Origin of the sequence: Sphingomonas sp. CCH10-B3 (genome assembly GCF_001556185.1) — a bacterium.
Classification (GTDB): domain Bacteria; phylum Pseudomonadota; class Alphaproteobacteria; order Sphingomonadales; family Sphingomonadaceae; genus Sphingomonas; species Sphingomonas aquatica.
In genome coordinates, this window is the sequence record NZ_LSIJ01000101.1 from 1 (window position 1) to 54,800 (window position 54,800).

A 54,800-nucleotide genomic window follows, 5' to 3' on the forward strand; every position below is an offset into this window, starting at 1 on the left:
ATCAACGACACCGTTTGCGGCTGGCCGGGCGCCCACCCCCGACCCCTCCCGCAAGCGGGAGGGGAGTAAAGACCGATGGACACCACCAACTTGTTCCGGCTCGACGGCCGCATCGCACTCGTGACCGGCGGCTCGCGCGGGATCGGCAAGATGATCGCGGCGGGCTTCATCGCGCAGGGGGCGACCGTCTATATCAGCTCGCGCAAGGCCGACGCCTGCTTCGCCACGGCGCAAGAACTCGGGCCGAACTGCATCGCGCTGCCGCAGGACGTGTCGACCGTCGCCGGGTGCAAGGCGCTCGCGGCGCAGCTTGCCGAGCATACGACCAAGCTCGATATCCTCGTCAACAATGCCGGCGCGGCCTGGGGTGAGAGCTTCGAGACTTTCCCGGAAAAAGGTTGGGACAAGGTGATGGACCTGAACGTGAAGTCGCCCTTCTTTCTCACCCAAGCACTCCACGAAGCGCTCAAGGCCGCCGCCAGCGCGGGCCAGCCTGCCAAGGTGATCAACATCACCTCGATCGACGGCCTCCGGCTCAATCCGTGGGAGACCTATAGCTATCACGCCTCAAAGTCGGCGCTGATCTATCTCACCAAGCGGATGGCGGCGCGGCTGGTGCGCGACCATATCAACGTCACCTCGATCGCGCCGGGCGCCTTTGCCAGCGAAATGAACAAGGCCGCCCGCGACCACGGCGACGTCATCGCGCAAGGCATCCCGTCGAAGCGGATCGGCGTCGACGAGGATATGGCCGGCACCGCCATCTATCTCGCCAGCCGCGCGGGCGACTATGTCGTCGGCGAGACGATCGCGGTCGACGGCGGGCTGGTCTATGGCGCATTGGGGACGTCAATCGACGCCTAGTGGGAATTGACGCCATGCTTTGGGAATTTTTGCCGACTATAGCCGCTTAAAATTGGCCGAGAACGCTGATTTTCTGCGGTCCTAGGTGTATGGCATAGATAATGCACCTCGGCTCATGTGGCGGTCGTCGCCACATAAGCTGAGGAGTATCCCGATGAGTTTGTTCGCCATCCTTGCGCTGGTTGCTACGTCGACCGCGCCCACCGACGCCTCGACCACGATCGGCCGTGCCGATTGGAATACGGTTGCGGCAGCGGCGCGGCGCATGGAGCTGCCCGCCAGCACGCTTTACCACGCCCTGTCCACGCGCGAAGCACCGCGCCGTGATCAGCGTCAGGTCCGCTACTGCGTGCGGCGCGGCGAAATCGTGCCCGGCAAGACCGGCATGGTCTGCCGCACCGAAGCGCAATGGGCTGCGCTCGGTATCGACATCACGGCTTCGCGCGGTTGATCCGATCCGGCGTTAGCCGACGATGCCTCCGGCGGCGAGCACCGCCAGCGTCACCAATTCGCTGGCCGTGCTCGTCATCGGCGCAATCTGCACCGGCTTTTCCATCCCGACCAGCATCGGTCCGATGACCGCATCGCCGCCCAGCTCGCGCAGCAGCTTGGCCGAGATGTTGGCCGATTGCAGCCCCGGCATGATCAGCACATTGGCCGGGCCCGACAGCCGCGCGAACGGGTATTTTTCCAGCTGGCGTGGGTTGAGCGCAACGTCGGGCGCCATTTCACCTTCATATTCGAATTCGACCCGGCGCGTGTCGAGCACGCCGACCGCACCCCTGATATTCTCCAGCCACTGTCCTTCGGGGTTGCCGAAGTTCGAATAGCTGAGGAACGCGACGCGCGGCTCATGCCCCATCCGTCGCGCGACCAGCGCGGTCTGCGCGGCGATGTCGGCAAGCTCCTCGGCATTCGGGCGTTCGTTGATCGTGGTGTCGGCCATGAACACGGTGTGGCTTTGACCGACCATCAGATGAATGCCGAACGGCGTGCAGCCCGCGGCGGGGTCGATCACCTTGCGGACTTCGCGCATGGAATGGGCATAGGTGCGCGTGATACCGGTGATCATCGCGTCGGCCTCGCCGAGCTGAAGCAGCACCGCGCCGAAGATGTTGCGATCCTGGTTGATCATCCGCTCGCAATCGCGGCGCAGATAACCGCGCCGCTGCAACCGCTTGTAGAGGAAGTCGACCATCGCCGGCACCAGCGGCGAATTGCGGCTGTTGTGCAGTTCATAAGCGTCGGGATCGGTGACGCCGAGTGCGCGCAGCCGATCGGGCACATCGTCGCGGCCAACCAGCACCGGCGTGCCATAGCCGCCTTCCTTGAAGGCGATTGCAGCGCGCAGCACGACTTCCTCTTCGCCTTCCGCGAACAGCACGCGCTTGGGGTGGGCGCGCGCGCCTTCATAGGCGAGCGTCAGCACCGACGTCGTCGGGTTGAGCCGCGCCTTCAGCGACTGGCGATAGGCATCCATGTCCGCAATCGGCCGGGTCGCGACACCCGAATCCATCGCTGCCTGTGCCACCGCGGCGGGCACGATTTCCATCAGCCGGGGGTCGAACGGCGCCGGGATGATATAGTCGGGGCCGAAGCTGTGCTTGACGCCATAAGCGAGCGCGACTTCCTCGGGCACCTGCTGGCGCGCGAGTTCGGCGAGCGCCTTGGCGGCAGCGATCTTCATTTCCTCGGTGATCCCGGTCGCGCGCACGTCAAGCGCGCCGCGGAAGATGAACGGGAAGCCGAGCACATTGTTGACCTGATTCGGATAGTCCGACCGCCCTGTCGCGACGATCGCGTCGGGGCGCGCCGCCTTGGCTTCGGGCGGCGTGATTTCGGGATCGGGGTTGGCCATCGCGAAGATGATCGGCCGCGGCGCCATGCCACGCACCATGTCCTGCGTAACGGCACCTGCCGCCGAGAGGCCCATGAAGACGTCGGCGCCGACCAGCGCCTCGGTCAGCGTGCGGCGATCGGTCGTCACCGCATGCGCCGATTGCCACTGGTTGACACCCTCGCGCCCGCGCCAGATCACGCCCTTGCGGTCGCACATCAGCAGATTGTCGCTCGGCAGCCCCATCGCCTTGATCAGCTGGGCACAGGCAATCGCGGCCGCGCCCGCGCCGTTCATCACGACCTTGGTGTCCTTGATGTCGCGGCCCGTCAGGTAAAGCGCGTTGATCAGCCCCGCCGCCGCGATGATCGCAGTGCCATGCTGGTCGTCGTGGAACACCGGAATGTTCATCCGCTCGCGCAGTTCCTGCTCGATGACGAAGCATTCAGGCGACTTGATGTCTTCGAGGTTGATCCCGCCGAAAGTCGGCTCGAGCAGCTCGACGCATTCGATGAAGCGCTGCACGTCTTCGGTCTTCACTTCGATGTCGATCGAATCGACGTCGGCGAAGCGCTTGAACAGCACAGCCTTGCCTTCCATCACGGGCTTGGATGCCAGCGCGCCCAGATTGCCGAGCCCCAGGATCGCCGTGCCGTTCGAGATCACCGCGACCAGATTGCCCTTGGCAGTATAGTCATAGGCGGTGGCCGGATCGGCGGCGATCGCGCGCACCGGCGCTGCCACCCCGGGCGAATAGGCGAGCGCAAGGTCGCGCTGCGTCGCCATCGGCTTGGTGGCGACGACCTCGATCTTGCCGGGCCGTCCTTCGGCGTGGAACAGCAGTGCTTCGCGATCGAGTTGTTCGTTCGATTCTTCGGACATCATGCCCCTCTCCGGTTCGCACCAGCCTTACGGCGTCCCGATGCTTTCGTCACCCCGGCGCAGGCCCGAACGCACGGTTCAGGCGGCTTCCTCGACCGATACCGACAGCCGGTTCATCGCCGCATCGCCAAAGCTGGTCATGAAAGCGATGTCGGCGGCGTCCCGCCCAACGCCGATCCGCGCAATCGATCCATCGATTGCCATGCCGGTCGGATCGACCAGATGCCAGGCACCGTCGAGATAGACATCGGCGACCGCATGGAAATCCTGCGGCTTGACCCCCAGCGCATAGACGCTCGCCATCCGCGCCGGAACACCTGCGGCCCGCACCAGCGTGACCATCACATGCGCATAGTCGCGGCAGACGCCCTCGCGCCTGACGAAAGAGTCGATCGCGGTGGTGTTGGCATTGCTCGACCCGGGCACATAGCTGAAGCGCGATTCGATCCAGTCGCGGATCGCCGCCACCAGCGCCCCACCCTCCAGCCCCTTGAACGTCGCCTCGACGAACGAGACGAACTGGTCGGAGGGGCAATAGCGCGATCCCATCAGATATTGGACGCTGTGCCCCGGCAAGCGATGCAACGGCACTTGCGGCAGCGTCGTCCAGTCGATCGATGGACGGACGATATCGACTGTCGACCGGTAATCGACCACCAGCCGATCCTGCACGCGCAACCACAGCCGGTCGCCCACCCCATCCTGCGCCGCCACGCGCGCGAACTGGTCGAGCGCGGACAGATCGATCCACGCATGGTCGAGCCGTTGATCGGGCGTCGCGGCGGCTTCAAGCTGGAGCAGAATATCGGTGGGTTCGGCGAAACGATAATCGAGCTGGGTATGGATTTTGATTTTCATGGTGCTCCAGAACGACAGGCGGGCCGCTACGGTTTCGACATCATCGCGCGGGCGTGAGGCAATCTCATGACGGCGGGCGAATTGTTCGCTAATCGACCCCGATGACGACGGCAGCTCCCACCCCGATGATGGCGCAATATCTTGCGCTGAAAGCGGAAGCTGGCGACTGCCTGCTGTTTTACCGGATGGGCGATTTTTTCGAGCTGTTCTTCGATGACGCCCGGATTGCCAGTGCCTGCCTCGACATAGCACTCACCGCACGCGGCGAACATGAAGGTACGCCGATTCCGATGTGCGGCGTGCCGGTCCATTCGGCCGAAGGCTATCTCGCCCGGTTGATCAAGGCGGGGCACCGCGTCGCCATTGCCGAACAGACCGAAAGCCCCGAGGCCGCCCGCAAGGCGCGCGGATCGAAAGCGCTGGTCGGTCGCGCGATCGTGCGCTTCGTGACGGCGGGAACGCTGACCGAGGAAGCGCTGCTCGATGCCCGCAGCAGCAACTGGTGCTGCGCGATCGGCGAGGCGGCAGGCGACATCGCGATTGCCGCTGCCGATATTTCGACCGGCCGTTTCGACGTGATCGAGACCAGCGCGGCGATGCTTGCAGCCGACCTTGCGCGGATCGGACCGGCAGAGGCGATCGTTGCCGAGGGAAGCGATTTTGCCGCACTCGCCAGCACGCTGCGCCCGCGCGCGACGTTCGATTCATCGCGCGGCGAAGCGCGGATGAAATCACTGTTCGGCGTGGCGACACTCGACGGCTTCGGCAGCTTCAGCCGGGCGGGCCTTGCGGCGGCGGGCGGTCTGGTCGCCTATCTTGACCATAATGGCCGCGGCACGCTCCCTTTTCTGCGACCACCATCGGTCGCGCGCAGCAATCAGGCGATGGCGATCGACGCCGCGACGCGGGCCAGTCTCGAACTTACCGCAACCCAGGCCGGCAGCCGCAAGGGCAGCCTGCTCGACGCCGTCGACCGGACCGTCACGGGCGCGGGTGCGCGCCTGCTCGCCGCCGATATCGCTGCGCCGTTGATGGAGTCAGCCACGATTGACGCGCGGCTCGACCTGATCGGCCGGTTCCACGACGATGCGATGTTGCGCGAAATGCTGCGCAGCAAGCTTCGCAGCATTCCCGACCTTGGCCGCGCGCTCGGTCGGCTCGCGGCGGGCCGGGGCAGCCCGCGCGACTTGGGCCAGATTCGCGACGGGTTGGATGGCGCGTGGCGGCTGGGCGAGCAGCTCGGGAAGCTTGAAGCACCGCCTGCGCTGCTGACCGCGCTCGTGCCCAAGCTGCGCGGCCACGGCAGCCTGATCGAGTTGCTGACCCGCGCGCTGGTTCCCGCGCCGCCGATCGACGCCAGCGGCGGCGGCTATATCGCCGAAGGTTATGACGCCGCGCTTGACGATCTGCGCGACGCCGGTGCCGGCGGCCGCCGCGCAATCGCCGCGCTCGAGGCCCGCTATCGCCAGCAGACCGGCATTGCCGCGCTCAAGATCCGCCACAATGCCGTGCTCGGATACCATATCGAAGTGCCTGCCAAGCACGGCGACGCGCTGATGCGCCCCGACAGCGGCTTCACTCACCGGCAGACAATGGCGGGCGCGGTCCGCTTCAACGCGCCCGATCTACACGAAGCGGCGCTGAAGGTGACGCAGGCAGGCGCGCATGCGCTGGCGGCGGAAGCGGCACATCTGGAGGAGCTGACGGCCCGCGCGCTCGACCGCCGCGACGCGATTGCCGAAACCGCCGATGCGCTCGCACGCCTCGATGTTGCGGCCGGGCTCGCCGAGCGTGCAGCCGAAGGCGGCTGGACCCGCCCGTCGCTGGCCGCCGAGCCCTGTCTCGAAATCGAAGGCGGTCGCCATCCGGTCGTGGAAGCTGCCGTCGCGGCTGCGGGTGACCGCTTCGTCGCCAATGATTGCATCCTGTCCGAAACATCGCGGCTGTGGCTGGTGACCGGGCCGAACATGGGCGGGAAGTCGACCTTCCTGCGCCAGAATGCGCTGATCGCCGTGCTCGCACAGGCCGGCAGCTATGTGCCCGCCACGCGCGCCCGGATCGGCATGGTCGATCGGCTGTTCAGCCGGGTCGGCGCGTCGGACAATCTTGCACGCGGGCAATCGACCTTCATGGTCGAAATGGTCGAAACCGCTGCCATCCTTGCGCAAGCGACGCCGCAGAGCTTCGTCATCCTCGACGAAGTCGGGCGCGGCACCTCGACCTATGACGGCCTCGCAATCGCCTGGGCGGTGGTCGAGGCAATTCACGACGACAATCGCTGCCGTTGCCTGTTCGCGACACATTATCACGAGCTGACCCGGCTCGCCGAACGCTGCGACGCGCTGTCGCTCCACCATGTCCGTGCGCGCGAATGGAAGGGCGAGCTGGTGCTGCTCCACGAAGTGAGCGAAGGCCCCGCCGATCGCAGCTATGGTCTGGCCGTCGCGCGACTGGCAGGCCTGCCGCCGGTCACGATCGCGCGGGCCAAAGCCGTGCTGGCGAAGCTCGAAGCCGGGCGCGCGAAGACCGGCGGGCTGGCGGCGGGCCTCGACGATCTGCCACTGTTCGCCGCCATGGCCGAGCCCGAAGCCGCCCCCGACGGCCTGCGTGCGGCGCTCGCCGATCTCGATGTCGACGCCCTCAGCCCGCGCGAAGCATTGGAGGCACTCTACCGGCTGAAGGGGCTCATTTGACCGGCGTCGCGTCCGGCCCAGTCCACGTCCAGGCGACGATCTTCCAGCCCGCTGGCACGCGATCGAGCGCGAAGGTCATCTGCGCCGCCTCGCTCATCGCGACGCCCTTCTGCTTGAAGCTGTAAACCGACGGCACAATCACATAGGCATGGCGCCCCGATATCAGCGTGCGCGTCGGCGCGCCGATGCGGACTGCTGGTTCGGTGATGCCGTTTGCGGCAGCGTCCCTCGCATAATCGGCGACCCAGCCGTCGAACGCCTTGGGTCCGCCCCAGCGATAGGGCGGCACTTCGTCGATGATGACGACACCGCCCGCCGCCATCTGAGCCTTGGCGGTTGCATTATCGCCCTTGTTGAACGCATCGACGAAGGCCGTGATCGGCGCTTCGACCGCAGCGTCGCGCATCGCCGCCGACGCGACCGACGCCGTCAGAACGCAGGCGAATGTCGCCAGCGCAAACCTTTTCATTTTGCCTCTCCCCATGGCCAGCCCGGCACCGAATCCTAACGGTTATACGCCGCTGTGCAACGGGCAGGCGATCAGGTCGCGCGGAGCCGTGCGTCGAAAGCCGCACTCGCGGCGCTCAGCGATTCGGACTGGGCGCGGACATTGCCCGCGACATCGGCGATCGATTTCGCCAGATCGATTGCAACACCGGCCTGATCGGCAAGCGCCCCCAGATCGAGTTCGACGGCATGGCCGGTGTCGCTGGCGCGCTCGACGCTGGCGAAAATGCCGTCGGTCGCCTGCGATTGGCCCGCGATTGCGCGCGCGATGTCGCCCGCGCCGATGGCAATCTGATCTACCTTCGCGGCCATTGCTTCGATGGCAGTGACGACATCCTCGGTGTTCTGATCCATGTCGGCGATGTGCCGCCCGATCCCCGCCGCTGCCTCGCGCGTTTGGGCAGCAAGCGCCTTCACTTCGGCGGCGACGACGGCGAAGCCGCGCCCGGCTTCACCCGAATGCGCTGCTTCGATCAATGCATTGAGCGCGAGCGTGTTGGTGCGTGCAGCAATCCGTTCGATCTCGCTGGTGATGCCGCGGACAAGGCGGCTGCTCTCGGCGAGTGCCTCGGCTCGCTGGCGTGCGCGTTCGGACGTGGCCTCAGCCGTCGCGGTCGCCTGTACTTGGCCATCGACCTGCTCGCCGATCCGCGCGATCGAATCGCGCAGCCGTGCAGCCGCTGTCTGTACCGCCGACATCGACGCCCCAGCGCTGATTGCGCGCTCGCGCACGGCATTGACATGGACCGCGCTCGCGTCCCCTACGCGGGTGAGCTTCCGGGTCGAACCGGCGAGCTGGCCGACCGCATCACCCAAGCCGGTCACCACGGCCAGCACGCTGGTTTCGAAGCGTTGGGCATGTTCGAGCATCAGCTTGCGGTGCTCGGTTGCCGCCCGTGCATCTTCTTCGGCACGTTCGCGGGCGTGCTGCCGCTCAAGTGCGCGCTGCATTTCGTTTGCGCGGGCTGCTTCCTCGGCGCGACGGCGTTCGAGCGCAGCCAGTTCCATCGCGGCACGCATCCGGTCGCTGAACAGGCGCGCCTGCGCCGAATTGAGAATGGTCAGCAGGATCACGAATACCGTGATCGCCCCGCCATAGATCCACGGCACCGCCACCGATGGCAACAGGTTGAGCCACAGCCGCAGGCCGAGAATGCCCATGAAGCTGAGCGCCACGCCGGGCATCAGCGTGAACATCGTTCCGCCCACGCTGATGACCGCCACTGTCATGCAGGCGATGCCGATCCGGTCCTCAAGCAGCGGCGCCATGTCGAGCGCGGCGATCATTACGAACCATCCGAGCGCATTGACCACAGCATAGAGATAGACACCAAGGCCGAGCCGCGCGTCCGGCATCGCCAGCCGCAGTTTTCGATCGCGGCCGAAGAGCGGACGCAGCATCGCCACCGACAGCAGACAGGGAACCGCTGCCAGAATCATCAGCGGCTTGTCGAAGCGCAGCGCATAAACGGTGCACATCGCAATGGGCACAAGGATGTTGGCAGCGCCGAAGCCCATTACGGTGTCGATCGTTGCGCGCAACCGCTCGCTTCGGCTGTGATCGTCGATGCCGATCAAACGCAACAGTTCGATCTGCGACCATCGCCGGCCACCGACCGCAAATGTCCAGCCTTGATCGGTTCGGGTCAGCATGGGCATTCGTTCTACCCCTGCAATGGTAAATGAACCGGTAACGATCGTTCGTTGGCGTGACCTTTAGCCGGGACCGTCCTATATCGCCGCCATGAGCAATCGCTTCGCCGGAGTGCCGCATCGCCGCGCCATCATCGATCGCCGCGCGATCGCCGACCGGCTTGCCGCGATCGCAGGCGACGATCCGGTGCAGCGCCGTCTGGCGGCCACGGTGATGCTCAAGGTCGCGCTGACGCTGGGCCGCGCCGAAATTGCCGAACGGCTGGTCGCGGCGCCGTCGCGCGGGCTTGAAGCCGCCGCCGCGCAGGCCTTCCTGATCGACCAGATCCTGCGCCTGCTCTATGATTTCGTCACCAAACAGTTGCATCCGTGCGCCAGCCCGACCAACGCCGAAAGGCTCGTGCTCATGGCGGTCGGCGGCTACGGCCGTGGCGAAATGGCGCCGCATTCGGATGTCGACATCGCCTTCCTGACACCGTGGAAGCAGACCGGCTGGGCCGAACAGGTCATCGAATCAATGCTCTATGTCCTGTGGGACCTGGGCCTGAAAGTCGGCCACAGCGCGCGCTCGCTCGACGAAATGGTCCGCCAGGCCAAGGGCGACGTGACGATCCGGACTGCCTTGCTCGAGGCGCGCTACATCTGGGGCGACATGCCGCTTTACGACGAGGCCTCGCGCCGGTTCCGTGCCGAAGTGCAGGCCGGCAGCGCGCGCGCCTACATCGCCGACAAACTCGCCGAGCGCAACGAACGCCACAAGAAAATGGGTGACAGCCGCTACGTCGTCGAACCCAATGTCAAGGAAGGCAAAGGCGGCTTGCGCGACCTCCACACCTTGTTCTGGATCGGCAAGTACATCCACAATGTCGACAGCGCAGCCGGGCTGGTCGACGCCGGGCTGCTGACGGCGACCGAGTATCGCCAGTTCCACCGCGCCGAAAATTTCCTCTGGGCCGTGCGCTGCCACCTCCATTGCATCACCGGGCGCGCAGAGGACCGGCTGACCTTCGACGTGCAGCGCGAGATCGCCGAGCGGATGCGCTATGCCGACCGCCCCGGCGCATCGCGCGTCGAACGCTTCATGCGGCATTATTTCCTGCAGGCGAAAATCGTCGGCGACCTGACCGGCGTGTTCCTGTCGCAGCTCGACGAAGCCTTTGCGACGCGCGGCCGTCGCTTTGGGCTGCCATCGCTGATGCGGCGGCCGCGCAAGCTGAGCGGCTTCATCCTCGATCGCGGGCGGCTGTCGCTGCCATCGGACGACTTCTTTGCGCAGGATCCGGTGCGGCTGGTCGAGCTGTTCGCGCTTGCCGACAAGCACGGGCTCGAAATCCACCCGCTGACGATGCGCGCCGCCGCGCGCGACGCCAAGCTGGTCGACGATGTCCGCGACGATCCGCGCGCCAACGCCCTGTTCCTCGATGTGCTGACGTCGAATCGCGATCCCGAAACGGTGCTGCGCTGGATGAACGAGGCCGGCGTGTTCGGCCGCTTCGTGCCCGATTTCGGCCGCGTCGTCGCACAGATGCAGTTCGACATGTACCACCATTATACCGTCGACGAGCATTCGATCCGCGCGATCGGCCTGCTCGCGCGGATCGAACGCGGCGAGCTGGAGGAGGATCATCCGCTTGCCGCGAGCATCATGCGCAACATCGTCTCGCGCCGGGTGCTCTATGTCGCGGTGCTGCTGCACGACATCGCCAAGGGGCGCGGCGGCGACCATTCGGTGCTGGGCGCCGAAGTTGCGCAACGGCTCTGCCCCCGGCTCGGGCTGTCCAAGGCCGAAACCGAGACGGTCGCGTGGCTGGTCCGCTGGCACTTGCTGATGTCGGCCACCGCCTTCAAGCGCGATCTGGCCGACTATAAGACCGTTATCGACTTTGCGACCGCCGTGCAGAGCCCCGAGCGGCTGCGCCTGCTGCTCGCGCTGACCGTGGTCGATATCCGCGCCGTCGGCCCGGGTGTCTGGAACAGCTGGAAGCGCCAGCTGCTGACCGAACTCTATGAGCTGGCCGAGGAACTGCTCCGCCTGGGGCACAAGCAGAAAGGACGCGGCGAGCGCATCGCCGCCAAGCAGCAAGCACTCGCCGCCACGCTCCGCTGGGACGCCGCTGCCTATGACCGGCTCGTCGCGCGCCTGCCGGAAGCCTATTGGATCGCCGAACCCGATGACGTGCTTGAGGGCAATGCGCGGCTGATTGCCGCCGCTGGCGACGCGGAGCTGGCGATCGATGCCAAAGTCTATCCCGATCGCGGCGCAACACTGGTAACGCTTTACGCCGCCGACCATCCCGGGCTGTTCTATCGCACGGCCGGCGCCATTCATCTGGCGGGCGGCAACATTATCGACGCGCGGATTCACACCACGCGCGACGGCATGGCGCTCGATAACTTCCTGGTGCAGGATCCCTTCGGGCGCCCGTTCGACCGGCCCGAGCAACTTGCGCGGCTGAAAGCGATGATCGAGGATGCGCTCGCCAATCGCAATCGCCTTGCCGAGCGGTTGAAGGCGAAGCCACTGCCGCGCACGCGCGCCGAGGCATTCGACATCGCACCGGTGGTGCTGATCGACAATAATGCGTCGAACCGCTTCACGGTGATCGAAGTGAATGCCCGCGACGGCCCGGCATTGCTCAACCGGCTCGCGCAGGCGCTGTTCCAGTCGAAGGTCACGATCCATTCGGCGCATGTCGCGACCTATGGCGAGCGCGCGGTCGATACATTCTACCTCACCGATCTGCTCGGCGAGAAGATCAGCAGTGGCCAGCGATTGCGGGCAATCGAACGGCGATTGCTGGGGGCAGCGGCAAATGACGGCGAATGGTCTCAGGCGGCATAAGGGGAGACAAGCATGGGCGTGCTCGGCATTGGCGGACTTTTCTTTCGGTCGCAGGACCCCGACGGGCTGTCGGCATGGTACCGGGAGCACCTCGGCATCGGCGCTGGTTGTTCGGCTGAGGACACCGGACCGGTCGAAGAATGGTCGTGGAAGACCCAAGGCGGTCCGGTGGTGTTCGCACCGTTCAAGGCCGACACCGATTACTTCGCCGCCGACAAGCAGTTCATGCTCAACTTGCGCGTCGCCGACATCGACGGGATGATCGAATCGCTGCGCGCTGCTGGCATTGCGGTTGAAACCCGAGCGGAATGGGACGCACCTGAAACCGGCAAATTCGCCCGGCTCCACGATCCCGAGGGCAATGCGATCGAGCTGTGGGAACTTCCCGCCGCGTGAGCGCGGCGCGGGCCGTCAGGATGCGGCGGCAGTGATCGGCTCACCCCGGGAAAAGGGCAGCACCGCGACTGGCGCGCCGCTGACCCGCGTTTGTGGCGCGTCATAGGGGACCAGTGCTTCGGTGATCGCGGTCGCTGCGGCTTCCGCGCCGCGCTCGGTCGCAATCCGCGCCGCCACTTCGCGCGCACGGACGGCGAAGCGATCGTTGCGCAACAGCCGCTCGACCAGCGGCGTCGCGCGATCGGCAGTGAAGCGGCTGCTGTCGAGCATGTAACCAAGCCCGCGGCGTTCGATCCGATTGCCATGGTCGAACTGGTCACCCATGTGCGGCACGACGAGCTGCGGCTTGCCCGCGCGCATCGCCTGACCGGTGGTGCCGACGCCGCCGTGGTGAACGATTGCCGCCGCCTGCGGAAACAGCACCGAATGACGTGCATAGCTGCACCAGTGGATTTGCGCATCGCCACGGTCGGGCGTGTCGCGTCCGGTCAGCATCACAGCGCGGCAGCCTAGACGGCGCGCGACCTCAGCCGCTTCGTCGTAGAAGGTCCCTGCGCCATGCACCGCAAAGGTACCAAGCGTGAAGACCAGCGGCGCCGGCCCCACCGACAGAAAAGCCTCCAGCTCTGCGTCAAGGCCCTCGCCCGCCGCCGCGTTGCCGTCGAACAACGGGAAGCCGACGATCCGCGTCTTGGCCGGTGCATCGGGCGGCATCGCGCCAAGCTGCTCGGAATAGGTGCCGAGCGTCAGCAGCCCCTGGCTTTGCGGTTCGAGCAGCCGCCGCGCGGATTTGGCGGCAACGCCATTGGCGACCCGCACGCGATTGACCTGACGACGATAGAGCAGGTCAATCACCTGGCGCATCGTTGCATAAGCCGCGCGGTTCCAGAGTCGGCCCACGGCGCCGACGTGCGGCTGCTTCATCATCCAGAAATCAGGCGTCTTGGGTGGATCGCTCGCCGACAGCATCGCCATCGGCTGCAGCACGATCGAAATCAGCGGGATGTCGGCCTTCTCGCAGACAATGGGGGCTGCGAGCGCGAAGATCGACGCAACGATGGCGCAAGCCCCCTCGGCCACTTCCGCCAGCGCTTGGGTTGATGACGCGAGCGAGGGCAGCAGCACCTGATCGAGCATTTCGCGCTGATCGTCCATGATCTGGCGCACAGCATCATGCTCGTTGAGCCCCATGCGCTGGCGGATGTCATCAAAGGCCGGCAGCACCGGCTCGGCATCGAGCCCGGCTGCGCGGCACTCGGCAAGGTGATCCTGCCCGACCGCCATCACCGGATGAAAGCCGCGCGCTTTCAGTTCGATCGCAATCGCGATGAACGGGTGCAGGTCCCCCCGCGTCCCGATCGTGGTGAGGACGATTTTGCGCATAGCGCAACCGTGCGGCGCGCGCGCCCGCGCGTCAACGTCGGCTTTCGGCACCGATGCCGGATCCGGGACAACCCCAGTCAGCGTTGTTGCCGATCGTGCCGGGCAAGCCACTGCTTCATCTGCGCGATTTCGCGGTCCTGCGCGGCAATGACCTGTTCGGCCAGCGCGCGGACTTCGGGATCCTTACCATATTTAAGGGCAGTCTTGGCCATCGCGACCGCGCCCTCGTGATGCGGAATCATCAGCCGCATGAAGCTTTCATCGGCATCGGCCGAGGCAGCCCCCATGTTCTTGTGCATCGCCGCCATCGCCGCGTCATATTCCGCCGCGGGGCCTGTTGCAGCGGCCATATGGTGGGGCATGTCATGGGTCGGTGCGCCGGCTGCCGCCGGTCGGGCAACCGGATCGGACGCCTGCTGCCCGCATCCCGCCAGCATCAGCACCGCCAGCGCGGCGCGCCGCATTTCAGGCTTCATTTCGGGGCGAGCACCATCAACATCTGGCGCCCCTCCATCCGCGGATACGCCTCGACCTTGGCATGTTCGGCGATGTCGGCCTGCACGCGCTGGAGCAGGGCCATGCCAAGCTGGCCGTGGCTGAGTTCGCGCCCGCGAAAGCGCAGCGTGATCTTCACCTTGTCGCCTTCGTCGATGAATTCGGCGACCTTCTTCATCTTGGTATCATAATCATGGTCGTCGATGTTCGGACGCATCTTGATCTCCTTGATCTCCTGCGTCTTCTGGGACTTGCGCGCGGCATTGGCCTTTTTCTGGGCCTCATATTTGAACTTGCCGACATCGAGGAACTTGGCGACCGGCGGATCGGCGTTGGGCGACACTTCGACAAGGTCGAGCCCGACGGCCATTGCCTGTTCCATGGCTTCGCGCGTGTACATCACGCCCAGGTTTTCGCCGTCCTGATCGATCACGCGGACTTTGGGCGACTGGATGAATTCGTTGAACCGCGGACCGTTGATCGGCGGGGGCGCAAGCGGGCGCCGGGTCATGGGAGGACGTATGAGTATTGCTCCTGTGGTTATCTAATCACCCAATATACGCGCAATCGCGCGATTTGGGAAGTTCGGTCCGGCGCTTCGGTCGCAATCAGCCCCGTGCCAGATCGGGCGGTGTCGCATCCGCCGCAAGCATGGCGACCAGATCGTCGAGCGCCATCACCTGTTGCCGTTCGCTGCCCAATTGGCGCAGCGCGACGGTGCCCTCCTCGGCCTCGCGCTTGCCGACGACGATCAGATTGGGGACCTTCGCGAGCGAATGCTCGCGCACCTTGTAGTTGATCTTTTCGTTGCGCAGATCGGTCTCGACGCGAATCCCAGCAGCGGCGAGCTTTGCCGTCACCGCATGGGCATAGTCATCAGCATCCGACACGATCGTTGCGACCACTGCCTGCACGGGTGCAAGCCACAGCGGGAAGCGCCCGGCATAATGTTCGATCAGGATGCCGATAAAGCGTTCATAGGTGCCCAGGATCGCGCGGTGGAGCATCACCGGGCGATGGCGTTCGCCATCGGCGCCGACATAGGTGGCGTCGAGCCGTTCGGGCAGCACACGGTCGGACTGGATCGTCCCGCACTGCCACGTTCGCCCGATTGCGTCGGTCAGGTGGAATTCGAGCTTCGGGGCGTAGAACGCGCCCTCGCCCGGCAGTTCCTCCCAGCCATAATTCGCCGTTGCCCGCCCCGATGCGACCACGGCATTGCGCAGCTCGGCCTCGGCCTGATCCCACATTTCCTCGGTGCCGAAGCGCTTCTCCGGCCGCAGCGCTAGCTTGATCGCGTAATTGTCGAAGCCGAGATCTTTGTAGACGCTGTCGAGCAGGTCGCAGAAGCGTTGCACTTCCTCGACAATCTGGTCCTCGCGGCAAAAGATGTGGCCATCGTCCTGCGTGAACTGGCGCACGCGCATGATGCCGTGGAGCGCGCCGTGCGGCTCGTTGCGGTGACAGCAGCCCATTTCGGCCATCCGCAGCGGCAAGTCGCGGTAGCTCTTGATCCCCTGGCGGAAGATCAGGACGTGCGCCGGGCAGTTCATCGGCTTTAGCGCCATCCACTCGGCCTTGCCCGAAATCACCGGACCGTCGTCGTCGACATTGGGCACTTCATCGGGGATGACGAACATGTTCTCGCGGTATTTTCCCCAGTGGCCGGACTGTTCCCATTGCTTGGCGTCCATCACCTGCGGCGTCTTGACCTCGGCATAGCCCGCCGCGTCGATCCGCCGACGCATATAGGCCTCGAGCTCGCGGTAGATGCGATAGCCCTTGGGGTGCCAGAACACGCTGCCATGCGCTTCGCTCTGGAGGTGGAACAGGTCCATCTCCGCGCCGATCTTGCGGTGATCGCGCTTGGCGGCTTCCTCGAGCATCGTCAGATGCGCATCAAGCTGCTTCTTGTTGAGCCAGCCAGTGCCATAGATGCGGCTGAGCATCGCGTTTTTCTGGTCACCCCGCCAATAGGCGCCCGACACGCGCGTCAGCTTGAACGCCTGCGGATCGAGTTTCCCGGTCGAGGCGAGGTGCGGTCCGCGGCACATGTCGAGCCAGGCATTTTCGCCCTTGCCGGCGCGGTAGACCGTCAGTTCCTCGCCTTCGGGCAGTTCGGCCGCCCATTCGGCCTTGAAGGTTTCGCCCTGTGCCTGCCAGCGCGCGATCAGATCGGCACGGCTCCACACTTCGCGGATCAGCGGCGCGTCGCGCGCAATGATCGCGCGCATCTCGGCTTCGATCGCGGGCAGGTCCTCCTCGGTGAAGGGCCGATCCTTGGGCGCGAAGTCATAATAGAAGCCATCATCGGTCGCCGGGCCGAACGTGATCTGCGTGCCCGGAAACAGGTTCTGAACCGCCTCTGCGAGCACATGCGCATAATCGTGGCGCGCAAGTTCGAGCGCGTCGGCCTCGTCCTTCGCCGTCACCAGCGCCAGCGCTGCATCGCCTTCCAGCGGCCGCATGATATCCCGCAGCTCGCCGTCGACGCGCGCTGCGATCGCCGCCTTGGCAAGACCCGGGCCGATTGCGGCGGCGATGTCCGCCGGGGTGGTCCCCGGTGCTACCTCGCGGACGGAACCGTCGGGCAGCGTGATTCGGAACATCGCGGACATGGAAATCGACTTTCGTGCGAGCATTGCGGGAAGCGGGCTTATGCCTTCGCTGCCGCAATATAGGCAAGCGTGCTTACGTCGTCAGCCGACCGGGATTGCCGGTATCGTCGGCTGGTTCGCAGGCGGTGCGCTCGGTTCGGTCGGCGCAGTCTCGAGCGGCGCGGCGGGTGCACCGCCGCCAGCCGGTGGCACGGCACCGAGCGCCGCGACGGCACTCGCCGCGATCGCGACTGCCTGTTTGTTGTAGGGTCGGTCGCGGAGGGTCGAATCGACCTGTTCGGTCATGGCGATTTTCGCAAGCGCCAGCATCTCGCTACGCGCACCATCGGCCGTGCAGGTCGTGACGACGCGAGTCGTCGCGTCGGTGACCGCTTCGAGCCGTGCAGTGCAGGTGACCGCGCCGCGTGCCCCGCCCGTCCAGCCCAGTTCAAGCGGCTTGTCGATGGTTTTTGTCACCGGATGCGCACCGAGCGGACCGTCTCCGCCGTTCGGGATCGCCATGACCGCGAGCTTGTCGTGAATTTGCGTGGCCGGGGCTGAATAGACGTTGCGCGGCTGCATCAGATCGCCGGCAAGCGACCACGCAGCCGCCATCAGGCCGATCGCCACAGCCAGGATCAGAACGCGCATGACGGCATCCGCAACATCGCCCGAGGATACCGTCCAATCGGTAAAACAAGGGTTTCGCCGCCAATCGGTGGATTGTCTTTGCCGTATCGCTGGGGCACGATGATGGGACAGCGCAGGAGGTTATCCATGGTCACGCTTACCCGCCCCGACGGCACCGAACCCCAGGATCTGCATCTCACCCGGCGCGGTGCGGTGGCGAGCATGTTCTTCGCCGGCTATGCGCTGGCTGCCGTTGCCGCCGATGCCAAGCCGGTGACGACGCCCGAGGACGGGCTGGTGATCGAAGAAGCGCTGATCCCCAATGGCGCGGACAAGCCGCTGCCCGCCTATGTCGCGCGGCCCAAGGGCGCCGGGCGGCATCCGTGCGTGATCGTCGTCAACGAAATCTTCGGCGTGCATGCCTATATCAAGGACGTCTGCCGCCGCCTTGCCAAGCTCGGCTATGTCGCGGTCGCGCCGGAATTCTTCTACCGTTCGGGCGTCAATCTGCCCGCGCTCACCGACTTTGCCGAAATCCGCAAGGTCGTCGCACAAGCCAGCGTCGCGCAGGTCGACGGTGATGTGAAGGCGACTTCGGCGTGGCTGAAGGCGCAGAAATTCGCGAGCCCTGCCAAGATCGGTATCACCGGTTTCTGCTGGGGCGGCGCGGTCGTGTGGCGCGCGGCTATGGTCGATCCCGACATCAAGGCAGGCGTTGCGTGGTACGGGCAGTTGAAGCCGCTGATCGCGCGCGCCGCTGAGCTGAAGGCGCCGGTGCTCGGGCTATATGGCGCGCTCGACCAGGGCATTCCGCAGACCGATGTCGATGCCATGAAGGCGGCGCTGGTCGCCGCCGGCAAGAAGGGATCGGACATCCACGTTTACGCCGATGCGCAGCACGGCTTCCACGCCGATTATCGCCCCAGCTACAATGCCGCCGATGCAGCCGACGGCTGGGCGCGGCTGCTGGCGCATTTCAAGGCGAACGGGGTCGCCTGATCCCGTTCGGCGGCGTCGCCGTCGTTACCGCGCCTCAGCGATCAGCTTGGCGGCCGCGGCGCCCGTCCAGTCCTGCCCGCCCGAATAGCGCCAGACTTCATGGCCGGTCGAATCATAGAGGATGGTCGTCGGCAGATTGGCCTGATAGCCGGTGCTGAGCGCCGCCTGATCGTCGAGATAGGGCTTCAGCGCCTTGTAGCCGCCCTTGGCAAAGAAGGGCGTTACCTTGGCCGCGCCCTCCAGATCCTGGCTCACCGTCAGCACCTGCAGCTTGCCCGCTTCGCGCGCAGCGAGCGCGTCAAGCTGCGGCATTTCGGCGATGCACGGCGCGCACCACGTCGCCCACAGGTTGAGCAGCACCGGCTTGCCCTTGAAATCGGCGAGCGTCAGCGTCTTGCCATCCGGCCCCTTAAAGGCCGTCGTCGGCGCGGCCTCGCCCTTGTGGCTGCGGTCGATCAGGCCATCGGCGGCGGGGGCGGCCGGCGCCGCGACATTGGCGGCGGGCGCGGCGGCTTGCTCCGGCTTCGGCGATTGCCTATCGCAGCCAGCGACCAGCGCAGCGGTCAGGAGAAGCGTGATCAGCGAACGGGACAATCGGGGCTCCAATGCCATGTGGGGCGGGCGCTTCGCCGAAGGCCCGGCAGCGGTGATGCGCGAGATAAACGCGTCGATCCCGTTCGACAAGCGACTGTGGCGGCAGGACGTCGCGGCGTCGAAAGCGCATGTCGCGATGCTCGGCGCGGCAGGCATCGTCGCGCCCGATGATGCTGCTTCGATCAGTGCCGGACTCGACGCCGTCGCCGCCGATTATGCCGCGAGCGGTGTCGCCGACGACCTGAGCCTCGAAGATATCCACATGCAGACCGAAGCGCGGCTTGCCGACAAGATCGGCCCGGTCGCCGGGCGGCTGCATACCGCGCGCAGCCGCAACGATCAGGTCGCGACCGACTTCCGGCTGTGGGTGCGCGATGCGATCGACCAGGTCGATGCCGCGCTCGGCGCCTTTCAGGACGCGCTGATCGACCGCGCCGAGGAACATGCCGACAGCGTGATGCCCGGCTTCACGCACCTCCAGAGCGCGCAGCCGGTAACGCTCGGCCATCACTTGATGGCGTACTACGAAATGATCGCGCGCGATCGCAGCCGCTTCGCCGATGCGCGGGTGCGGATGAATCAATGCCCGCTCGGCAGCGCCGCCCTCGCCGGAACCGGCTTCCCGATCGACCGCGAGATGACTGCGGCGGCGCTGGGCTTCGACGCGCCGACGCGCAATTCGCTCGATGCCGTCAGCGACCGCGACTTCGCGCTCGATTATCTGATGGCAGCGACGCAAGTGGCGCTGCACTTGTCGCGGCTGGCCGAAGAATTCATCCTGTGGGCGTCGCAGCCGTTCGGCTTTGTGTCGCTGTCGGATCAATGGTCGACCGGCAGCTCGATCATGCCGCAGAAGCGCAACCCCGATGCCGCCGAGCTGGTGCGCGGCCATTCGGGGCGCATTGCCGGCTGCATGACCGCGCTCGTCATGACGATGAAGGGCCTGCCGCTGGCCTATTCAAAGGACATGCAGGACGACAAGCCGCCGGTGTTCGAAGCGCACGACCTGCTCGGGCTGTCGATCGCCGCGATGACGGGCATGGTCGCGTCGGCGACCTTCCGCACCGAGCGGATGCGCGCCGCTGCCGAGGCTGGCTTCGCGACCGCGACCGACCTCGCCGACTGGCTGGTACGCGCGGCCAACATCCCGTTCCGCGAGGCGCATCACATCACCGGGCGCGCAGTGAAACTTGCCGAGGAACGCGGGGTCGCGCTCGATCAATTGCCGCTCACCGACTTGCAAGCCATTGACTCGCGGATCGACGAACGCGTCTATGGCGTGCTCGGTGTCGATGCATCCGTCGCGGCCCGCGCTAGTTTTGGCGGCACCGCGCCGGACCGTGTCCGCGCCGCCGTCGCCGCCGCGCGCCGGGCCCGACAGGAGGAAAGCCGATGAAGCTATTGCCGCTTGCACCGCTGGTGCTGCTGGCCGGGTGCGGGTCTGCCGCAGCGCTCAAGCCCGCGCCCGGCAAGATGCTGCCGCCCAAACCTTTTGGCGCGACCGCGGTGCCGACCGCCAAACAGCTCGCAACGCCGTCGAGCCAGGCGCGGCCCGAACGCAGCGACGAATTGCTGCGCAGTTCGGAAGAACGGCGCAATGACGAATTCGCCCTGCCGCCACCGAACTGAGCCGCAAACACCATCATGGATCATTTTTCGCTGAAGGACGGCGCGCTCCACTGTGAAGACGTGCCGCTCGCCCGGATTGCGGCCGAAGTCGGCACGCCGGTCTATGTCTATTCGCAAGCAACGCTCGAGCGCCACGCCGAAGTGTTTCGCGCGGGGTTGAGCGGGGTTGAGCGCCCGCATCTGGCCTTTGCGGTCAAGGCCAATCCCAATCTCGCGGTGCTGCGCGTGCTCGCCAAGGCGGGCTATGGCGCCGATATCGTCTCGGGCGGCGAACTGGCGCGCGCGCTGGCGGCAGGCATGGCGCCCGCCGACATCGTCTTTTCGGGCGTGGGCAAGACCCGCGACGAACTTTCCGCCGCGCTTGCTGCCGGAATCGGTCAGGTCAATATCGAACTTGAGGAAGAGGGCCGCGTGCTCGGCGCCATCGCCGTCGCGCAAGGCCTGACCGCGCAGGCGGTGCTGCGCGTCAACCCGGACGTCGATGCGGGGACCCACGCCAAGATTTCGACCGGCAAGGCCGAGAACAAGTTCGGCGTCCCGATCGATCAGGCCCCGGCGATCTTCGCGCGGCTGGCGGGGACGCCGGGGCTCAATCTGCGCGGCGTGGCGATCCACATCGGCAGTCAGCTCGGCACGCTTGCCCCGCTCGAGGCCGCCTATGCCCGGGTCGGACAGCTGGTCGCCGAGCTGCGCGCGACAGGCCATGCGATCACTCATGTCGATCTGGGCGGCGGGCTGGGCGTGCCCTATCGCACTGGCGACGTCGTCCCCAGCCCCGCCGAGTATGGCGCGATGGTCGCGCGCGCGACGCAGGGGTGGGACGTGGCGCTGATGTTCGAGCCCGGCCGGGTCATCTGCGGCAATGCCGGCGTGCTGCTGACGCGGGTGATCTGGGTGAAGCCCGGCGCGGTCCATCCGCATGTCATCGTCGATGCGGCGATGAACGACCTCGCGCGCCCGGCGCTTTATGACGCGTGGCATGATTTCGTCGCCGTTCAACCGTCGGGCAAGCGGATGACCGCCAACATCGCCGGCCCGGTGTGCGAAAGCGGTGATACCTTCGCGACCGCGCGCGACATCGATGCGGTCGCAAGCGGCGATCTGGCGATCTTCCGTACTGCCGGCGCTTATGGCGCGACGATGGCGAGCACCTACAACAGCCGCGCGCTGGTGCCCGAAGTGATGGTCAGCGGCGATCGCTATGCGGTGGTTGCCGATCGCATTGCCCCCGCGACGATCCTGAGCGCCGAGCGCGTGCCCGAATGGCTGGCGTAGGCCTGCACAGCCTGCCACTGTTCGTGCGGCTGGCCGGGCGCGAGGTGATTTTGCTGGGCGATGGCGAGCAGGCCGAGCCCAAGCGACGGCTGCTCAACCGCGCGGGCGCCGTGGTGGTCGGCGAGGATGCACAAGCGGCACTGGCGATCGTCGCGATCGAGGATGATGCCGAGGCGGAAGCCGCCGTCGCGCGCCTGAAGGCACGCGGCATTCTCGTCAACGCCGTTGATCGCCCGGCGCTATGCGACTTCACGCTGCCTGCGATTGTCGAGCGCAATCCCGTGCTGGTCGCGATTGGCACCGGCGGCGCGTCAGCCGGGCTGGCGGCGGCGCTGCGGCAACGGCTCGAAGCAATGTTGCCAGCCAATCTGGGGGCGCTTGCTGAGGCACTCCACGCCGCGCGCGCTGCGTTGCGCAGCCGCTTTCCCGATGGCGCTGCGCGTCGCCACGCGATCGGCGCGGCGCTGGCCCCGGGCGCGGCACTCGATCCATTCGCGGTGCATGGCAATGATGCCGTTGCGCGCTGGCTGGCGGCTGCCGACGCGCCGGTCCAACGTGCCGAGCGGCTGGTGCTCCGTTCCGCCGACCCCGACGATCTGACGCTGCGGCAGGCGCGGCTGCTCGCGCTTGCCGACCGTGTCTATCATGCCGCCGATGCGCCGCTCGCGATCCTCGACCGCGCCCGCGCCGACGCCGAGCGCATTATCGGCCCCGCCCCCGCAGCGGCGCTGCCCGGCATCTCGATCGAAGTGGTGATGGCATGAGCGGCTTTGCCTATTGCGTGCAGCACGAGCAGGTAATGAAGCTCAATCCGCGCGAGGCCGTCGATCATCAGGCCGAGCTCGTTTGGATCCACCTAACCGAAAGCGACACCGAAGCGCAGGCCTGGCTGATCGGCGAAGCAGGGCTGCCCGACTATATCGTCGAGGCCCTGACCGCGAACGAAACGCGCCCGCGCTGCGACCAGTTTGGCGACGGCGCCTTCCTTAATCTGCGCGGCCGGTCCGACGCGGCCATGCCGATGTCCGATCCGCTGGCGTCGGTGCGGATCTGGGTAGTGGCCGGTCGCGTGATCTCGGTCACGCGGCGCCCGCTGACCGCGCTTGATTTGGTTGAGGCGGAACTTGCCAAGGGGCTGATCCATGATCCCGGCGATCTGATTGCCGAATTTGCGGCCGCGATCACTACCGAACTTGACCCCGAAGTCGCCGAGCTGGGCGACGACCTCGACGATTGCGAGGCCGACCTGGACGCTGACAAGGTTTTCGAATTACGCCGCAAAGTCACTCAGATCCGGGTTGCCGCAATCGGCTATCGCCGCTTCCTGTCGCCGCAGCGCGCCGCAATCGAAAAGCTCGCGTCGTTGCAGGTCAACTGGCTGCACGAAGATGACCGGATGCATCTGTCGGCCGCTGCCGACCGCGCCGCGCGCATGGCCGAAGAGCTCGAATCGATCCGCGAGCGCGCCGCGCTGACTCACGAAGCGCTCACCGACTTGCGCGCCGAGCAGATCGACAGCCGGTCACTTGTGATTGCGATCGTTGCGATGATCTTTCTGCCGCTGACCTTTCTGACGGGCCTGCTTGGCATGAATGTCGAGGGAATCCCTTATGCCAAGGAACCCTGGGCGTTCGACGGTGTGGTCGGCGTCTGCGTGCTGCTGGCAACCGCCATCGCGGGCTATTTCGTCAAGCGGCGCTGGTTCCGCTGAGCGCATCGACACGGTCGTTGAGGCTCTGCAGCGAGGCAATCAGCCGCAGCCGGTCGGCGCGCGTTTCGGCAAGCGCCGCGCGCGCCTCGCCCAGTTCCATCGCGCGCGCGGCAATCCGCGCGTCGAGCGTCGCGTTCGACCGCTTGAGTTCGGCGATCCGGCGCGCGCGCGCGATCACGCGTTCGATCCGCGCCGCCAGCACGTCGAACGTGAACGGCTTGGCGACATAATCGTCGGCGCCGGCCTTGAAGACATCGACCGCCGCGTGCGGATCGCCACTTGCGGTGATGACGATCACCGGCAGGTCGGCCGTCTCACGATTGCTGCGGATTTCGTGGAGCACACTCAGCCCCGACATGCCGGGCATCACAAGGTCGCACAGCACCAGATCAAAGCCACGCGCCGCCAGCAGGTCGAGCGCTTCGGCACCGCTTTCGCACAGCACCACCAGATAGCCGTGCTGCGCAAGCTGCTGGCCAAGCACATTCAGGCTGGTGCGGCTGTCGTCGATCGCCAGAATCGTGCGCGTCTGCCCGCGCCGAAAGGCAGCGTTCGGGTCTTCGCGCGAAAGCACTTGCATGGCGGGTCGCCTGACTCCTCGATTCAGTCAGGCGCACAATAGCGTCGATAGCGTCACAATCGGGTTAACGCCGCGCCAACCATCAATCGCGCGCTTGCAGCACCCGCCCTGCGCGGGCAGGCAAGGCAGATGCGGTGGGACGCGATCATCATCGGCGGCGGACACAACGGGCTGGTGTGCGCCTGGTATCTGGCGCGCGCGGGCAAGCGCGTGCTGGTGCTCGAACGTCGCGGCATCGTCGGCGGCGCGGCAGTGACCGAAGAATTCGCCCCCGGCTTCCGCAATTCGACCGCGAGCTACACGCTCGGGCTGCTCGACCCGGCGATCATGGCGGACATGGATCTGGCGGGGCACGGGCTGCGCGTTGTCAGCCGGCCGTACAGCAATTTCCTGCCGACCGAGGATGGTCGTCACCTGTTGATGGGCGGCGGGCAATCTGCAGCGGCCGTGGCGCGCTGGTCGGCGAAGGACGTCGACGCGCTGCCCGATTACGAGCGGCGGCTGAGCGATGTCGCGCGCGTGCTGCGGCTGCTCGCCGACCGGGTGCCACCGTCGGGCGACGCCGCCGGGATCGTGCGCGCGGTCGAACAGGGCTGGCGGCTGCTGGGCCTGTCGGCGCAGGCGAAGCGCGACGCGATCGACCTGTTCACGCGGTCGGCGCGCGAAGTCCTCGACGGCTTCTTCGAGAGCGATCCGGTGAAAGCGGTATTCGGCTTCGATTCGATCGTCGGCCATTATGCCAGCCCCGACACGCCGGGCAGCGCCTATGTGCTGCTACACCATGTCTTCGGTGAAGTGAATGGCGAGCCCGGAGCCTGGGGCCATGCGATCGGCGGCATGGGCGCGGTGACGCAAGCGATGGCGCGGGCGTGCGAGCGCGCGGGCGTGACGATCCGTACAAATGCGCCGGTGGCGCGGGTTCTGGCCGAGAGTGGTCGGGCCGAGGGTGTCGAGTTGGCCGACGGCGAGCGCATCGCGGCCGGGGTCGTGGCCGCCAATTGCCACCCGAAGACACTGCTGCTCGACCTTCTCGATCCCGGGCTACTCGACCCGGCACTGCGCACACGGATCACCCGCCATGCCAATGGATCGGGTACGTTCCGCATGAATGTCGCGCTGTCGGCACTGCCGCGCTTCACGGCGATGCCCGAGCCGGGCGATCATCTGAAGAGCGGCATCATTCTCGCGCCCAGCCTCGATTTCATGGACCGCGCGTACAGCGACGCCCGCGCGCACGGCTGGTCGCGGCGCCCGATCGTCGAAATGCTGATCCCGAGCCTCGTCGACGACAGCCTCGCGCCGCCGGGCGCGCATGTCGCGAGCCTGTTCGCGCAGCATTTCGACCCGCGCCTCGCCGATTGGGACCAGCATCGGGGTGCCGCGGCCGATGCGGTGCTCGACACGGTGGAGGTATTTGCGCCGGGCTTTCGCGCCTCGATCGTCGGGCAGATCGCGCTCAGCCCCGCCGATCTCGAAGCGCGCTTCGGACTGGTCGGCGGCGATATTTTCCACGGGCGCATGTCGCTCGACCAACTCTGGGCTGCGCGGCCCGTGTTCGGGCTTGGCGCGCACCGGATGCCGCTCAAGGGGCTGTGGCTGTGCGGGTCGGGCGCGCACCCCGGTGGCGGCGTCAGCGGTCGCCCGGGCCGCAATTGCGCGCGGGCAATGCTGGGGCGCGTTTAGGCTGCCTTGATCTGGCGCCAGACGGCGGCAATCTCGCCGAGATTGCGCGCGACATTCAGGAACGGGGCAGGATCATTGCCCAGGCTCGCCGCGACGATCTGCTTGCGCGCGCCGCGATAGAGATTGGCCAGCGTGTACGAAACATCGCCGCCCTTGTCGAAATCGAGCCCGCTTTCGAGCGCGAACAGGATCGTCAGCGCGCGCGAGATTTTCTCGCTCTTGAGCGCCTGATCATTGTTGCGGATCGCCGCCGCGACCGCGCCGAGCGCGCGCGTGACTTCCTCATACATCACCGAAACCAACGCATGCGGATCGCCCAGCGCAGTCCGGCCGGCAACGTCGATCGATCGATAGGCAGTGTCGGCGCGGCTTGCGCGCGCCGCGGCTTGGGACAGCATCAGTTATCGCTCGTATTAGTCTTGAATTGCTGGGTCAGGAACGCCGAGGTCTGCTTGTAGGCAGCGACGCGCGCATCCGAATTGCTGAATTGCCGGGTCAGCCGGGCGCGATAGCTGTCGGTTTCGCTTGCCACCCGGTCCTGCTGCTCGGCGATCTTGCTCTGCTGTTTGGTGTAGCGGTCGATCGTCGCGCCCAGACCAATGGTGGTGCTGGTCGCGCTGTCGGCGATCGCCTTGAACGCCGCGGCCAGCCCGCCACCGGTCGCGCCGGTGCCGTCGGCGAACAGCGCTTCGACCGCTTCGGGATAGTTTTTCAGCGCGGCATCGAGTTGGGCGGTGCGGACCGAAATCGTGCCGTCGCGATTGGTGCTGATACCAACTTCGGCGAGTGTGCGCGGTGCGCCCGAGGTCGTCACCGTGCTGAGCGTGGTCAGGTTGAGCCGGCCGAGCGCGGTGCCGAAGCTGCGCGCCGCTGCATCACCGCGCAACGGGCCGTCGGTCGCGTTGGTCTGCGCCTTCACGTTCGCGAGCAGATTGTTATAGGCCGCGACATAATCGTTCACGACTTGCTTCAGCGCATCGGTCGGCGTGGTGCTGGTCAGCGTCACAGTGGTGCCGACTTTCGCGGTCACCAGATCGAGCTTCACACCATCGACCAGATCGCTGATCGAATTGGTCGAACGCTTGAGCGCGGTGCCGTCGACCGCGACGATCGCATCCTGTGCCGCCGTGCCGACCGTCGACCCCACGCCGATGTCGAGCGCGGCGAGCCCTTCGGCGCCGACGTCTTCGGTTGCGGTCAGCGTGAAGGCCTGCGCTTCGCCGGTCTGGCCCTTCAGCGCCAGCCGCGCGCCCGACGAATCGGTGATAATGCTGGCGGTGACACCGGCATTGGCAGCATTGATCGCGGCAGCGATGCCGTTGAGGCTGGAATTCGATGAATCGATCGTGATGCTCACCGCCGCGCTGCTGCCCGCGGTGAAGCCGGTGATGACGCCGTCCGTTGTCGTCGCGGTGCCGAGCTGCAGCGTCAGCGTGCCCGTGCCGATCGCTGCCGTGCGGTCGGCGACCGGGCTGCTCGCGGTTGCCTGCGCCTGGGCGAGCTGGCGGACTTCAAGCTGGGTCGAAACGCCCGACAGCTTGGCGCCCGAAATCGCGCTTGCCCTGATGACCGAGGTGTCGGAGCTGGTCGCCTGCGCCGACACCGTCCCGCCCTTGGCGAGCGTATTGAGCCCGTCGGCGAAGCTGGTGATGTCGCTCTTCAGCGTGCTCGCCGCCGAAATCTGCTTGCTGAGCGTCTGGTTCTGGCGGTTGAGCGCGCCGTTCTTGGCCTGGAAATTGGCGGTGACCAGCTGATTGACGAGGCTGGGGATGTCGATGCCCGATCCGGCCCCCAGCGTATTGACGATCGAATCGACCATGGCGCACCCTTTTTCCTGTCAGAAGGAACGACCGCGCGCGGTCGATCCTTAGGCTTTTTCAGCAATTTTCACGCCATTTTCGTCGAACCGCGCGGTCGGCGGGACATCGATGGCGGGCGGCTTGGCATCGGCGCCGCCAGTGAGGCCGAAGACGAACGCCAGCACGGTCGCAATCGCCTGATAAAGGTCGTCGCGAATCTCCTGCCCTTCGCGGCTGGTGAAGTAGAGCGCGCGCGCCAGCATCGGATATTCGAGCGTCGGCACGCGCGATTCGGCGGCCAGTTCACGGATCGCAAGCGCGATCTCGCCGCGCCCTTTGGCGACCACCACCGGCACCTGATCCTTGCCGCGATCATAGCGCAGCGCGACCGAAAAGTGCGTCGGGTTGGTCAGCACGACATCGGCGCTGGCGACGGCCTTGCGCATGTCGCGCTTAGCGATGTCGTGTCGGCGCTGGCGCTGCGCGGCCTTGGCCTGCGGATTGCCTTCGGTTTCCTTGTGCTCGTCCTTCACTTGCTGCTTGGTCATGCGCAGCTGGCGGAACAGCTGGATCATCTGCACCGGCACATCGACCATCGCGATCACCACCAGCCCGCCCGCCATTGCGAACAGCACGCCGGTCAACATTTGGCCGAGCGATCCGACACTCGCCTTCACATCGGTCGACACCAGCCCGATCGACTGGGCGGTGGTGTGCAGCAGCATGTAATAGCCGATCGACCCGAGCAGGACGACCTTGAGCAACGACTTGCCGAGCTCGATCCAGCCGGTCGGGCCGAAGATGCGCTTCAGGCCCGATGCGGGATTGATGCGCGATGCCTTGGGCGCGATCAGCTTGCCGTTGAAACCGATCGCGCCGAGCCCGGCCTGGCTGAGGATCGCCGCCACGAAAGCGATGATCAGCAGCGCGAGAATCGACGGCGCGATGGCCCAGCCGGCGGCCGCAAGCGGGCGTAGCGGCTGAAAATCATCGACATCGCCCGATCCGAACTGAAAACTTGCGACCATCAACCCGGCGCAAGCCTTGAACAGGTCTGGCCCGAACAGCGCCAGCCAGCCGATCCCTGCCAGCACCGTCAGCGCAGTCGCGAATTCGCGGCTGCGGAGAAGTTGCCCTTCGTCAAACGCGTCCTTCTTGCGCTTGGCTGTTGGGGCTTCTGTCTTGTCGCCGAAATCCTCCGCCATCAGCCGAGCACCAGGCTTTGGGCAGCGGCAAGGCCTTCGCGGACGATGACCACCATGTAATCGCCCATCGCCGGGAAAGCGAAGGCGAGCGCAACAACGCCGACGGCAAGGCTCATCGGCAGACCGACCGCGAACAGATTGAGCGCGGGCGCCGAACGCGACAGCATGCCGACGACGAGATTGAGGCACAGCAGCAGGAAGCCGACCGGCAGCGCGAGCAGGAACCCGGCGGAAAAGGCATAGCCGCCGAACAGCGCGATGTCGCGGAACTGCTTGGGCGCCATCCAGGCATTGCCCGGCGGCAGCGCATCATAGCTTTTGACGATCAGCTCGACGAGCATCAGATGCCCGTTCACTGACAGGAAGAGGAGCGTCAGCAGGGTCGACATGAACATGCCGAGCGCCGTCGACGAGCGGCCATTTTGCGGATCGATCGCCGAGGCAAAGCCGATCCCCATCGAGTTGCCGATCAGTTCGCCCGCCAGCAGAGGGGCAGCAAAGGCGATCTGGAGCACGAAGCCGATCGCGAGTCCGACCAAGGCTTCGGCCGCGACCGCAAGGAAAGTGGTGAGCGCGAAAATTTGCGGCGGGGCGACCACCGAATGGGTGCCGAGCACCAGCACGCCGATCGCCCCCGACAGCGCAATCCGCACTTGCAGCGGGACCGAGACAGCCCCGAACACCGGCGCTGCGATGAAGGTCGCGCCGACACGGATCATCACGAACAGCAGCGACCAGAGCTGCGGTTCGATCGAGAGGCCGAAGCCCAACACTTATTTCACCAGGTCCGGGATCCGTTCGAAAACCCCGATCGTGAAGTCGCTGAGCAGACCCAGGATCATGCTGCCGAAGATCAGCAGCGACACCGCGACCACCACCAGCTTGGGCACGAACGTCAGCGTCTGTTCGTTGATCGACGTCGCCGCCTGCACCATGCCGAGGATCAGGCCCGACAGCAAAGCCGGAATCAGGATCGGCGCGGCGGCCAGCGCCAGCACCCAAAGGGCTTCGTGCGCGACGGTAAGGAAATACTGGGTGTCCATCGGCACTACCTCATGAAACTATTGGCAAGACTGCCCATGGCCAGTGCCCAGCCGTCGACGAGGACGAACAGCAACAGCTTGAACGGCAGCGAAATGATCGTCGGCGACACCATCATCATCCCGAGCGACATCAGCACCGAGGCGACAATGAGGTCGATGACGATGAACGGCAGGAAGATCAGGAAACCGATCTGGAAGGCGGTTTTCAGCTCGCTCGTCACGAACGACGGCAGCAGCACCGAATAAGGCACGTCATTGGGATTGGCATAAGGGCCCGATTTGGCGATCTGGGCGAACAGCGCGATGTCCTTCTTGCGGGTCTGTTTGAGCATGAAGCTGTGCAGCGGCGCACCGGCGGTCTTGATCATGTCGGTCGCGCCAATCTTGCCCTCGGCATAGGGCTGGATCGCGGTCTTGTTCATCGTGTCGATCGTCGGCGCCATCACGAACAGCGACAGGAACAGCGACAGGCCGATCAGCACCTGATTGGGCGGCGTCTGCTGGAGGCCCAAGGCCTGACGCAACAGCGACAGCACGATGATGATCCGCGTGAAGCTGGTCATCATCAGCAGGATGCCCGGCAGGATCGACAGCAGCCCCATGATGATGAGGACTTGAAGCGACAGCGCGAGCGGCGCCTTGCCCCCGCCGAGATCGCCCAGCGCCCGGTCGACCGCATCGCCCACGCCCGGTGCCGCCGGTGCGGCCGGCGCCGGCACGGCTTGCGCAAAGGCGGGATTGGCGATGATCAACGCGGCAACGATCGCCAGCAGCACGATCACCCAGCGCCCGAAGTTCGACTTGCGCGGTGGTACGGCCTCGCGGAACAGGCTCGGGCGGTCGGTGGCACCGAGACGACGGACAGTCGCCATTATTTGTCCCCCCGGTCGATCAGCGTCACGCCGCCCCGGCTGACCGAGACGAGCAGCTTGCGCCCCTCGAACTCGAGCACCGCGAGCTTGACGCCCGTCGACACCATCATCGTTTCCTTGACGCTCAGCAGCCGGTCACCGGTCTGGCCGGGAATGCGATCCTGCAGGCGGCGCCACAGATAGAGCGACCCGATCATCAGCCCGCACACCAGCGGGAGCATCACCGCCAGCTTCAGGATATATTCCCACATCATCTATCGGCTCGCGCGCTTTTCGGGGCTGACGAGCTCGGTCATGCGCACGCCGAAGCGTTCACCCACCGTTACCACTTCGCCGCGGCCGATCAGCGTACCGTTCACGAACACGTCGAGCAGGTCGTTCGCCTGCCGATCGAGTTCGATGACGCTCGACTCGCTCAGTGCGAGCAATTCCCGCAGCGACAGGCTGGTCGATCCGATTTCGACGGTCAGCTTGACGTCGACGTCCTGCAGCAGCCGAAAATTGGCGGCGACCGCGCCGTCGACGGGGAATCCGCCGGTCAGGTCGTTCATTCGAAATCCCCTTCGTCCTTGAATGCCAATTGCGTGATCTTGATCGCGGCACGCCCGTTGGCGGTGCCGACCGTGCCGAGCCCGAGCCGGTCGTTGCCGACCATTACCGGCACATCGACGCCGAAGCTGATCGGGATGACGTCACCGGCCTGCAATTCCATCAGCCGCGCGAGCGAAATGACGGGCTCGTCGAGCACCGAGCGCACCGGGAAGCGCACACCCATCACTGCGCGAGTCAGGCTGTTGCGCCATGCCGGATCGGCCTCGGCAGTGCGGCTGACGACCTTGCCGGTCAGTTGCGGCGCGTGTGGCTTCAGCGCAGCAACCGGATAAAGCAGGTCGAGGAACGTCGGCTTGGCAGTCCCTGCCGAAATGCCAAAGCGCGTCACGACAACCGCATCGTCAGCATCGAAGCTCGCCAGCAGCGCCGGGTTCGATTCGGGATGACCCGGCGTGAAGTCGATCCGTGCCAGCGGCTCCCAGGCGGCTTTCAGCGGCGGCGCAATCATTTCGCCCAACCGGACGATCATCGCTTCGGCGGCGGGCGAAAATTCGCTCGGCATCGGGTGCGGCGCATCGCCGTTGCCGCCGAAGAACAGGTCGAGCAGTTCGAGCACGAACTTGCCATCGGCGATCATCATCGCGCGCCCGGGCGCAGGCGACATCGCCAGCGGCAGCCAGGCCGAGAGCGTTTCCGGCCGTTCGGCGCGATAATCGGCGAAGCGCTGGACCACGAGCGGCTCGGCCCAGACGCGCAGTTCGCGGCGCAGCAGCGGCTCGAACACGCCCCGCAGTGACCGCGCGAACAACGCCGACAAATGCTGGAGCGTGTGCAAGTCGCCGAACGGATTCAGATTCTGCTGACCCAGCACGGCCGTGCGGGCAATCAGCGGCCCCGCCCGGTCGCGCGTGCGGCGGTCGGACGCGGTCGCCAAATCTGAAGCTTCGTTAACCATGCCTCACTGAACAACGAACGTGGTAAAGTAAACGTTACCAACGCCGCCAAAGCCCTCTTTTTGTTTAAGGACGTTGTTGATGGAATGGGCGAGGTGCACCTGCAGCGCGCGCTTGCCCTGGACCGTGAAAACCTGGTCTTCGGTCGCATCACCGAGCGCGAGCAGGATCGCCGAGCGGACCGCGATTTCATGCGTTTTCAGCGATTCGATGACGCGCTCGTCATAGGGCGTGGAAATCGCGATCCCGACCTGGACGAAGTGGACGCTGTCCTTCAGGTTCGACGTGAATTCCTTTTCCATCGTGTAATAGGTCGAGGCGAATTTGTCGCCGCCGGCGCCCATCGGGCCGTGGCTGCTTGCGCTGCCACCGCCTTCGCCGTGGCCGCCTTCGCTTGCGGATGCGCTAACGCGCTTTTCCTCGCTCTTGGGCACCAGTCGCGGCTTGTTGTACGTTGGCTCGGCAGCATGCGCGCCGCCGCCGCCGATCAGCCCCGATTGCATGGCGTAGAGCCCGCCCGCGACGCCCCCGCCGATCAGCACCAGCGCACCGACCGCGAGCAGCACGATCTTCATCATGCCGCCCTTCTTCTTTTTCTTGGGCGCCTCGTCTTCGATCAATTCGTCTTTCGCAATTGCCTTGGCCATGTCGTTTTCCCCTTGATGCTGTCGTGTCGATGTCACGCGAGCCGGTCGTCACCGGGCGTCGATGCCTGTTCTGCGACAATCGCCCTTGCCGGACGGTTAGCGAACGCTACGCCGGCGACCGGCGGGCGGCGCTGCTGGTCGCCGCTGCCGCCGTCGACACCCGTCTGCCCGAGCCGCAGCCCGCGCGCCTCAGCCAGTTCGGCCAGTCGCGGCTGCGCCTGCGCGAGCAGGTCACGCGTCGCCGCCTGATCGGCGCTGAAGTGCACATGCAGCGTCGCGCCCTCCTGGCGCAGCGCGATGTCGATCTTGCCTAGCGCCTCGGGCACCAGCCGGATGCGCGTGTCGGCGGCATTGGCGGCGTCGCGCGCCGCCTCGACGCGGTCGATCAGCCGCTGCGGCCAATCCTCGCGCGTCGTGTCGAGCGCGCGCGTGGCGAGCACCACCGGGCGCGCCTCGCCCGCCGCGATTGCCTGCGCGGCGGTCTGGATGTCGGTGACATCGGCGCGCGGCTCGATCCGCGTCGGTCGCGGCTGCGCCTGCGCGATCGCGCGGGCAAAGGCGTGCGCGGCGGGCTGCGGCGCATTGCTTGCCACTGTTGCCTCGGGTTTGGGTGCAAGCGGGATCGCGGGCGGCAGGTCGCGCGTGACGAGCTTTAACGCGGGACGTTCGACTGGCGGCTGATCGACAGGTGCAGGCGCGGTCGGTCGCCCGGCATCGATCACCTCGACCGAGGGATCGAGTTTGAACGACAGCCGCCGCGACACCGGCGTGTCGGGCGCTGGCACGGGCTTTGGCGCGACGGGACTGACGTCGGCGGGTGTGCCCTGAACGGTCGGACGCGGCGGCTGCGCAGGCACCGCAATCGTGGGCGTCGGTGCGGTCGCCGTCGCAATACCATCCGCCACAATCGGATCAGCATCGACCGACGCCCCCGTCGGCGGCATTAACACGACTTGCAGATAGCCCGACACCGGCTGCCCCAATGGCGGCTCGGGTGCTGCTTCGTCGGTCGTCGCAGGACGGTCGTCGACAGCCGACGCTCCATCGCCGGGCGCAGTTGCGAGCGGCGCCGGATCAAGCAGAATTTCGCCCGGATCGATCGGCGCCGGCTTCGTCGGCAGCACGCGCGACACCGGGGTTGAGCCCGGCTTGGCATCGGCAGGTGCGATACCCGGCAAAGCGGCAAGCGCGGTTTTGCCGGGGGCGGCAAGATCTTGCCGGTCGCTTGCCGGGGCCGTATCGAGGCTCGCATCGGCCAGCGCGCGCGCAAAGTCGCCTGCCCCGGCAGCAACCGGCGCAGGCGCACCTGCAGTCGACGAGAGCACTGGCAAAGAAGCCGACAGCGACGGAGCAATTTCGAGCATTGATCAATCCCACGGGCACAATCGCCCCTGGGCGTTCAGCAAGGATCGTGCCGAACCTGCCGCGCGGGTGGCGCTTCTTCGAGCGCACGCATTTCCTTGATTGCCGCCACGGCCTCGCGCCGCGCGATCAGCTTCTCGACGGCGGTCTGGTCGCGTTTGGCGTCGAGCGTTGCCTGGGCTGCTTGCTGCGCCTGATGGGCGGCCTGACGCTCGCGCGCGATCGCCGCCTGCGCCGACTGGTTCAGCCGCTCGCGGTAATGCGCGGCAGCCATCAACGTGAAGGCGCCTGCGCGCTCGGCTTCGGGCGCGACATTGGCGGCAAGCTGGGCGATGCGTTCGCGCAAGGCGGACTCGCTTGCCAGCCGTTCGTTCGCCAGCACTTCCTCAGCACGCACCAGCCCGAGTTGCAGCGTGCGCACGCGCAAAATGCGTTCAAGCGGAGCCCGGCGCTTAGCCATCGCCGAACACGCCAATCAGCTCGGTCGCGGCTTCGTCGAGGCTCACCACCTGATCGGGGTCCTGCCGGATATAGTCGAGGATCGCGGGGTGGTAGGCGATGGCCGCGTCGATTTCCGGGTCGGCGCCGCCGCGATAGGCGCCCATCAGCACCAGATCGCGGTTCTCCTCATAAGTCGCGAGATGCCCGCGCAGGATGCGCGCGGCCTTTTGGTGCGTCTTGCCGACGATGTCGGTCATCACCCGGCTGACCGACGGACCGATGTCGATCGCGGGATAGACGCCGCGCTCGGCAAGCTGGCGCGAGAGCACGATATGCCCGTCGAGGATCGACCGCGCGCTGTCGACGACCGGATCATTGCCGTCGTCGCCGTCCGCCAGCACTGTATAGATCGCGGTGATCGACCCGCCCGACGACACACAGGTGCCCGCGCGCTCGATCAGATTGGGCAGCATCGCAATCGCCGACGGCGGATAGCCGCGCGCCGATGCTGGCTCGCCGAGCGCCAGCCCGATCTCGCGACCGGCATGCGCGACGCGGGTGAGCGAATCCATGATCAGCAGGACATTCTTGCCCTCGGCCCGGAAAGCCTCGGCAATTGCGGTTGCGCGCAGCGCGCCGCGGATGCGCAGCACCGGCGAGTGATTGGCCGGCACCGCCACGACGACCGAGCGCGCGCGCGCATCGCCCGCCAGCTTGGTTTCGAGGAAGTCGGCGACCTCGCGGCTGCGCTCGCCGATCAGCCCGATGACGATGACATCGGCACGCGCCGCGCGCACGATCATGCCGAGCAGCACCGATTTGCCGACGCCCGAGCCCGCCATGATGCCGATGCGCTGACCCTGGCCGATCGTCAGCAGGCCGTTGATTGCACGGACGCCGACATCCAACGGCTGGAGCACGCGCCCCCTGTCGAGCGGGGATTGCAGCTTGCCGCCGAGCGGCCAATGCCCGGCGCCGCGCACCGGCCCAAGCCCATCGATTGGCTTGCCCGCGCCATCGACGACACGGCCCAGCAAGGCCCGGCCGACCTCGGCTTCGCCGGGAGGGCCGATCGGGCGCACCGGCGCGTGCGGCAGCAGCGGCGCCGAACCGCCAAGGTTCATCATCAGCGTGCGGTCACCGCGAAAGCCGATCACTTCGGCCTCGACCCGGCCTTTGCCCGAACCGACCGAACAGACGGTGCCGACCGGTAGCGCCAGCCCGGTCGCTTCCATCAGCAAGCCGTCGAAGGACGCCAGCCGCCCCGACACGCGCGGGCTCGGCGCGAAATCAGCGCGCGCGACCGAATCGAGATAATCGCCGGTGAAGCGGTTCAGCATGCGGGCGGCAGCGCCACGCGGTCGATCGCGGCGGCGAGTTGTTCGAGCCACATTTCGGGGCCATCCTCGACGATCGTCGACGCTGCTTCGAGCACGAACGAGCCGCGCGCGACATTCTCATCGCCGACCGGAAAGATCGTCGCCGCCAACCGGTCCTTCAGCAGATCGACATCGTCGGGGTGAACCCGCAGCAGCGCCGATTCGGCCGCATCGGCGAGCAGCGCGGTCGCGCTGTCGATGCGGGCGGCGAGCAATTCGCCCGAAACGCCGACTTCGCCGACCATCTTGGTGACAAGGAACATCACCGTTTCGCGCAGCTGGCGCGCGAGCGCTTCGCGGTCAATATGCTCGGCCGATCGCAGCGCCGAAGCCAGGGTTGCGAACAGCGTCGCGTCCCGCTCGCCCGCCGCATCATCGAGCGCGCGGGCGTGCGCCATCCCTTCGGCAAAGGCTTGTGCGCGGGCTGTGGCGATCGGATCGACAAAGGTGTCGCGCGCGGTGTCGGCTTCCTCGCTATCGTGATCTTCCGGCGCAAAGGAGCGCGGGCCGACCGGCTGCGGCGAAAAGGAATGCGGCCCTGCGGCCGGTCGATCGGTCTTGCGGCGCCCGTGATTGGCGCGGGCCTTCAGGTCTGCGGGCGCAAACGGATCGCTGGCGATCAGCGCAAGGTGCGCGCGTGCCGCCGGGTCGTGGCGTGCAACAAAGCCGGCCGCGAAGCCTGCGAGCTCAGACATAATCGTCGTCGCCCCCGCCCATCATGATCGTGCCGTCCTTGGCGAGCGCGCGCGCGATCTGGATGATCGCCTTTTGCGCTTCGAGCACTTCGGACAGACGCATCGGCCCGCGCGCTTCCATTTCGTCGCGGATGCCGTCGGCGGCACGCGCCGACATGCAGCCGAGGAAGCGATTGCGTGCCGCTTCGTCGACGCCCTTGAGCGCGCGCACCAGCAGGTCGCTTTCGATGTTGCGGATGAGCGTGCCGAGATTCTTGTCGTCGAGTTCGAGCAGATTATCGAACACGAACATCGCTTCCTCGATCGCGCGCGCGACTTCGCGGTCGATCTTGGCGAGCTTGGGCATCACCCGCTGTTCGGTCGATTTGCGCGACGACTGCATGATCTTGGCGGCTTCGCGCGTGCCGCCGAACATGACGCCGGCGGCCTGCCCACCGAGTCCGATCCGCTTGGCAAGCACAGCTTTCAGCGTTTCGATCGCTTCCTGCGTGATCGGCCCCAGCTTGGCGACGCGGTGGAGCACGTCGGGCTGGACGGTGTCGGGCAACAGTTCAAGAACTTGTGCCGCAACCGACGGATCGAGATTTGCGATCAGCACGGCAGCGATCTGCGGATGTTCCTTTTCGACCAGCTGGGCGATGTCGCTGGCGTCGAGCCAGGCCAGCAGTTCGATCGCGCCGGCATCCTGCGGCGGCGTGATCCGCGCGAGCACGCTTTCGGCCTTTTCGGGGCCGAGTGCCTTGGTCATCATACCTTCGATCCGCGGGCGCGGGTCGAAACCGATGGCAGTGCGTTCCCGCGCGCGATCGACGAAATCGTCGAGCACCGATTCGACTTCATCCTCGCTGACATCGGCAACCGCGAACATCGCCTTGCCGAGCTGGCGGACTTCCTCGGGATCGAGCTTCTGCAGGATGGCGGCGGCTTCCTCGTCGCCGACCAGCATCATCAACACGGCGGCGCGTTCGACGCCCGTGTAGCTGCGCGGCGGCGCATCATCGTTGCGGCTAGCGGTCTCGGGCATCAGCGTGCGTCCGCCTTGATCATGTCGCGCACGGCCAGCGCCGCGCGCGTCGGGTTGTCGCGGGTGAAGCCGCGCACCATGCCGATGCGTTCGTCATAGCTGCGCGCCTGGTCGAGCATGTCGATCGACACCGGCACCTGCTGGCCAGCGGCGTTGAGCGCGATCGGCGGTTCGCCCGGCACTTCATTGGGCACGGCGACCTGCGCTTCGCTGCTGCCACTGTTGGCGAGCGCTAGGCGCGGGCCGTCATCCGGGCGCTTGCGCGTCATCGACTTGACGATCGGCCGCACGCCGAACAGCACCAGCAGCAGCGCGACGATGATGGCGGTGCCATTGCGCGCCGCCACCGCGACCCAGCCGGCTTCGTACCACGGCTGCTTCTCGTCGAGCGGCGTCGGTCCTGCAAATTTGCGGGCGACGACGATCACCTGATCGTTGCGCGCAGCATCATAGCCGACGGCAGCACGCACCAGCTGGGTGATCTGCTGGATTTCGGCGGGGCTGCGCGGCTTGCCCTTTTCATTGTCGCGCAGCAGCACCGCGACCGACAACCGCTTGATCTGGCCGGGGATGGCGCGCGTCACCGACACTTCCTTGTCGAGATCATAGGCGCGGGCGTAGTTTTCTGCCGCCTTGGGAACGGCGGGCTGAGCCGCCGGAGCCGGTGATGCTGTGGCGGCTGCCGCGGGTGTGCCGCTCGCTGCCGGCGTTGGCGTGGGCGAAGGCGTCGGCTTGGGGGCCGTCACCGCCGCAGGCGGCGGCGGCGTGTTCGACAAGGCGCCGGGGATGCCGCCGGGGGTGCCGTTGGCGCCGTCGCGCGTCTCGCCGCTCCAATTGCCCTGTTCGGCACGCAGCGCCCCCGACTTGTCATAGGTTTCGCGCGTCGCCTGGGTTTCGTCGAGGTTCACTTCGGCCTGAATCTCGGCAGAGAAATTGCCGACACCCACCAGCGGCGTCAGCATCTGTGCAAGTTGCTGGCGGTATTTGTCCTCGATCCGCCGCTGGAAATCGATCCGCGCCTGTGCCGCGATCGATCCACCGTCCTGGCCCGGGGCGTGCGTCAACAACGCGCCCATCTGGTCGACGATCGTCACCATGTCGGGCTTCATGCCCGGCACCGACGAAGCCGTCAGGTTGACGATCGAGGCGACCTGCGCGTCCGACAGGCTGCGGCCGGGCTGGAGCTTGACGATCACCGATGCCGACGGCGCCGAATTGTCGCGCACGAACACGCTCGTCTCGGGCATCGCAAGGTGGACGCGCGCCTCGGCTACCGCGTCGATTTCCTCGATCGACTTGGCGAGTTCGGTCTCGCGCGCCTGCCGCAGCCGCTCGCCCTCGACCGCGCGGGAAACGCCCATCGGCAACTGGTCGAGCAGCGCATAACCGCCCGGCGCCGCCTTCGGCAGGCCCTGGCTTGCGAGCAGCAACCGCGCCCGCGAATAATCATCCTCTGCGACGGTCAGCGCACCGGTGCCGCTGTCGATCTTGCTCGCGATGTTGCCGGCCTGGAGCGCCGACGTGACCGCTGCCTTGTCGCTGTCAGGCAGCGACTGGAACAGCACTTTCTGCGGCGGCGTCGCGAGCATCAGCCACGCGCCTGCGGCGCTGGCGATCAGCGCGATCAGCAGCACCATCGGCAGGCTGCGGCGCACCACAGGCAGTGCGAGCAGATCATTGATCTGGCGCACCGGATTGGCAAAGCGCTCGGGGAGCGCGGGCGAAGGGGTGAGTTGCGTGGCCATCGATTATACCGGCATGCTCATGATGTCCTTGTAAGCGGACAGAAGTTTGTTCCGGACCTGCAGCGTGGCTTCGAAGCCGACGGCTGCTTCCTGGCGGGCGAGCATCACTTTCGCGATGTCGATCGTCTCGCCGCGTTCATAGGCTGCGCTGATCGCGCCCGCGCGCTGCTGCCCGGCGTTGACTTGGCTGAGCGCGTCTTCAAGGCTCGCGGCGAAGCTTTTGGGCGCGCTGGTTGCGGGCGCGACCGGCGTTGCTGCCGGAGTCGCATTGGCGCGCTGAAGCGCTTGATTGCGCTCCAGAATCTGGGCGCGCAGCGCGAGCACGCGGTCGATGCCGCCACCGCCACCGATGCTGTTCACGCTCATGCCGAAACTGCCTTGCCGTTGCCGATACCGGCGGTGATGTCATCGCCTTGCTCGCGCGCACGGGCGAGCCGGTAGCGCAAGGTGCGTTCCGAAATGCCGAGCCGCCGCGCGGTTTCGACCCGGCTGCCGCCGCACGCTGCCAGCGTGTCGCGGATCGCCTGATATTCGCGCATTTGGACGATGTTGTTGAGCGTCTCGACGGGGGCATCGTCACGCCGGGGCGCTGGAGCTGCCGCCGGACGGTCGAACAGGATGTGGGCGGCGCTGATCGTGTCGCCGGCTGCGAACAGCAGCGCGCGCTGGATCACATTTTCAAGCTCGCGGACATTGCCGGGCCAGTCGTGCCCCATCAGCACCTCGACTGCCGAGGCATCGGGCCATGGGATGACGCTGCGCCCCTGCGAGTGCCGCAGCACCAGCGTTGCGGCGAGCGCCGGAATGTCCTGCGGCCGGTCGATGAGCGGCTTGGTGTTGAGCGGAAACACGCTCAGCCGGTAGTAAAGGTCGGCGCGGAACCGCCCGGCGGCGACTTCGCCCTGCAAGTCGCGGTTGGCGCATGCAATGACACGTACGTCGATCGGCTCGGGCTTGGAGGCACCGAGCGGGACGACTTCGCGTTCCTGCAGCGCGCGCAGCAGCTTGGCCTGAAGATTGAGTGGCATTTCGGCGATTTCGTCGAGCAACAGCGTGCCGCCGTTCGCGGCGCGGAAAAACCCCTCGCCGCCCGATGAGGCGCCCGTGAACGCGCCCTTCTGGTGGCCGAACAGCAACGCTTCGAGCATCGACTCGGGCAGCGCCGCACAATTGATCGCGACGAACGGCTTGGCGGCGCGGCTCGAGCCGAGATGGATCGCCCGCGCCAGCACTTCCTTGCCGGTGCCGGTCGGGCCGTTGATCAGCACGGTGATGTCGGCGGCGGCAACGCGTTCGGCCAGCGCATAAAGTGCTAGGCTTTCGGGATCGGCAGCGGTCGGCTGATCGGGGCCGGCGACGAGCGCGCGGGCAAAGGCGTCGCCGATCGCCTGATCGTCGTCGCCATAGGCGATGCGCGCCGGATTGCCGTCGCGCGCCGGGACCACATAGCGCCCTTCGTTACCGACGATGACCGTGCGGGCCGGCGCCGGCGGGATTTCGCCATCGGCAACCAGGAACAGGTCTCCGGCTGCCGGCTTGCCGTCCTCGAACGAGCCAAGTTGGAAGCCCTGCGCGCGAAGCGATGAAATCAGGGCATATTTCTGCCTGAGAACAGCGGCAGATGGAAAAATCGAACGCATCAAAACTTGCCCCCTTGGTCGACGCAATGTGCGGTCGACATGGTAAATCACTGGTTAACCAGACCCCCGCCCGGCAATTTTTTTCCGCCTTGCCGGACCGGCTTGCCGCCGTCCGTCAATAAGGATTGCAAGTCCCATGCCGAATGAGCGGCAAAGGGGGCGTTTGCGAATCTGCTTAATGTTGCGCCCACAGTGCCGTTTGTTGGTTCGACGGCACGGCTCTTCCGGTGGGGGGCGGTGGGGACGTCGGACTGTTACATGGAGACACGGAAATGACCGTTATCGGAACCAACGTCGCCGCCCTGAAGGCGACCAACGCAAACAACGCCGCGTCGTCGGCGCTGTCGGCGAGCATCGAACGCCTGTCGACTGGCAAGCGCATCAACTCGGCCAAGGACGATGCCGCTGGCCTCGCGATTGCGTCGGCTTTCACTTCGCAGATCCGTGGCCAGAGCCAGGCGATCCGCAACGCCAACGACGGCATCGCGCTTGCTCAGACCGCCGACGGCGCGCTGGGCGAAGTCACCAACATCCTGCAGCGCATCCGCGAGCTGGCAGTTCAGTCGGCTTCGGGCACCTACTCGGATGACGACCGCACGAACCTGCAGGCCGAAGTCACCGAACTGCAGGGTCAGCTGACCGACATTCAGGCGAAGACCACCTTCAACACGGTCTCGCTGGTCGACACGGCGGCTGCCACGGTCACCATCCAGACCGGCGACGGCTCGGCTGACACCGTCGACCTCAACGTCGGCAACGTCGACCTGACGGCGGCGCTGGCCGTCGACATCTCGACGGCTGCCGGTGCAACGACGGCGATCGACGATCTCGACACCGACCTTGCGACGGTCAACACGCAGCGCGCGACGCTGGGTGCCGGCCAGAGCCGCCTGCAGTCGGTCGTCAACAACCTGACCTCGAGCGTCGCCAACCTGACCGACGCGCGCAGCCGCATCGAAGACGTCGACTTCTCGACCGAAACGACCAACCTCGCCCGGGCGCAGATCCTGAGCCAGGCATCGACCGCGCTGATCGCTCAGGCGAACCAGTCGCAGCAGGGCGTGCTCCAGCTGCTCCGCTAAGGCGCGTTTGGGTAAACGGTCCCGGCGCCTCCCCCCAATTGCGCCGGGACCGACCCTGCCGAAAGGCAGGCAACAGAAACCCCGGCGACTTCGTGTCGCCGGGGTTTTGGTTATTTTCATCCCTTTGGATGGTTAAAATCATCGCAGTCTGGTCGTTACTCGATTCATGATCGCGCCGCGTATCGCGCGCGAAACCGTTGATCCGGGGGAGGACAGGATGACCGTCATCGGCACCAATGTGGCAGCGCTGAAGGCCACCAATGCCAACAACCGCGCCGCCAGCGACCTGAACAGCAGCATCGAACGCCTGTCGACCGGCAAGCGCATCAATTCGGCTCGCGACGATGCCGCCGGCCTGTCGATCGCTGCATCGTTCACGTCGCAGATCCGCGGACGCGAACAGGCGATCCGCAACGCCAGCGACGGTATTGCCCTGCTACAGACCGCCGATGGCGCGGCCGGTGAACTCGCCAACCTCTATCAGCGCGCACACGAACTTGCGGTCCAGGCCGCGTCGGGGACCTACAGCGACGACGATCGCGCGAACCTGTTCGCCGAAGTGTCGCAGATTTCGCAGCAGGTCGACCTGATCTGGCAGGAAACAACCTTCAACGGCGTGTCGATTCTTGCGACTGCCGCCGCTGCGGTTTCGATCCAGACCGGATCCGACAGCAGCGATACCGTCTCGCTCACCGTTGGCGGGCTCGATCTGACCTCGACGCTCTCGACGCCGGACAACACGGCCGCGACCGCGACCGCGCTGATCGACACGACCGAAACGGCGCTCAAAAGCATCTCGACGTTCCGGGCGACGCTGGGTGGCCAGCAGAGCCGGCTCGATTCGGTGATCGCCAACCTGACGGTCGGCGTTGCCAACCTGACCGACGCCCGCAGCCGGATCGACGATGTCGATTTTTCGGTCGAGACTACCAAGCTGGCCCGTGCGCAGATTTTGAGCCAAGCCTCGACCGCACTCATCAGCCAGGCGAACCAGTCGCAGCAAGGCGTGCTCCAGCTGCTCCGCTAAGGGGAGCGCCGCAAGCTAGAGCTTGCGGGCGAGCGCGCGCTGCAGCTTGTCGTGCGCGGCCTTCTTGATCTGGCACACACGCGCCGAGCCGACGCCGAGCACCTGGCCGATTTCCTCGAGGTTCATTTCCTCGACGTAATAGAGCTGGATCACCTGCGCTTCGCGTTCCGGCAATGCGGCAATCGCGGCCGCGAGCATCGCGCGCTGGTCGGCTTCGGCCAGTTGTTCGAATGCATCGGGCTCGCCACTCGCGAACAGCGCCGATTCATCCTGATAAACGTCGTCGATCGAATCGAATATCACCGGCTCGGCCGTCGCATAATCGGCGCGCAATTTGTCGACGCTGACGCCGAGCTTGCCCGCGACGACAGCCTCGTCGGGCCGCTTGCCGGTCTCGGCGGTCAGCGCTGCAACGGTTTCCTGATAGAGCTTGCGGCGCCGCATCGCCCCGCGCGTGATCGTCGCCTGCCGCCGCAGCTCGTCGATCATCGCGCCGCGCACCCGCGTCAGCAGATATTGCTCGAACGTCACCAGCCCGCGATCCTCGAACGACCCGGCGGCTTCGATCAGCGCGACCAGCCCGATCTGGATCAGATCCTCGATCTCGATCGCGCTGCTCATGCTGCCATGGACGTGCCAGGCGACGCGACGGACAAGGCCGGCATGCTTCTTCGCCAGCGCCTCGATGTCCGGGCGCATCTTGCCCTTGCGGCCATAGACCAACGGCGTGGCGGCTTCGAACGCCTGATGGAGCGGCGGCGCGGTCATGAAAGCGCCTGCGGGGCGCCGATGACGGCGACGACTTCGACCGATTTGTCTTCGGGCACCTCGAAAAAGCTCATCACGGGGGTGTCGGGCATCACCGATTTTACCAGCTTGCGGATCGCAAGGCGGATGGTGGGCTGCACGACGAGCACGAACGGCTTGCCTTCCTCGATCAGCGGCTGCGCAGCGCGCTGCAGCGCCTCGACGATGCGGCGGCCGAGATCGGGCTCGATCGCATGGCGGCGCGACGGGTCGGAACGGACCGCCTGCCCCAGTAGCGCTTCGAGCTGGCCTTCGAGCGTCATCACGCGCAGCGCCTCGCGCGGGCCGCACATCTTCTGGATGATCAGCGCACCGAGATCGGGGCGGATCGCTTCAATCAGCTCCTCGGCGTCGAGCGTACGCTGCGCGGCAACCGCGATGGCGGCGGCGATGCGGCGGAATTCCTTCAGCGGAATACCTTCGTCGAGCAGCCCGCGCAGCACTTGCGTCAGCACCGTAAGCGGCACCGGCTGCGGCGACAGCGCCGCGACGAGGTTCGCCGCGCGCTCCTTCAGATTGTCGAGCAGGTTCTGCACTTCGTCCGGGCCGAGCAGATCGGCGGCGTGGCTGCTGAGCAGATGGTTGAGATGCGTCGCGATTACCGTCGCGGCATCGACCACCAGATAGCCCGCGCCGGTCGCAGCATCGGCATCGGCGGGCGAAATCCACACCGCGTCGAGCCCGAAGGTCGGGTCCTTCGCTGCCTTGCCCTGCAGACGGCCATAGGCTTGCCCCGTATCGAGCGCGAGCATCTCGTCGGGCGAGACGACATCATCACCGAGGACGACACCACCCACGACGATGCGATAGGCATAGGGTGGCAGGTTGATGTCGTCGCGCACGCGTACCTGCGGCACGACGAAGCCGAGTTCTTTCGACAGCTGGCGCCGCACGCCGGTGATGCGGCCCATCAGCTGGCTGCCGCGGCGTTCGTCGACCAGCGGCACGAGGCCATAGCCGATGTCGAGATTGATCTGCAGCGTGTCCGCCACTTCTTCCCAGCCGATGATCGACGGATCGACAACGGCGGGCGGGGCTGCCTCCACGACCTTCGGGCGCTTGGCGGCCTGCGCGGTGCGATAGGCGACATAGCCGGCCGCCGCCGCTGCGGGCAGGATCACGAGGTGCGGCATGCCCGGCATCACGCCAAGCAGCGCAAGGATCGCCGCGACCGGTGTCCAGGTCCGCGCCGAGCCGAACTGGCTGCCGATCTGGCCGGCCAGATCCTGCGACGAGGTGACGCGCGTCACGATCGTCGCGGCGGCGATCGACAGCATCAGCGACGGGATTTGGGCGACGAGCGCGTCGCCGATCGCCAGCAGCACATAATTATGCGCGGCATCGCCAATCGTCATGCCGTGGCTGAGCGGCCCGAGGATCAGCCCGCCGATGATGTTGGCGGCAAGAATCAGCAGGCCGGCAATCGCATCGCCCTTCACGAACTTCGACGAACCGTCCATCGATCCGTAGAAATCGGCTTCGGTCGATACTTCGATGCGCCGCGCCTTGGCTTCGTCGGGCGTGATCAGGCCGGCATTCAGATCGGCGTCGATCGCCATCTGCTTGCCCGGCAACGCGTCGAGCGTGAAGCGCGCCGACACTTCGGACACGCGGCCCGCGCCCTTGGTGACGACGATCATGTTGATGATGACGAGGATGGCGAACACGAACAGCCCGACGACATAGTCGCCGCCGATCAGGAAAGTACCGAACGCCTCGATCACCTTGCCCGCCGCTGCCTCGCCTTCATGGCCGTGGACGAGCACGACGCGGGTCGACGCAACGTTGAGCGACAGCCGGAACAGCGTCGCGAACAGCAGCACGCTGGGGAAGGCCGAGAAATCGAGCGGCTTTTGCGCGTTGAGCGCGACCATCAGCACGGCAAGGCTGATCGTGATGTTCATGATGAAGAAGACGTCGAGCGCGGCTGCCGGGATCGGCACGACCATCAGCAGCACGAGCAGCAGGATCGCGACCGGCAATGCTGCCCCGCGTGCGGCAAGACCTGCATTGAAACGCGGCAAGGCAAAACCGGCCATTACAGGCCACCCAACTGTGCGAGCAGCAGATAGGCCAGCCGCGCATTATCGGGCGACGGGCGCAGGATCGGCGCAGCCGCGCGCGTCGATCGCGCTCCGCCGTTCAGTTGATCGAGCGTTGCCTGCGCCCAGCGCGCCGCGCCGCTCTGGCTCTCGCCCGCGCCGGGGATGATCTCGGCGCCGTCGGCAATCCCCTCGCCCAGCACAGCCGAGGCTAGGCCGGTCGCGCCTGCACGGCCCGCCCCATTGTCGAGCTTGGCAGCAAAGCGTTCGTAGATTTCGGCAACGGTGCGCGGCTGGCCGTTCGCGCCGTAGAAGATGTTGCGGTTGCTGCGCGCGGCTGCCGGAAACAGCGCGGCGCCGATCTGGTCGGGATTGTTCTGCAGCACGCCAAGGAATTTGCGCGCGCCGCCCAGCCCCAGAAAATGCGCCATGTAGAGATCGGTGCCGGTCGCTTGTCGCCCGAGGCTTGCTTCGATCCCGGCCTTGTTGTCGGCGGCATGTTCGGCGGCCATCAACGCCGATGCCTGCGGGTCATTCCGCAGGTTGAGGATCGCCTGCCGCGTTGCCGCGTCGCTGACCCGCAGCCGACCGCCCGCGCCCGGCTCGATCGCATCGGCTGCCCAGCCGAGGCCATGTTCGGCGCCATGTTTCTTGACCACCGACAGCCAGCTTTGTTCGATGAATTGATAGAGGCCTTTGGCAGACGAGGTCGGCGCCTTGGCTTGGGCATTCAGCCCGCTTTCGACCTGTGCCTGTCCAAGCAGATAGTTGAAATCGATTCCGGTCTTGGCGGAGGCCAGCGCGATCGCCGACTGGACACCCCCCTGAACGCTGGCGATTGGATTGACGCTCATCGCTTCCCTGCTGCCTAAGGCTTATTCAGCCTCTAGATCAGCAAGGTTCGTGCCAGATGGCCCGCCGATCAGGCGAAAGCGTAGCCGCCCGCGCGATAGGCGGCGCGGCCATCGCCGGTCAGCTGCTGGAGCCGGCGGCGGACATTGGCGCTCATCAGGTTCACATAGATCCGGCAGGTCTCGTTCAGCCGGTGCGCTTCTTCGGCGAGTGCGCGCAGATCGCCCGTCGGCGGCGTGTGATCGAGCGCGGCAACGGCGTCGATCGCGACGAGCTTGCTCTGCGTCGCGCGCTCAAGGCCGACGACGTCATTTGCCTTCAACGCGGCGATTTCGGCGTGCAGCGCTTCGATCACGCTGACCAGTGCATCACGACGGTTCACGGGGGATCCAGTTCAGCTTGAGCGCGATCAGGCGATCGGCGACATTTTCGGGCGAAATCGGGTAAGTCCCCGTCGCGATCGCATTGCGGATACGCGCAACGCGATTTTCATCGACCGGCGGCTTGGCGGCAAGCTCGCCGACCAGGCTCTGCAGTGCCGATGCCGTCGTCGACGGCTCGGCGGCGCTGGGCTTGGGCGCAGGCACGACTGGCTGGGCGACAGGCGCAGCGGTACGCGCGGCTGCTACCCGCTCGGTTGCCGTGACTGGCGCTGCACTGATCCGATCGACCATTTTGCGACCTTCGCTGCTTTTGCTGCTACGACGGGGGAAACGACGGTCTTCAACAAAACTTAAGAGAAAAATTCACAAAAAATTCAGTGGGCGGTCATCACCTTGAAAAGCCCGGCAAAGTTGCCCGACCGGGTTCGAGCGCAATCGCCTGAATCGGCTTTTTGGGGCCGGCAACATCGACCAGCAGCCGTGCACCGGCGGCAGCATCGGTCATCGCAATGCCATCACGCGTCACCGAAAAGCCGCCGCTGTTGACTTCGACGCTGACCGGATCGCCACGCTTGATAACGATCTCGGGCTTGGGCTGGACGACTGGCGCTGCAACCGGTGCGGGCGCAGCGACCGACGGCGGCGGTGCGACGGCGGGCATCACGACCGGCACGAAAATCCGCCATTCGGCATCGGCACAGGTGATGACGACCGCGTCGTGATTGTCCTGCCGCCACTTCATCATCAGCGTCGAGCAAGGCGCGAGCTTCAGCCGCGGATCGACCGGCGTGCGCGCTCCGCCCTCGGCACCGATCGGCCGCCCGGTGAAATTCGCGACTGCTCGGTCGAGCGTTGCCGTATCCTGAAATCCCGTCTGGGCAATTGCCGGTGCGGCAGTGCCGATCAACAGGCAAGCAATCCACGCTTTCATCTTCAGCTCCTCATGGCCCTTCAGCGGGCGGCAAGTTCGGGTTGCCGGGCGGCAAATCATTGCCGCCCCCCGGCAAAGGCAATGGTCAGATAGACGCCGCGCCGACCCGGCATCACGCTCGACCCAATGGCGACGCGGCCGCGCGGCAGCGCCTTGGCATCGGCAAGGGCAGCCGCGATCGCGCGGGCGCGGTCGCTCGCGAGCAGCGCGGCGCTGCCGGTCAGCGGATCGACATCTTTCGCGCTGCCATCGGCATAGCCGGTGACGCGAATGACCACGCGGTCGTCGCGCGTCGCTTCCCGCGCCCAGGCAATCACGGCGTCAGGGGCAATCGGAAGGTCGCTGCTGCCGGCTGCAAAATCGAACATCGCCGCGGCCGCAACCGGCGCGGGCTCTGCCGCCACCTTCATCAGCGGCGTAGCGGTACCCGCAAAGCCCTGCCGCACGCCATCGACAATCGCGCGGCGATCAGCCCCCTGATGCGCCATCACCAGCACGAAAAAGCCCAGCAGCAACAGCGCGAGATCGGCCAGCGTCACCAGCCAGATCGGGCGCGCAGGCGGCGCATCGGGAAAAAAGGCCGTATTCATGCGAGCATCTCCACATCATCCTCGACAGCGACCGGCCCGATCCGGCGCGGTGCCTCGCGGACCGCTAGCAGGCGCAGCGGCGCTTCAAGCCGGAGTCGTTCGAACGCTTCCTCGCGCGCGGCGCGGCGCAACCGCGCGGCCACCGGCAGCGCAACCAGGCTGGCGAGCACCGCGCCGTAGAGCGTGGCGAGCAGCGCAATCGCCATCGCACCGCCGATCGCATTGGGATCGTTCATCTTCAGGAACATCCGCACCAGCCCGATCAGCGTGCCGATCATGCCCATCGCCGGGGCGAGCTCGGCGGCGGCCGACCACACATCGATCGCGGCCAGATGCCGCTCGGTCCGCGCCAAGCGCCGGGTCGCGAGCAAGTCGGCGACGGCATCGCCATCGGCCCCGTCGACGATTGCCGCGACGCCAGCCGCGACATCGGGGTCGGCGATCACCGAGCGATCAAGCGCCAGCACGCCGTGGCGCTTGGCGATCCGGCCGAGGGCGCCGATCTGCTCGATCAGCGGCTCGGCGCGGAACCGGCCGCGCGGCAGCACGCGCAGCGCCGAGATCGCGCGCGCTAGATCGCGCGCCGGGGTCCGCAACACCAATGCAGCGAGCGTCCCGCCCACGACAATCGCAGCGGCGGCAGGGTCAAGATAGGGCGCAAGCGCCTGTGTGACTTCGGTTGGGCTCATGTAGCCATTGATTAGCAAGGTCCGCGCCAAATCACGGGTGGGCATCCGGGACCGGTGACCCGACCGGCCCGGCGGCAGGCGATTGCCGCCCCCCGGCAAAGCCTTGCCGCCACGTTTGCCGCCCATCCCTGCCGCATCGGCAACGCACGCCTTGCCCGCAATTGGCACGGTGATTGCTTGATAGGTCACGCAGGATTTTTTGCGTGAGGGTTTGCCACGATGGCCGACGATCTTCTCTTTGGAGTGCACGGTGCCGCGCTTGAGGTGCGTTCGCGTCGCCTCGGGCTGCTGGCGTCCAACATCGCCAATGCGTCGACGCCGGGCTTCAAGGCGCGCGACATCGATTTCCGTGAAGCGATGAAGGCGGCGAGCGGGCCGCGCGGCCTGAGCGACGGCGCGATCGACGCCGCCACCAAATATCGCATGCCACTGGTCGCCTCTGCCGATGGCAACACCGTCGAACTCGCGACCGAGCAGACCGCCTTTGCCGAAAATGCCGTGGCCTATCAGACGACCTTGTCGTTCCTGAACGGCCGCATCGGCCAGATTACGCGTGCATTGAGGGGCGAATAAAAGATGGCCGGTCAACCGCTCAACATCTTCCAGGTCGCGGGCCGCGCAATGTCGGCGCAGCTCGTGCGGCTGAACACGACCGCGTCGAACCTTGCCAATGCAGGCGTCGTCGCGTCGAGCGAAGACGCTGCCTACAAGACGATGAAGCCGGTGTTCCGCACCGAGTTCGACAAGGCGTCGGGCCTGTCCACCGTCAATGTCGAAAGCGTCATCCAGGCCGGCAACCGCCCGACCAAGACCTATGACCCGTCGAACCCGCTTGCCGACAAGGACGGCAACATCTGGGAAGCGGCGGTCGATCAGACCCGCGAGCTCGTCGACATGATGGAGACCGCGCGCAGTTACCAAAACAATGTCGAAGTGATGCAGACGGCGAAGTCGCTGATCCTCGATACCCTCAAGCTGGGACGCTGATCATGGCGACGAGTTTCGATACCACGCTGCAAAATCTGGGGATCGGTCGCACGTCGACTGCGCCGACGGTAAAGACCGCGACGCAGGCCGACCAGCTGACCCAGAACGATTTTCTGAAGCTGCTGACCGCACAGCTGAAGAATCAGGACCCGACCGACCCGGTCGATGCGACCGACCAGCTGACCCAGCTCGCGCAGTTTTCGACCGTGAGCGGCATCAGCGAGATCAATTCGACGCTGAAGGCGATCCAGGACAAGCTCGGCAGCAGCTCGACCAGCGATGCACTCGCCTATGTCGGCCATAATGTGCTGACCGAAGGCAATATTGCCTATCCGCGCCAGTCGGGCGGGATTACGGGCGCAGTCGATCTGGCGAGCGATGCAAGCGACGTGCGCGTCGCGATCGTCGGCTCGAACGGATCGGTGCTCAAGACGCTGTCACTCGGCGCACAGCCCAAGGGCACAGTCGATTTCGACTGGGACGGCATCACCGACAATGGCGAGCCCGCCGGCGACGGCCCCTACACGCTCAATGTCAGCGCCAACAACAATGGCCGGGTCGTCGGCGCCACGCCGTTGGTCTGGGCGCCGGTGACCGCCGTGTCGCTGCCTGCCAACGGCACTCCGCAACTCACGCTGCCCGGCATCGGCACGGTCGCTGCCAGCAAGGTCCGCCAGGTCGGCTGATCCAACCCCATCCAGTTTCGTCGAGGAGAGTAACCATGTCGATCTACACGTCCCTCAGCGGCATTCAGGCCGCGCAGACCGATCTTTCGGTGATTTCGCACAATCTGGCGAACGTCACGACCAATGGCTTCAAGAAGAGCCGCACTGACTTTGCCGATGTGATCGCCACCTCGGTCTCGGCCAAGCCGAGCTCGGCGATCGGCGCGGGCGTCGTCGTGACCGGCAACCGCCAGCAGTTCACGCAGGGCAATCTGGTCCAGTCGCAGTCGTCGCTCGACCTCGCAATTTCGGGCGATGGCTTCTTCGCGGTCAAGCCGCAGCTTGGCGCAGCCGCGACCAACTTCACGCGCAACGGCGCATTTCTGGTCGATTCGGACCGCTATGTCGTCGATGCCAAGGGCAGCTATCTTCAGGTCTACCCGGTCGATGGCAGCGGCGCGGTCGTTACCTCGGGGATCGACGGCGCGCAGAGCCTGCGCCTGCCGGCCACCAGCGGCACGCCGATCGCGACCACCACGGTTGCGCTGACCGCCAACCTGCCGGGCGGCTCGCCGGTTCCGGGCGCCGCCGCGTTCGATCGCTTCGACCCGTCGAGCTACAATAATTCGACCCAGACCGTGATCTATGATGCCGAGGGCAATCCGCGCACGCTGACCAATTATTTTCGACGCGAAACCGTCGCCAATGCCGCGACGCCGACCAGCACCTGGAGCGTCTACAGCTTCGTCGGCGACCAGCAGCTGACGGTAGGCGGCAATGCCGCGATCACGCTGACCTTCGACAATGCGGGCGTGCTCGCATCGCCGACCGCGCCGAGCAGCTTCGACAGCTTCACGCCGACCGGCAGCCCCAATTCGCAGACGATTGCTTTCGATCTGAGCACCAGCACGCAACGCGCGCTGCCGTTCGACATTGCCACGCGCAACCAGAACGGAGTTGCTGTCGGCCTGATCCAGGGCGTAACGGTCGATGAAAAGGGTCTCGTCAAGGCGAGCTTCTCGAACGGCGACACGCAGAATCTGGGCCAGGTCGTGCTCGCGACCTTCACCAATCCGAGCGGCCTGCGCCAGCTCGGCAACAGCTATTGGTCGGCAACCGGCCTGTCGGGATCGGCGATCGCCGGGTCACCGGGCAGCAACGGCTTCGGCAATCTGCTGTCGGGCACGATCGAACGCTCGAACGTCGACACGACCGAAGAACTGGTCGCGCTGATCGCGGCGCAGCGCGCTTTTCAGGCCAATGCCAAAGCGCTCGAAACCGACAAGCAGGTCGTCCAGACGCTGTTCAACATCCAGTAATCGTTCGCGAAACTGGCGCAGGGAATGAATTGAATGGATAAGCTGATCTATACGGCGGCATCGGGCCTGAAGGCGCATCTCGCGTCGCAGGCAGCGATCGCCAACAACATCGCCAACGCGTCGACAACCGGCTTTCGCGCCGATCGCGTCGTGTTCGATCAGCTGAAGATCAGCAATTCGTCGAGCTTCCCGCGCCAGCCGGCATCCGAATCGGTCGTTGATTTCGATCGTCGTGCCGGAACGATCAACCAGACTGGTCGTCCGCTCGATATCGCTATCAACGGCGAAGCGTGGATCGCGGTTCAGGACAAGGACGGACAGGAAGCGTACACCCGGCGCGGCGACCTTCAGGTGGCCGCATCGGGGGTGCTGGAAACCGGCGACGGTTTCCCGGTGATCGGCTCGGGGGGGCCGATCACCATACCCCCTGCGCAAAAGGTGACGATCAGCCCCGAAGGCGTCGTCACCATCATTCCGCTCGGCGCAACCTCGGGCGCGCCCGCACAGGTGATCGATACGATCAAGCTTGCCAGCGACAAGGGCACCAAGACGGTCAAGGGCAATGACAATCTGCTCCACGTCGACGGCGGCGGCGTGCTGCCGCGCGATCTGAACGCCCGGGTCGTGACGGGGGCGCTTGAGCAGTCGAACGTCAATCTCACCGAAGCGCTGATCGATATGATCGAGAACCAGCGCAGCTACGAAGTTCAGGCAAATCTGATCAAGTCGACCAAGGATCTGGACGAAAGCAGCGCGCAGTTGATGCGCCTGCCGGGTTGAAGGGAATAGTATATGGGTAGCGCCGCACTTCACATCGCACGCACCGGGCTCGATGCCCAGGACATGCGCATGCGCGTGATTTCGAACAACTTGGCCAACGTGAACACGACCGGCTACAAGCGCGATCGCGCGGCGTTCGAAACACTAGCGTATCAGACGGTGACCGCGCCGGGTGCGCCGAGTACGTCGGAAACGCGCTATGCGACCGGGCTCAACCTCGGCACCGGCGTGCGCATTCAGGGCACGGCGCGGATCGACACGCAGGGCACGCTCGCGCAGACCGGCAATTCGCTCGATCTCGCGCTCGACGGCGAGGGCTATTTTCAGGTCCAGCTGCCGGGTGCGCAGCTCGGCTACACGCGCGCGGGCAATTTCAGCCGCTCGGCGCAGGGCTTGCTGGTGACGGCGGAGGGCTATCAGGTCCAGCCGGGTATCACCATCCCCGAAGGCACGACCTCGATCACGATCGGCACCGACGGCACTGTCTCGGCGGTGATTCCGGGGCAGACCGAACCGAGCCAGGTCGGCCAGATCCAGATCGCGACCTTTCCCAATGCGGCGGGCCTGCTGTCGATCGGCGACAACTACCTGACCGAAAGCGCGGCGTCGGGCGCCGTCAATCTCGGCATCGCCGGGCAGGACGGGCGCGGCAACATCCGCCAGGGCGCGCTCGAAGGATCCAATGTCAATGTCGTCGAGGAACTCGTCGACATGATCGAGACCCAGCGCGCTTACGAAGTCAATTCGAAGATGATCACCGCCACCGACGAGATGCTGAAATATGTCAACCAGAACATCTAAGGCCGCGTTCCTGCTGGCAGCCGGCGTCCTCGCCTGCATCGTCGCCGTGCCGCAGCCGGCGGTCGCGAGCCTGTTCGGCAAGAAAAAGCCGCAGCCCGATTTCAGCGCGTCAAAGCCGGTGCCGCCGCCACCGCCGCCTGCCAATGGCTCGATCTATCAGGCGTCGACCGGTTATGCTTCGCTGCACGAAGGCTGGCGTGCGCGCCGGGTCGGCGATCCGCTGACGATCACGCTGGTCGAGCGCACGCTCGCGTCGAAGTCGGCGAGTTCGAAGCTCGACAGCGGCGGCACCGCGGCGTTCATTCCGCCGAGCACCGGCCCACTCTCGTTCGACGCCAATTCGTCGAAAGTCGGCGGCAATCGCGGCTTCAACGGCCAGG

58 protein-coding genes (1 of these 58 running past the window's edge) are annotated in these 54,800 nt (G+C 66.1%); 21 read left to right on the forward strand and 37 right to left on the reverse strand.

Annotated features, from left to right (window positions below; translation table 11 throughout):
• Window positions 1–75: 75 nt before the first annotated feature.
• Both AX672_RS15980 and AX672_RS15985 read left to right on the forward strand, forming a co-directional pair.
• Complete coding sequence (locus tag AX672_RS15980) at window positions 76–864, forward strand: SDR family oxidoreductase (RefSeq protein ID WP_066653004.1); 789 nt, start codon at window positions 76–78, stop codon at window positions 862–864.
• Between the two features lie 154 nt (window positions 865–1,018).
• Entirely contained in the window at window positions 1,019–1,315 is a 297-nt protein-coding gene (locus AX672_RS15985; RefSeq protein WP_066653007.1) for a hypothetical protein, read from the forward strand.
• Window positions 1,316–1,327: 12 nt separating this feature from the next.
• Here the strand turns inward: AX672_RS15985 and AX672_RS15990 are convergent, their stop codons facing one another.
• Complete coding sequence (locus AX672_RS15990) at window positions 1,328–3,583, reverse strand: NADP-dependent malic enzyme (RefSeq protein ID WP_066653258.1); 2,256 nt, start codon at window positions 3,581–3,583, stop codon at window positions 1,328–1,330.
• Window positions 3,584–3,661: 78 nt separating this feature from the next.
• Entirely contained in the window at window positions 3,662–4,441 is a 780-nt protein-coding gene (locus tag AX672_RS15995) for a transglutaminase-like domain-containing protein (RefSeq protein ID WP_066653010.1), read from the reverse strand.
• Window positions 4,442–4,566: 125 nt separating this feature from the next.
• On the opposite strand from AX672_RS15995, the gene mutS reads away from it, so the two are divergent.
• Window positions 4,567–7,134, forward strand: coding sequence for a DNA mismatch repair protein MutS (mutS, locus tag AX672_RS16000; RefSeq protein WP_066653261.1), 2,568 nt, complete (start codon window positions 4,567–4,569; stop codon window positions 7,132–7,134).
• Here the strand turns inward: mutS and AX672_RS16005 are convergent.
• Together AX672_RS16005 and AX672_RS16010 are read right to left on the reverse strand one after the other, a co-directional pair.
• A complete protein-coding gene (locus AX672_RS16005; protein ID WP_066653013.1) occupies window positions 7,127–7,603 on the reverse strand; it encodes a nuclear transport factor 2 family protein in 477 nt (158 codons plus the stop codon). The genes mutS and AX672_RS16005 overlap by 8 nt on opposite strands.
• 71 nt (window positions 7,604–7,674) lie before the next feature.
• The gene (locus tag AX672_RS16010) at window positions 7,675–9,300 is read right to left on the reverse strand and encodes a methyl-accepting chemotaxis protein (RefSeq protein ID WP_066653015.1); all 1,626 of its coding nucleotides are present in this window, start codon (window positions 9,298–9,300) and stop codon (window positions 7,675–7,677) included.
• An 85-nt stretch (window positions 9,301–9,385) separates the two neighbouring features.
• On the opposite strand from AX672_RS16010, the gene AX672_RS16015 reads away from it, so the two are divergent.
• Window positions 9,386–12,136, forward strand: coding sequence for a [protein-PII] uridylyltransferase (locus tag AX672_RS16015; protein ID WP_066653017.1), 2,751 nt, complete (start codon window positions 9,386–9,388; stop codon window positions 12,134–12,136).
• Between the two features lie 12 nt (window positions 12,137–12,148).
• Window positions 12,149–12,532 carry a VOC family protein gene (locus tag AX672_RS16020; RefSeq protein ID WP_066653019.1) on the forward strand — a complete coding sequence of 128 codons (384 nt, stop codon included), beginning with the start codon at window positions 12,149–12,151 and terminating at the stop codon, window positions 12,530–12,532.
• Window positions 12,533–12,547: 15 nt separating this feature from the next.
• Here the strand turns inward: AX672_RS16020 and AX672_RS16025 are convergent, their stop codons facing one another.
• From AX672_RS16025 to AX672_RS16045, 5 genes are all read right to left on the reverse strand, one after another.
• A complete protein-coding gene (locus AX672_RS16025; protein WP_168727518.1) occupies window positions 12,548–13,915 on the reverse strand; it encodes a glycosyltransferase in 1,368 nt (455 codons plus the stop codon).
• 77 nt (window positions 13,916–13,992) lie between these two features.
• Window positions 13,993–14,379: a CopM family metallochaperone gene (gene copM, locus AX672_RS16030; protein WP_082730605.1), complete on the reverse strand. Its 387-nt coding sequence runs from the start codon at window positions 14,377–14,379 to the stop codon at window positions 13,993–13,995.
• Between the two features lie 8 nt (window positions 14,380–14,387).
• Entirely contained in the window at window positions 14,388–14,921 is a 534-nt protein-coding gene (infC, locus tag AX672_RS16035; RefSeq protein WP_066653023.1) for a translation initiation factor IF-3, read from the reverse strand.
• A gap of 97 nt (window positions 14,922–15,018) precedes the next feature.
• Complete coding sequence (gene thrS, locus AX672_RS16040) at window positions 15,019–17,028, reverse strand: threonine--tRNA ligase (RefSeq protein ID WP_066653268.1); 2,010 nt, start codon at window positions 17,026–17,028, stop codon at window positions 15,019–15,021.
• 81 nt (window positions 17,029–17,109) lie between these two features.
• Window positions 17,110–17,658: a hypothetical protein gene (locus AX672_RS16045; protein ID WP_066653025.1), complete on the reverse strand. Its 549-nt coding sequence runs from the start codon at window positions 17,656–17,658 to the stop codon at window positions 17,110–17,112.
• Between the two features lie 126 nt (window positions 17,659–17,784).
• Here AX672_RS16045 and AX672_RS16050 point away from each other — a divergent pair, with 126 nt between their 5' ends.
• The gene (locus AX672_RS16050) at window positions 17,785–18,636 is read left to right on the forward strand and encodes a dienelactone hydrolase family protein (RefSeq protein WP_066653027.1); all 852 of its coding nucleotides are present in this window, start codon (window positions 17,785–17,787) and stop codon (window positions 18,634–18,636) included.
• A 24-nt stretch (window positions 18,637–18,660) separates the two neighbouring features.
• Here AX672_RS16050 and AX672_RS16055 read toward each other — a convergent pair whose 3' ends face one another.
• Window positions 18,661–19,230 (reverse strand): TlpA family protein disulfide reductase, encoded by a 570-nt coding sequence (locus AX672_RS16055; protein ID WP_331711210.1) that lies wholly within the window; start codon window positions 19,228–19,230, stop codon window positions 18,661–18,663.
• Window positions 19,231–19,246: 16 nt separating this feature from the next.
• On the opposite strand from AX672_RS16055, the gene argH reads away from it, so the two are divergent.
• The 5 genes from argH to AX672_RS16080 are packed head-to-tail and all read left to right on the forward strand — an operon-like array spanning window position 19,247 to window position 23,845.
• On the forward strand, window positions 19,247–20,626 hold the full coding sequence (gene argH, locus AX672_RS16060) for an argininosuccinate lyase (RefSeq protein WP_066653032.1): 1,380 nt from the start codon (window positions 19,247–19,249) through the stop codon (window positions 20,624–20,626).
• Window positions 20,623–20,859: a hypothetical protein gene (locus AX672_RS16065; RefSeq protein ID WP_066653035.1), complete on the forward strand. Its 237-nt coding sequence runs from the start codon at window positions 20,623–20,625 to the stop codon at window positions 20,857–20,859. Before argH ends, AX672_RS16065 begins: the two co-directional genes overlap by 4 nt.
• A 15-nt stretch (window positions 20,860–20,874) precedes the next feature.
• Window positions 20,875–22,134, forward strand: coding sequence for a diaminopimelate decarboxylase (gene lysA / locus AX672_RS16070; RefSeq protein ID WP_066653038.1), 1,260 nt, complete (start codon window positions 20,875–20,877; stop codon window positions 22,132–22,134).
• Entirely contained in the window at window positions 22,122–22,898 is a 777-nt protein-coding gene (locus tag AX672_RS16075) for an NAD(P)-dependent oxidoreductase (protein ID WP_202189360.1), read from the forward strand. Before lysA ends, AX672_RS16075 begins: the two co-directional genes overlap by 13 nt.
• Window positions 22,895–23,845, forward strand: a complete 951-nt coding sequence (locus AX672_RS16080; protein WP_066653042.1) for a zinc transporter ZntB — start codon at window positions 22,895–22,897, stop codon at window positions 23,843–23,845. Before AX672_RS16075 ends, AX672_RS16080 begins: the two co-directional genes overlap by 4 nt.
• Here AX672_RS16080 and AX672_RS16085 read toward each other — a convergent pair.
• Window positions 23,823–24,425, reverse strand: coding sequence for a response regulator (locus tag AX672_RS16085; protein WP_066653045.1), 603 nt, complete (start codon window positions 24,423–24,425; stop codon window positions 23,823–23,825). The genes AX672_RS16080 and AX672_RS16085 overlap by 23 nt on opposite strands.
• 129 nt (window positions 24,426–24,554) lie before the next feature.
• Here AX672_RS16085 and AX672_RS16090 point away from each other — a divergent pair, with 129 nt between their 5' ends.
• Window positions 24,555–26,108 (forward strand): phytoene desaturase family protein, encoded by a 1,554-nt coding sequence (locus tag AX672_RS16090; protein ID WP_066653048.1) that lies wholly within the window; start codon window positions 24,555–24,557, stop codon window positions 26,106–26,108.
• On the opposite strand, the gene fliS is transcribed toward AX672_RS16090, so the two are convergent.
• The 18 genes from fliS to AX672_RS16180 are packed head-to-tail and all read right to left on the reverse strand — an operon-like array spanning window position 26,105 to window position 41,465.
• The gene (gene fliS, locus AX672_RS16095; RefSeq protein ID WP_066653051.1) at window positions 26,105–26,506 is read right to left on the reverse strand and encodes a flagellar export chaperone FliS; all 402 of its coding nucleotides are present in this window, start codon (window positions 26,504–26,506) and stop codon (window positions 26,105–26,107) included. The genes AX672_RS16090 and fliS overlap by 4 nt on opposite strands.
• Window positions 26,506–27,927 carry a flagellar filament capping protein FliD gene (fliD, locus tag AX672_RS16100; protein ID WP_066653059.1) on the reverse strand — a complete coding sequence of 474 codons (1,422 nt, stop codon included), beginning with the start codon at window positions 27,925–27,927 and terminating at the stop codon, window positions 26,506–26,508. The genes fliS and fliD overlap by 1 nt, the downstream gene beginning before the upstream one ends.
• A 48-nt stretch (window positions 27,928–27,975) precedes the next feature.
• Window positions 27,976–29,112: an EscU/YscU/HrcU family type III secretion system export apparatus switch protein gene (locus AX672_RS16105; RefSeq protein ID WP_066653061.1), complete on the reverse strand. Its 1,137-nt coding sequence runs from the start codon at window positions 29,110–29,112 to the stop codon at window positions 27,976–27,978.
• Window positions 29,112–29,885, reverse strand: coding sequence for a flagellar biosynthetic protein FliR (fliR, locus tag AX672_RS16110; protein ID WP_082730599.1), 774 nt, complete (start codon window positions 29,883–29,885; stop codon window positions 29,112–29,114). Before fliR ends, AX672_RS16105 begins: the two co-directional genes overlap by 1 nt.
• Window positions 29,886–30,155, reverse strand: a complete 270-nt coding sequence (locus AX672_RS16115) for a flagellar biosynthetic protein FliQ (protein ID WP_066653063.1) — start codon at window positions 30,153–30,155, stop codon at window positions 29,886–29,888.
• 5 nt (window positions 30,156–30,160) lie between these two features.
• Entirely contained in the window at window positions 30,161–31,027 is an 867-nt protein-coding gene (gene fliP / locus AX672_RS16120) for a flagellar type III secretion system pore protein FliP (RefSeq protein WP_066653065.1), read from the reverse strand.
• Window positions 31,027–31,281, reverse strand: coding sequence for a flagellar biosynthetic protein FliO (locus AX672_RS16125; protein ID WP_066653067.1), 255 nt, complete (start codon window positions 31,279–31,281; stop codon window positions 31,027–31,029). The genes fliP and AX672_RS16125 overlap by 1 nt, the downstream gene beginning before the upstream one ends.
• The gene (gene fliN / locus AX672_RS16130; protein ID WP_066653070.1) at window positions 31,282–31,578 is read right to left on the reverse strand and encodes a flagellar motor switch protein FliN; all 297 of its coding nucleotides are present in this window, start codon (window positions 31,576–31,578) and stop codon (window positions 31,282–31,284) included.
• Window positions 31,575–32,513 carry a flagellar motor switch protein FliM gene (locus AX672_RS16135; protein ID WP_372587554.1) on the reverse strand — a complete coding sequence of 313 codons (939 nt, stop codon included), beginning with the start codon at window positions 32,511–32,513 and terminating at the stop codon, window positions 31,575–31,577. Before AX672_RS16135 ends, fliN begins: the two co-directional genes overlap by 4 nt.
• Before the next feature lie 24 nt (window positions 32,514–32,537).
• A complete protein-coding gene (locus AX672_RS16140; protein ID WP_066653077.1) occupies window positions 32,538–33,179 on the reverse strand; it encodes a flagellar basal body-associated FliL family protein in 642 nt (213 codons plus the stop codon).
• A gap of 32 nt (window positions 33,180–33,211) precedes the next feature.
• Window positions 33,212–34,543: a flagellar hook-length control protein FliK gene (locus tag AX672_RS16145; protein ID WP_066653079.1), complete on the reverse strand. Its 1,332-nt coding sequence runs from the start codon at window positions 34,541–34,543 to the stop codon at window positions 33,212–33,214.
• 35 nt (window positions 34,544–34,578) lie between these two features.
• Window positions 34,579–35,001: a hypothetical protein gene (locus AX672_RS16150; RefSeq protein WP_066653081.1), complete on the reverse strand. Its 423-nt coding sequence runs from the start codon at window positions 34,999–35,001 to the stop codon at window positions 34,579–34,581.
• On the reverse strand, window positions 34,994–36,322 hold the full coding sequence (locus AX672_RS16155) for a FliI/YscN family ATPase (protein WP_066653083.1): 1,329 nt from the start codon (window positions 36,320–36,322) through the stop codon (window positions 34,994–34,996). The genes AX672_RS16150 and AX672_RS16155 overlap by 8 nt, the downstream gene beginning before the upstream one ends.
• Window positions 36,316–37,056: a FliH/SctL family protein gene (locus AX672_RS16160; protein ID WP_066653086.1), complete on the reverse strand. Its 741-nt coding sequence runs from the start codon at window positions 37,054–37,056 to the stop codon at window positions 36,316–36,318. Before AX672_RS16160 ends, AX672_RS16155 begins: the two co-directional genes overlap by 7 nt.
• On the reverse strand, window positions 37,049–38,080 hold the full coding sequence (gene fliG, locus AX672_RS16165) for a flagellar motor switch protein FliG (protein WP_066653090.1): 1,032 nt from the start codon (window positions 38,078–38,080) through the stop codon (window positions 37,049–37,051). The genes AX672_RS16160 and fliG overlap by 8 nt, the downstream gene beginning before the upstream one ends.
• Window positions 38,080–39,825 carry a flagellar basal-body MS-ring/collar protein FliF gene (gene fliF, locus AX672_RS16170; RefSeq protein ID WP_066653092.1) on the reverse strand — a complete coding sequence of 582 codons (1,746 nt, stop codon included), beginning with the start codon at window positions 39,823–39,825 and terminating at the stop codon, window positions 38,080–38,082. The genes fliG and fliF overlap by 1 nt, the downstream gene beginning before the upstream one ends.
• A 3-nt stretch (window positions 39,826–39,828) precedes the next feature.
• A complete protein-coding gene (gene fliE, locus AX672_RS16175) occupies window positions 39,829–40,191 on the reverse strand; it encodes a flagellar hook-basal body complex protein FliE (RefSeq protein ID WP_066653094.1) in 363 nt (120 codons plus the stop codon).
• The gene (locus AX672_RS16180; RefSeq protein WP_066653102.1) at window positions 40,188–41,465 is read right to left on the reverse strand and encodes a sigma-54 interaction domain-containing protein; all 1,278 of its coding nucleotides are present in this window, start codon (window positions 41,463–41,465) and stop codon (window positions 40,188–40,190) included. Before AX672_RS16180 ends, fliE begins: the two co-directional genes overlap by 4 nt.
• A 272-nt stretch (window positions 41,466–41,737) precedes the next feature.
• Here AX672_RS16180 and AX672_RS16185 point away from each other — a divergent pair, with 272 nt between their 5' ends.
• Both AX672_RS16185 and AX672_RS16190 read left to right on the forward strand, forming a co-directional pair.
• The gene (locus tag AX672_RS16185) at window positions 41,738–42,547 is read left to right on the forward strand and encodes a flagellin N-terminal helical domain-containing protein (protein WP_066653104.1); all 810 of its coding nucleotides are present in this window, start codon (window positions 41,738–41,740) and stop codon (window positions 42,545–42,547) included.
• Window positions 42,548–42,764: 217 nt separating this feature from the next.
• A complete protein-coding gene (locus AX672_RS16190; RefSeq protein ID WP_066653284.1) occupies window positions 42,765–43,574 on the forward strand; it encodes a flagellin N-terminal helical domain-containing protein in 810 nt (269 codons plus the stop codon).
• Between the two features lie 15 nt (window positions 43,575–43,589).
• Here AX672_RS16190 and AX672_RS16195 read toward each other — a convergent pair whose 3' ends face one another.
• The 8 genes from AX672_RS16195 to AX672_RS16230 form a co-directional block, all read right to left on the reverse strand.
• A complete protein-coding gene (locus tag AX672_RS16195) occupies window positions 43,590–44,342 on the reverse strand; it encodes a FliA/WhiG family RNA polymerase sigma factor (protein WP_066653106.1) in 753 nt (250 codons plus the stop codon).
• Complete coding sequence (gene flhA / locus AX672_RS16200; RefSeq protein ID WP_066653109.1) at window positions 44,339–46,420, reverse strand: flagellar biosynthesis protein FlhA; 2,082 nt, start codon at window positions 46,418–46,420, stop codon at window positions 44,339–44,341. The genes AX672_RS16195 and flhA overlap by 4 nt, the downstream gene beginning before the upstream one ends.
• Window positions 46,420–47,277: a flagellar biosynthesis protein FlgJ gene (locus AX672_RS16205; protein WP_066653111.1), complete on the reverse strand. Its 858-nt coding sequence runs from the start codon at window positions 47,275–47,277 to the stop codon at window positions 46,420–46,422. The genes flhA and AX672_RS16205 overlap by 1 nt, the downstream gene beginning before the upstream one ends.
• 68 nt (window positions 47,278–47,345) lie before the next feature.
• A complete protein-coding gene (locus tag AX672_RS16210) occupies window positions 47,346–47,657 on the reverse strand; it encodes a hypothetical protein (protein WP_066653122.1) in 312 nt (103 codons plus the stop codon).
• Window positions 47,644–47,949, reverse strand: coding sequence for a flagellar biosynthesis anti-sigma factor FlgM (flgM, locus tag AX672_RS16215; RefSeq protein ID WP_066653124.1), 306 nt, complete (start codon window positions 47,947–47,949; stop codon window positions 47,644–47,646). The genes AX672_RS16210 and flgM overlap by 14 nt, the downstream gene beginning before the upstream one ends.
• Window positions 47,950–48,046: 97 nt before the next feature.
• Window positions 48,047–48,589 (reverse strand): flagella basal body P-ring formation protein FlgA, encoded by a 543-nt coding sequence (locus AX672_RS16220; RefSeq protein WP_066653296.1) that lies wholly within the window; start codon window positions 48,587–48,589, stop codon window positions 48,047–48,049.
• Between the two features lie 56 nt (window positions 48,590–48,645).
• Complete coding sequence (locus AX672_RS16225; protein WP_231731405.1) at window positions 48,646–49,179, reverse strand: flagellar motor protein MotB; 534 nt, start codon at window positions 49,177–49,179, stop codon at window positions 48,646–48,648.
• Entirely contained in the window at window positions 49,176–50,057 is an 882-nt protein-coding gene (locus AX672_RS16230; RefSeq protein WP_231731406.1) for a motility protein A, read from the reverse strand. Before AX672_RS16230 ends, AX672_RS16225 begins: the two co-directional genes overlap by 4 nt.
• 30 nt (window positions 50,058–50,087) lie before the next feature.
• Here AX672_RS16230 and flgB point away from each other — a divergent pair, with 30 nt between their 5' ends.
• The 7 genes in view from flgB to AX672_RS16265 are tightly spaced (at most 35 nt apart) and all read left to right on the forward strand, a layout consistent with a single transcriptional unit that may run on beyond the window.
• The gene (flgB, locus tag AX672_RS16235; protein WP_066653126.1) at window positions 50,088–50,441 is read left to right on the forward strand and encodes a flagellar basal body rod protein FlgB; all 354 of its coding nucleotides are present in this window, start codon (window positions 50,088–50,090) and stop codon (window positions 50,439–50,441) included.
• 3 nt (window positions 50,442–50,444) lie between these two features.
• On the forward strand, window positions 50,445–50,855 hold the full coding sequence (gene flgC / locus AX672_RS16240; protein WP_066653128.1) for a flagellar basal body rod protein FlgC: 411 nt from the start codon (window positions 50,445–50,447) through the stop codon (window positions 50,853–50,855).
• A 2-nt stretch (window positions 50,856–50,857) separates the two neighbouring features.
• Window positions 50,858–51,541, forward strand: a complete 684-nt coding sequence (locus tag AX672_RS16245) for a flagellar hook assembly protein FlgD (protein WP_066653130.1) — start codon at window positions 50,858–50,860, stop codon at window positions 51,539–51,541.
• Between the two features lie 35 nt (window positions 51,542–51,576).
• Window positions 51,577–52,839 carry a flagellar hook protein FlgE gene (locus tag AX672_RS16250; RefSeq protein ID WP_066653132.1) on the forward strand — a complete coding sequence of 421 codons (1,263 nt, stop codon included), beginning with the start codon at window positions 51,577–51,579 and terminating at the stop codon, window positions 52,837–52,839.
• A gap of 33 nt (window positions 52,840–52,872) precedes the next feature.
• Complete coding sequence (gene flgF, locus AX672_RS16255) at window positions 52,873–53,619, forward strand: flagellar basal-body rod protein FlgF (protein ID WP_066653135.1); 747 nt, start codon at window positions 52,873–52,875, stop codon at window positions 53,617–53,619.
• Window positions 53,620–53,631: 12 nt separating this feature from the next.
• On the forward strand, window positions 53,632–54,420 hold the full coding sequence (gene flgG, locus AX672_RS16260) for a flagellar basal-body rod protein FlgG (RefSeq protein WP_066653136.1): 789 nt from the start codon (window positions 53,632–53,634) through the stop codon (window positions 54,418–54,420).
• Window positions 54,401–54,800 carry the 5' portion of a flagellar basal body L-ring protein FlgH gene (locus tag AX672_RS16265; protein ID WP_066653137.1) on the forward strand. 293 nt of this gene lie beyond the right edge of the window, so the window shows 400 of its 693 coding nt (coding positions 1–400); the start codon lies at window positions 54,401–54,403; the stop codon falls past the right edge of the window. The genes flgG and AX672_RS16265 overlap by 20 nt, the downstream gene beginning before the upstream one ends.

What these genes read in the sequence shown, in the direction of transcription:
- AX672_RS16205 (WP_066653111.1), bottom strand. Translation starts at nt 47,277, where the DNA reads ATGAGCGTCAATCCAATCGCCAGCGTTCAGGGGGGTGTCCAGTCGGCG.
- AX672_RS16180 (WP_066653102.1), bottom strand. Translation starts at nt 41,465, where the DNA reads ATGCGTTCGATTTTTCCATCTGCCGCTGTTCTCAGGCAGAAATATGCC.
- fliP (WP_066653065.1), bottom strand. Translation starts at nt 31,027, where the DNA reads ATGGCGACTGTCCGTCGTCTCGGTGCCACCGACCGCCCGAGCCTGTTC.
- flgM (WP_066653124.1), bottom strand. Translation starts at nt 47,949, where the DNA reads ATGGTCGATCGGATCAGTGCAGCGCCAGTCACGGCAACCGAGCGGGTA.
- AX672_RS16015 (WP_066653017.1), top strand. Translation starts at nt 9,386, where the DNA reads ATGAGCAATCGCTTCGCCGGAGTGCCGCATCGCCGCGCCATCATCGAT.
- fliF (WP_066653092.1), bottom strand. Translation starts at nt 39,825, where the DNA reads ATGGCCACGCAACTCACCCCTTCGCCCGCGCTCCCCGAGCGCTTTGCC.
- AX672_RS16155 (WP_066653083.1), bottom strand. Translation starts at nt 36,322, where the DNA reads ATGCTGAACCGCTTCACCGGCGATTATCTCGATTCGGTCGCGCGCGCT.
- flgG (WP_066653136.1), top strand. Translation starts at nt 53,632, where the DNA reads ATGGGTAGCGCCGCACTTCACATCGCACGCACCGGGCTCGATGCCCAG.
- infC (WP_066653023.1), bottom strand. Translation starts at nt 14,921, where the DNA reads ATGACCCGGCGCCCGCTTGCGCCCCCGCCGATCAACGGTCCGCGGTTC.
- mutS (WP_066653261.1), top strand. Translation starts at nt 4,567, where the DNA reads ATGATGGCGCAATATCTTGCGCTGAAAGCGGAAGCTGGCGACTGCCTG.
- fliE (WP_066653094.1), bottom strand. Translation starts at nt 40,191, where the DNA reads ATGAGCGTGAACAGCATCGGTGGCGGTGGCGGCATCGACCGCGTGCTC.
- AX672_RS16185 (WP_066653104.1), top strand. Translation starts at nt 41,738, where the DNA reads ATGACCGTTATCGGAACCAACGTCGCCGCCCTGAAGGCGACCAACGCA.
- AX672_RS16140 (WP_066653077.1), bottom strand. Translation starts at nt 33,179, where the DNA reads ATGGCCAAGGCAATTGCGAAAGACGAATTGATCGAAGACGAGGCGCCC.
- fliN (WP_066653070.1), bottom strand. Translation starts at nt 31,578, where the DNA reads ATGAACGACCTGACCGGCGGATTCCCCGTCGACGGCGCGGTCGCCGCC.
- AX672_RS16250 (WP_066653132.1), top strand. Translation starts at nt 51,577, where the DNA reads ATGTCGATCTACACGTCCCTCAGCGGCATTCAGGCCGCGCAGACCGAT.
- AX672_RS16150 (WP_066653081.1), bottom strand. Translation starts at nt 35,001, where the DNA reads ATGGCTAAGCGCCGGGCTCCGCTTGAACGCATTTTGCGCGTGCGCACG.
- AX672_RS15995 (WP_066653010.1), bottom strand. Translation starts at nt 4,441, where the DNA reads ATGAAAATCAAAATCCATACCCAGCTCGATTATCGTTTCGCCGAACCC.
- AX672_RS16065 (WP_066653035.1), top strand. Translation starts at nt 20,623, where the DNA reads ATGAAGCTATTGCCGCTTGCACCGCTGGTGCTGCTGGCCGGGTGCGGG.
- argH (WP_066653032.1), top strand. Translation starts at nt 19,247, where the DNA reads ATGTGGGGCGGGCGCTTCGCCGAAGGCCCGGCAGCGGTGATGCGCGAG.
- AX672_RS16225 (WP_231731405.1), bottom strand. Translation starts at nt 49,179, where the DNA reads ATGAATACGGCCTTTTTTCCCGATGCGCCGCCTGCGCGCCCGATCTGG.
- fliG (WP_066653090.1), bottom strand. Translation starts at nt 38,080, where the DNA reads ATGCCCGAGACCGCTAGCCGCAACGATGATGCGCCGCCGCGCAGCTAC.
- AX672_RS15980 (WP_066653004.1), top strand. Translation starts at nt 76, where the DNA reads ATGGACACCACCAACTTGTTCCGGCTCGACGGCCGCATCGCACTCGTG.
- AX672_RS16025 (WP_168727518.1), bottom strand. Translation starts at nt 13,915, where the DNA reads ATGCGCAAAATCGTCCTCACCACGATCGGGACGCGGGGGGACCTGCAC.
- fliD (WP_066653059.1), bottom strand. Translation starts at nt 27,927, where the DNA reads ATGGTCGATTCGATCGTCAATACGCTGGGGGCCGGATCGGGCATCGAC.
- AX672_RS16125 (WP_066653067.1), bottom strand. Translation starts at nt 31,281, where the DNA reads ATGATGTGGGAATATATCCTGAAGCTGGCGGTGATGCTCCCGCTGGTG.
- AX672_RS15990 (WP_066653258.1), bottom strand. Translation starts at nt 3,583, where the DNA reads ATGTCCGAAGAATCGAACGAACAACTCGATCGCGAAGCACTGCTGTTC.
- AX672_RS16050 (WP_066653027.1), top strand. Translation starts at nt 17,785, where the DNA reads ATGGTCACGCTTACCCGCCCCGACGGCACCGAACCCCAGGATCTGCAT.
- AX672_RS16080 (WP_066653042.1), top strand. Translation starts at nt 22,895, where the DNA reads ATGAGCGGCTTTGCCTATTGCGTGCAGCACGAGCAGGTAATGAAGCTC.
- AX672_RS16075 (WP_202189360.1), top strand. Translation starts at nt 22,122, where the DNA reads ATGGCTGGCGTAGGCCTGCACAGCCTGCCACTGTTCGTGCGGCTGGCC.
- AX672_RS16145 (WP_066653079.1), bottom strand. Translation starts at nt 34,543, where the DNA reads ATGCTCGAAATTGCTCCGTCGCTGTCGGCTTCTTTGCCAGTGCTCTCG.
- AX672_RS16020 (WP_066653019.1), top strand. Translation starts at nt 12,149, where the DNA reads ATGGGCGTGCTCGGCATTGGCGGACTTTTCTTTCGGTCGCAGGACCCC.
- AX672_RS16245 (WP_066653130.1), top strand. Translation starts at nt 50,858, where the DNA reads ATGGCGACGAGTTTCGATACCACGCTGCAAAATCTGGGGATCGGTCGC.
- AX672_RS16105 (WP_066653061.1), bottom strand. Translation starts at nt 29,112, where the DNA reads ATGGCGGAGGATTTCGGCGACAAGACAGAAGCCCCAACAGCCAAGCGC.
- flgB (WP_066653126.1), top strand. Translation starts at nt 50,088, where the DNA reads ATGGCCGACGATCTTCTCTTTGGAGTGCACGGTGCCGCGCTTGAGGTG.
- AX672_RS16045 (WP_066653025.1), bottom strand. Translation starts at nt 17,658, where the DNA reads ATGCGCGTTCTGATCCTGGCTGTGGCGATCGGCCTGATGGCGGCTGCG.
- AX672_RS16195 (WP_066653106.1), bottom strand. Translation starts at nt 44,342, where the DNA reads ATGACCGCGCCGCCGCTCCATCAGGCGTTCGAAGCCGCCACGCCGTTG.
- thrS (WP_066653268.1), bottom strand. Translation starts at nt 17,028, where the DNA reads ATGTCCGCGATGTTCCGAATCACGCTGCCCGACGGTTCCGTCCGCGAG.
- lysA (WP_066653038.1), top strand. Translation starts at nt 20,875, where the DNA reads ATGGATCATTTTTCGCTGAAGGACGGCGCGCTCCACTGTGAAGACGTG.
- AX672_RS16090 (WP_066653048.1), top strand. Translation starts at nt 24,555, where the DNA reads ATGCGGTGGGACGCGATCATCATCGGCGGCGGACACAACGGGCTGGTG.
- AX672_RS16085 (WP_066653045.1), bottom strand. Translation starts at nt 24,425, where the DNA reads ATGCAAGTGCTTTCGCGCGAAGACCCGAACGCTGCCTTTCGGCGCGGG.
- AX672_RS16005 (WP_066653013.1), bottom strand. Translation starts at nt 7,603, where the DNA reads ATGAAAAGGTTTGCGCTGGCGACATTCGCCTGCGTTCTGACGGCGTCG.
- fliS (WP_066653051.1), bottom strand. Translation starts at nt 26,506, where the DNA reads ATGCTGTCCCAAGCCGCGGCGCGCGCAAGCCGCGCCGACACTGCCTAT.
- AX672_RS16115 (WP_066653063.1), bottom strand. Translation starts at nt 30,155, where the DNA reads ATGGACACCCAGTATTTCCTTACCGTCGCGCACGAAGCCCTTTGGGTG.
- AX672_RS16220 (WP_066653296.1), bottom strand. Translation starts at nt 48,589, where the DNA reads ATGAAAGCGTGGATTGCTTGCCTGTTGATCGGCACTGCCGCACCGGCA.
- AX672_RS16160 (WP_066653086.1), bottom strand. Translation starts at nt 37,056, where the DNA reads ATGTCTGAGCTCGCAGGCTTCGCGGCCGGCTTTGTTGCACGCCACGAC.
- AX672_RS16010 (WP_066653015.1), bottom strand. Translation starts at nt 9,300, where the DNA reads ATGCCCATGCTGACCCGAACCGATCAAGGCTGGACATTTGCGGTCGGT.
- flhA (WP_066653109.1), bottom strand. Translation starts at nt 46,420, where the DNA reads ATGGCCGGTTTTGCCTTGCCGCGTTTCAATGCAGGTCTTGCCGCACGC.
- AX672_RS15985 (WP_066653007.1), top strand. Translation starts at nt 1,019, where the DNA reads ATGAGTTTGTTCGCCATCCTTGCGCTGGTTGCTACGTCGACCGCGCCC.
- AX672_RS16190 (WP_066653284.1), top strand. Translation starts at nt 42,765, where the DNA reads ATGACCGTCATCGGCACCAATGTGGCAGCGCTGAAGGCCACCAATGCC.
- copM (WP_082730605.1), bottom strand. Translation starts at nt 14,379, where the DNA reads ATGCGGCGCGCCGCGCTGGCGGTGCTGATGCTGGCGGGATGCGGGCAG.
- flgC (WP_066653128.1), top strand. Translation starts at nt 50,445, where the DNA reads ATGGCCGGTCAACCGCTCAACATCTTCCAGGTCGCGGGCCGCGCAATG.
- flgF (WP_066653135.1), top strand. Translation starts at nt 52,873, where the DNA reads ATGGATAAGCTGATCTATACGGCGGCATCGGGCCTGAAGGCGCATCTC.